At 69.4% G+C, this 57,671-nt stretch carries 49 protein-coding genes and 2 tRNA genes; 30 read left to right on the top strand and 21 right to left on the bottom strand.

The features are described 5' to 3' along the window. The first annotated feature begins 50 nt into the window (after positions 1–50). The 3 genes from D0Z08_RS32400 to D0Z08_RS31775 all read left to right on the top strand — a co-directional run bounded on the left by D0Z08_RS32400 (position 51) and on the right by D0Z08_RS31775 (position 731). The gene (locus D0Z08_RS32400) at positions 51–206 is read left to right on the top strand and encodes a hypothetical protein (RefSeq protein WP_182481536.1); all 156 of its coding nucleotides are present in this window, start codon (positions 51–53) and stop codon (positions 204–206) included. Between the two features lie 90 nt (positions 207–296). After that, positions 297–536, top strand: coding sequence for a hypothetical protein (locus tag D0Z08_RS28335; protein WP_118928645.1), 240 nt, complete (start codon positions 297–299; stop codon positions 534–536). A gap of 15 nt (positions 537–551) precedes the next feature. Beyond that, positions 552–731, top strand: coding sequence for a hypothetical protein (locus D0Z08_RS31775; RefSeq protein WP_147381565.1), 180 nt, complete (start codon positions 552–554; stop codon positions 729–731). A gap of 22 nt (positions 732–753) precedes the next feature. Here the strand turns inward: D0Z08_RS31775 and D0Z08_RS28330 are convergent, their stop codons facing one another. Next, on the bottom strand, positions 754–1,608 hold the full coding sequence (locus D0Z08_RS28330) for a hypothetical protein (RefSeq protein ID WP_182481535.1): 855 nt from the start codon (positions 1,606–1,608) through the stop codon (positions 754–756). A gap of 235 nt (positions 1,609–1,843) precedes the next feature. Between D0Z08_RS28330 and D0Z08_RS28325 the strand changes: the two genes are divergently transcribed. After that, positions 1,844–2,209 carry a hypothetical protein gene (locus D0Z08_RS28325; RefSeq protein WP_118928643.1) on the top strand — a complete coding sequence of 122 codons (366 nt, stop codon included), beginning with the start codon at positions 1,844–1,846 and terminating at the stop codon, positions 2,207–2,209. 91 nt (positions 2,210–2,300) lie between these two features. Further along, positions 2,301–3,728, top strand: coding sequence for a hypothetical protein (locus D0Z08_RS28320; protein WP_182481534.1), 1,428 nt, complete (start codon positions 2,301–2,303; stop codon positions 3,726–3,728). A gap of 457 nt (positions 3,729–4,185) precedes the next feature. On the opposite strand, the gene D0Z08_RS31770 is transcribed toward D0Z08_RS28320, so the two are convergent. Next, positions 4,186–5,148 (bottom strand): hypothetical protein, encoded by a 963-nt coding sequence (locus D0Z08_RS31770; protein ID WP_147381563.1) that lies wholly within the window; start codon positions 5,146–5,148, stop codon positions 4,186–4,188. A gap of 893 nt (positions 5,149–6,041) precedes the next feature. On the opposite strand from D0Z08_RS31770, the gene D0Z08_RS28315 reads away from it, so the two are divergent. From D0Z08_RS28315 to D0Z08_RS28305, 3 genes are all read left to right on the top strand, one after another. Continuing rightward, positions 6,042–6,605, top strand: coding sequence for a hypothetical protein (locus D0Z08_RS28315; RefSeq protein ID WP_118928641.1), 564 nt, complete (start codon positions 6,042–6,044; stop codon positions 6,603–6,605). A gap of 1,005 nt (positions 6,606–7,610) precedes the next feature. After that, entirely contained in the window at positions 7,611–8,972 is a 1,362-nt protein-coding gene (locus D0Z08_RS28310) for an AlbA family DNA-binding domain-containing protein (RefSeq protein WP_182481533.1), read from the top strand. A gap of 292 nt (positions 8,973–9,264) precedes the next feature. Continuing rightward, positions 9,265–10,827 (top strand): hypothetical protein, encoded by a 1,563-nt coding sequence (locus D0Z08_RS28305; protein ID WP_147381562.1) that lies wholly within the window; start codon positions 9,265–9,267, stop codon positions 10,825–10,827. A gap of 264 nt (positions 10,828–11,091) precedes the next feature. Here the strand turns inward: D0Z08_RS28305 and D0Z08_RS28300 are convergent, their stop codons facing one another. Continuing rightward, positions 11,092–12,327 (bottom strand): AlbA family DNA-binding domain-containing protein, encoded by a 1,236-nt coding sequence (locus D0Z08_RS28300; protein WP_118928638.1) that lies wholly within the window; start codon positions 12,325–12,327, stop codon positions 11,092–11,094. A gap of 290 nt (positions 12,328–12,617) precedes the next feature. Here D0Z08_RS28300 and D0Z08_RS28295 point away from each other — a divergent pair, with 290 nt between their 5' ends. Then, positions 12,618–13,772: a hypothetical protein gene (locus D0Z08_RS28295; RefSeq protein WP_118928637.1), complete on the top strand. Its 1,155-nt coding sequence runs from the start codon at positions 12,618–12,620 to the stop codon at positions 13,770–13,772. Between the two features lie 142 nt (positions 13,773–13,914). Here the strand turns inward: D0Z08_RS28295 and D0Z08_RS28290 are convergent, their stop codons facing one another. Both D0Z08_RS28290 and D0Z08_RS28285 read right to left on the bottom strand, forming a co-directional pair. Further along, positions 13,915–14,175 carry a hypothetical protein gene (locus D0Z08_RS28290; protein ID WP_147381561.1) on the bottom strand — a complete coding sequence of 87 codons (261 nt, stop codon included), beginning with the start codon at positions 14,173–14,175 and terminating at the stop codon, positions 13,915–13,917. 287 nt (positions 14,176–14,462) lie between these two features. Continuing rightward, positions 14,463–14,753, bottom strand: a complete 291-nt coding sequence (locus D0Z08_RS28285) for a hypothetical protein (protein ID WP_118928635.1) — start codon at positions 14,751–14,753, stop codon at positions 14,463–14,465. Between the two features lie 131 nt (positions 14,754–14,884). Here D0Z08_RS28285 and D0Z08_RS28280 point away from each other — a divergent pair, with 131 nt between their 5' ends. Next, positions 14,885–15,067, top strand: coding sequence for a helix-turn-helix transcriptional regulator (locus D0Z08_RS28280; RefSeq protein ID WP_245994601.1), 183 nt, complete (start codon positions 14,885–14,887; stop codon positions 15,065–15,067). Here the strand turns inward: D0Z08_RS28280 and D0Z08_RS28275 are convergent. The 4 genes from D0Z08_RS28275 to D0Z08_RS28260 all read right to left on the bottom strand — a co-directional run bounded on the left by D0Z08_RS28275 (position 15,064) and on the right by D0Z08_RS28260 (position 19,401). Then, complete coding sequence (locus tag D0Z08_RS28275; protein WP_182481532.1) at positions 15,064–15,651, bottom strand: tyrosine-type recombinase/integrase; 588 nt, start codon at positions 15,649–15,651, stop codon at positions 15,064–15,066. The two genes, D0Z08_RS28280 and D0Z08_RS28275, sit on opposite strands and share 4 nt — an antisense overlap. Positions 15,652–16,119: 468 nt before the next feature. Continuing rightward, complete coding sequence (locus D0Z08_RS28270) at positions 16,120–17,478, bottom strand: tyrosine-type recombinase/integrase (protein WP_118928633.1); 1,359 nt, start codon at positions 17,476–17,478, stop codon at positions 16,120–16,122. 762 nt (positions 17,479–18,240) lie between these two features. After that, a tRNA-Arg gene (locus tag D0Z08_RS28265) sits at positions 18,241–18,316 on the bottom strand. A 17-nt stretch (positions 18,317–18,333) separates the two neighbouring features. Further along, positions 18,334–19,401: an SDR family oxidoreductase gene (locus D0Z08_RS28260; protein WP_220454417.1), complete on the bottom strand. Its 1,068-nt coding sequence runs from the start codon at positions 19,399–19,401 to the stop codon at positions 18,334–18,336. An 84-nt stretch (positions 19,402–19,485) separates the two neighbouring features. Here D0Z08_RS28260 and D0Z08_RS28255 point away from each other — a divergent pair, with 84 nt between their 5' ends. Next, positions 19,486–20,733, top strand: coding sequence for an LCP family protein (locus D0Z08_RS28255; protein ID WP_147381560.1), 1,248 nt, complete (start codon positions 19,486–19,488; stop codon positions 20,731–20,733). After that, positions 20,730–20,921 (top strand): hypothetical protein, encoded by a 192-nt coding sequence (locus D0Z08_RS28250; RefSeq protein ID WP_118928631.1) that lies wholly within the window; start codon positions 20,730–20,732, stop codon positions 20,919–20,921. Before D0Z08_RS28255 ends, D0Z08_RS28250 begins: the two co-directional genes overlap by 4 nt. Positions 20,922–20,948: 27 nt before the next feature. Here D0Z08_RS28250 and D0Z08_RS28245 read toward each other — a convergent pair whose 3' ends face one another. From D0Z08_RS28245 to D0Z08_RS28235, 3 genes are all read right to left on the bottom strand, one after another. After that, positions 20,949–21,293, bottom strand: a complete 345-nt coding sequence (locus D0Z08_RS28245; RefSeq protein WP_118928630.1) for an MscL family protein — start codon at positions 21,291–21,293, stop codon at positions 20,949–20,951. A gap of 62 nt (positions 21,294–21,355) precedes the next feature. Beyond that, complete coding sequence (locus D0Z08_RS28240) at positions 21,356–22,009, bottom strand: SAF domain-containing protein (protein WP_118928629.1); 654 nt, start codon at positions 22,007–22,009, stop codon at positions 21,356–21,358. Between the two features lie 59 nt (positions 22,010–22,068). Next, a complete protein-coding gene (locus D0Z08_RS28235; protein ID WP_118928628.1) occupies positions 22,069–22,377 on the bottom strand; it encodes an FmdB family zinc ribbon protein in 309 nt (102 codons plus the stop codon). 98 nt (positions 22,378–22,475) lie between these two features. Here D0Z08_RS28235 and D0Z08_RS28230 point away from each other — a divergent pair, with 98 nt between their 5' ends. After that, positions 22,476–25,067, top strand: coding sequence for a penicillin acylase family protein (locus D0Z08_RS28230; RefSeq protein WP_118928627.1), 2,592 nt, complete (start codon positions 22,476–22,478; stop codon positions 25,065–25,067). Here D0Z08_RS28230 and D0Z08_RS28225 read toward each other — a convergent pair. Next, positions 25,064–25,672, bottom strand: coding sequence for a 5-formyltetrahydrofolate cyclo-ligase (locus tag D0Z08_RS28225; RefSeq protein WP_245994599.1), 609 nt, complete (start codon positions 25,670–25,672; stop codon positions 25,064–25,066). The two genes, D0Z08_RS28230 and D0Z08_RS28225, sit on opposite strands and share 4 nt — an antisense overlap. Positions 25,673–25,694: 22 nt before the next feature. Here D0Z08_RS28225 and D0Z08_RS28220 point away from each other — a divergent pair, with 22 nt between their 5' ends. Then, positions 25,695–27,080, top strand: coding sequence for a UTP--glucose-1-phosphate uridylyltransferase (locus D0Z08_RS28220; protein WP_118928626.1), 1,386 nt, complete (start codon positions 25,695–25,697; stop codon positions 27,078–27,080). After that, positions 27,073–28,305 (top strand): molybdopterin molybdotransferase MoeA, encoded by a 1,233-nt coding sequence (locus tag D0Z08_RS28215; RefSeq protein WP_118928625.1) that lies wholly within the window; start codon positions 27,073–27,075, stop codon positions 28,303–28,305. Before D0Z08_RS28220 ends, D0Z08_RS28215 begins: the two co-directional genes overlap by 8 nt. Positions 28,306–28,351: 46 nt before the next feature. Here the strand turns inward: D0Z08_RS28215 and D0Z08_RS28210 are convergent, their stop codons facing one another. After that, positions 28,352–29,311, bottom strand: coding sequence for an AraC family transcriptional regulator (locus tag D0Z08_RS28210; protein ID WP_245994598.1), 960 nt, complete (start codon positions 29,309–29,311; stop codon positions 28,352–28,354). Between the two features lie 223 nt (positions 29,312–29,534). Between D0Z08_RS28210 and D0Z08_RS28205 the strand changes: the two genes are divergently transcribed. The 7 genes from D0Z08_RS28205 (at position 29,535) to D0Z08_RS28175 (ending at position 33,750) form a co-directional block, all read left to right on the top strand. Next, on the top strand, positions 29,535–30,203 hold the full coding sequence (locus tag D0Z08_RS28205; protein ID WP_220454416.1) for a Rossmann-fold NAD(P)-binding domain-containing protein: 669 nt from the start codon (positions 29,535–29,537) through the stop codon (positions 30,201–30,203). Next, positions 30,200–30,667: an anthrone oxygenase family protein gene (locus D0Z08_RS28200; protein WP_220454415.1), complete on the top strand. Its 468-nt coding sequence runs from the start codon at positions 30,200–30,202 to the stop codon at positions 30,665–30,667. The genes D0Z08_RS28205 and D0Z08_RS28200 overlap by 4 nt, the downstream gene beginning before the upstream one ends. A 195-nt stretch (positions 30,668–30,862) precedes the next feature. Next, on the top strand, positions 30,863–31,342 hold the full coding sequence (gene moaC, locus D0Z08_RS28195) for a cyclic pyranopterin monophosphate synthase MoaC (protein WP_118928623.1): 480 nt from the start codon (positions 30,863–30,865) through the stop codon (positions 31,340–31,342). Continuing rightward, positions 31,339–31,827: a MogA/MoaB family molybdenum cofactor biosynthesis protein gene (locus D0Z08_RS28190; RefSeq protein ID WP_118928622.1), complete on the top strand. Its 489-nt coding sequence runs from the start codon at positions 31,339–31,341 to the stop codon at positions 31,825–31,827. The genes moaC and D0Z08_RS28190 overlap by 4 nt, the downstream gene beginning before the upstream one ends. Further along, a complete protein-coding gene (locus D0Z08_RS28185) occupies positions 31,824–32,519 on the top strand; it encodes a GNAT family N-acetyltransferase (protein WP_342772393.1) in 696 nt (231 codons plus the stop codon). The genes D0Z08_RS28190 and D0Z08_RS28185 overlap by 4 nt, the downstream gene beginning before the upstream one ends. 245 nt (positions 32,520–32,764) lie before the next feature. After that, positions 32,765–33,625, top strand: coding sequence for a divisome protein SepX/GlpR (gene sepX, locus D0Z08_RS28180; protein WP_118928621.1), 861 nt, complete (start codon positions 32,765–32,767; stop codon positions 33,623–33,625). Between the two features lie 49 nt (positions 33,626–33,674). Beyond that, positions 33,675–33,750, top strand: a tRNA-Ala gene (locus tag D0Z08_RS28175). 10 nt (positions 33,751–33,760) lie between these two features. Here the strand turns inward: D0Z08_RS28175 and D0Z08_RS28170 are convergent. From D0Z08_RS28170 to D0Z08_RS28160, 3 genes are all read right to left on the bottom strand, one after another. Next, positions 33,761–35,191 carry an NAD-binding protein gene (locus tag D0Z08_RS28170; protein ID WP_220454414.1) on the bottom strand — a complete coding sequence of 477 codons (1,431 nt, stop codon included), beginning with the start codon at positions 35,189–35,191 and terminating at the stop codon, positions 33,761–33,763. A gap of 120 nt (positions 35,192–35,311) precedes the next feature. Then, entirely contained in the window at positions 35,312–36,940 is a 1,629-nt protein-coding gene (gene pruA, locus D0Z08_RS28165) for an L-glutamate gamma-semialdehyde dehydrogenase (protein WP_118928620.1), read from the bottom strand. A 26-nt stretch (positions 36,941–36,966) separates the two neighbouring features. Next, positions 36,967–37,893 (bottom strand): proline dehydrogenase family protein, encoded by a 927-nt coding sequence (locus tag D0Z08_RS28160; protein WP_118928619.1) that lies wholly within the window; start codon positions 37,891–37,893, stop codon positions 36,967–36,969. A 127-nt stretch (positions 37,894–38,020) separates the two neighbouring features. Between D0Z08_RS28160 and D0Z08_RS28155 the strand changes: the two genes are divergently transcribed. The 4 genes from D0Z08_RS28155 (at position 38,021) to D0Z08_RS28140 (ending at position 43,415) form a co-directional block, all read left to right on the top strand. Further along, positions 38,021–39,220: a PucR family transcriptional regulator gene (locus D0Z08_RS28155; protein WP_118928618.1), complete on the top strand. Its 1,200-nt coding sequence runs from the start codon at positions 38,021–38,023 to the stop codon at positions 39,218–39,220. Between the two features lie 295 nt (positions 39,221–39,515). After that, positions 39,516–41,336: an amino acid permease gene (locus D0Z08_RS28150; RefSeq protein WP_118928617.1), complete on the top strand. Its 1,821-nt coding sequence runs from the start codon at positions 39,516–39,518 to the stop codon at positions 41,334–41,336. Then, on the top strand, positions 41,333–42,223 hold the full coding sequence (locus tag D0Z08_RS28145; RefSeq protein ID WP_118928616.1) for a universal stress protein: 891 nt from the start codon (positions 41,333–41,335) through the stop codon (positions 42,221–42,223). Before D0Z08_RS28150 ends, D0Z08_RS28145 begins: the two co-directional genes overlap by 4 nt. A gap of 43 nt (positions 42,224–42,266) precedes the next feature. Continuing rightward, positions 42,267–43,415 carry a Glu/Leu/Phe/Val family dehydrogenase gene (locus D0Z08_RS28140; protein ID WP_220454413.1) on the top strand — a complete coding sequence of 383 codons (1,149 nt, stop codon included), beginning with the start codon at positions 42,267–42,269 and terminating at the stop codon, positions 43,413–43,415. On the opposite strand, the gene D0Z08_RS28135 is transcribed toward D0Z08_RS28140, so the two are convergent. Next, positions 43,399–44,331: a LysR family transcriptional regulator gene (locus D0Z08_RS28135; RefSeq protein WP_182481531.1), complete on the bottom strand. Its 933-nt coding sequence runs from the start codon at positions 44,329–44,331 to the stop codon at positions 43,399–43,401. The genes D0Z08_RS28140 and D0Z08_RS28135 overlap by 17 nt on opposite strands. Before the next feature lie 108 nt (positions 44,332–44,439). On the opposite strand from D0Z08_RS28135, the gene D0Z08_RS28130 reads away from it, so the two are divergent. Genes D0Z08_RS28130 through D0Z08_RS28120 form a run of 3 tightly spaced genes read left to right on the top strand, consistent with a single transcriptional unit; the run spans position 44,440 to position 48,098 of the window. Beyond that, positions 44,440–45,600, top strand: coding sequence for an NAD(P)/FAD-dependent oxidoreductase (locus tag D0Z08_RS28130; RefSeq protein WP_245994597.1), 1,161 nt, complete (start codon positions 44,440–44,442; stop codon positions 45,598–45,600). A gap of 19 nt (positions 45,601–45,619) precedes the next feature. Continuing rightward, complete coding sequence (gene amaB, locus D0Z08_RS28125) at positions 45,620–47,155, top strand: L-piperidine-6-carboxylate dehydrogenase (RefSeq protein ID WP_118928614.1); 1,536 nt, start codon at positions 45,620–45,622, stop codon at positions 47,153–47,155. Between the two features lie 16 nt (positions 47,156–47,171). Then, positions 47,172–48,098, top strand: a complete 927-nt coding sequence (locus tag D0Z08_RS28120; RefSeq protein ID WP_118928613.1) for a LysR family transcriptional regulator — start codon at positions 47,172–47,174, stop codon at positions 48,096–48,098. Between the two features lie 7 nt (positions 48,099–48,105). Here the strand turns inward: D0Z08_RS28120 and D0Z08_RS28115 are convergent, their stop codons facing one another. From D0Z08_RS28115 to D0Z08_RS28105, 3 genes are all read right to left on the bottom strand, one after another. After that, on the bottom strand, positions 48,106–49,245 hold the full coding sequence (locus D0Z08_RS28115; protein WP_118928653.1) for an acyl-CoA dehydrogenase family protein: 1,140 nt from the start codon (positions 49,243–49,245) through the stop codon (positions 48,106–48,108). Positions 49,246–49,295: 50 nt separating this feature from the next. Then, positions 49,296–51,554 carry a thiamine pyrophosphate-dependent enzyme gene (locus D0Z08_RS28110; protein WP_118928612.1) on the bottom strand — a complete coding sequence of 753 codons (2,259 nt, stop codon included), beginning with the start codon at positions 51,552–51,554 and terminating at the stop codon, positions 49,296–49,298. A gap of 110 nt (positions 51,555–51,664) precedes the next feature. After that, positions 51,665–57,193: an ATP-binding protein gene (locus tag D0Z08_RS28105; protein WP_118928611.1), complete on the bottom strand. Its 5,529-nt coding sequence runs from the start codon at positions 57,191–57,193 to the stop codon at positions 51,665–51,667. 130 nt (positions 57,194–57,323) lie between these two features. Between D0Z08_RS28105 and D0Z08_RS32395 the strand changes: the two genes are divergently transcribed. Then, positions 57,324–57,488, top strand: coding sequence for a hypothetical protein (locus D0Z08_RS32395; protein ID WP_182481530.1), 165 nt, complete (start codon positions 57,324–57,326; stop codon positions 57,486–57,488). Positions 57,489–57,671 lie beyond the last annotated feature (183 nt).

The following is a 57,671-nucleotide window of genomic DNA, read 5'->3' as shown; positions in this document are numbered from 1 at the left end:
ATCGTCGGAGCGGAGTAGGCGCTCCTCTGTCCCGCCGGCTTCTGCGATACGTGGACGTCCGCGGCGTCGACGTATCCCAGGAGCTAATCGCCGCCGGAGCGGCCCGGCTGTACGACACCAGCCCCGAACTGGCCCGCCGGGACGCCCACGAGAGCGCCGCCGGCAGCGCGCAAGAGCACAACGAGGGCCTGTGGGGCAACTGCTGATCCGGGAGTGATCGCCCGCGGCTGGCTCCGGAACCTAGTAGGTCAGGAGGATCCACGGACCGATCGGATCCATCACCATAGGAGAAGCCGATGAGCAGCGAAGCCGAACGCCAGGAAGCCGCGCTCGAGGAAGAGGCCCGTCAGCGCTCCCAGGAAATCCATGCCAGCGAGGACGCAGTCGCTGAGGAGACCAGCCCTTCCTCCGATGCCGAGATCGCCCAGGTGCACCGCTCCGGCCGTCAGCACGACCACTCCGACGCCGCCGCCTACCAGCGCAGCCAGTACGCCCCCAGGCAGTACGGCCGGCGCGGCGGCGGTCCGCGTCGCTAGAACGGAGGAGTCACGATGTTGCACACCACTACGGCGACCACGGAGACCGTTCCGGCCCGGGCAGGCTCAGCTCAGCGATGGGTCGAGTGCCCTCACATGCTCGGCACGCTGCCGTGCCTGAACCACAAGGCCCACGCCGGCGACGGCAAAGGCTGCATGCACTTCTCCCGCTCCGGATTCGCCAACGACGAGTAGAAGTCGGGACGGCGCGCGAAGCTCAGTTGCGCACCAGCCGCAAGACCCGCGACGGCGGCGCAGGCGCATCCAGCCGCTGAAGGCGCTCGATCGTCACTGGGTAGCGGTGCCGGCGCAGCAGGCCCGCCAATGCCCATCCCAGGCCCGCCTGGACCACGAACTGGTCGCCAGCGACCCACACTCGAGTCGCCCAGGCGCGCTCGGCCGCCGGCACGGCATAGCTCAGCGCGATCACTACACCGGCCAGCACCCCAATTGCCGCACGGCCCTCCAGGACCGACTGCAGCACGCACACGACCCCGACCAGCCCGCGGAGAAGCCAGGCCGACCGCACCAGCGAGATCGAGGCGAAGCCGGCACCGATACCTCGAGTCAAATCGCGGATCGCCCGCCACGGGAAGGTGAAAGCTAGCACCGCGAGTTCGCACCGCGGCCGCGCCGCGCGATGGCTTCCGAGGGCGTGGGCAAGGACCGCCGTCGCCTCCTCGACGGTGACCGCCCCGGTATAGACGGCCCCGACCACCCAGGGCGTCACCACCACCGACCGGCGACCGACCCGCAGGGCAGCTGGCATCGCGGCACGCGGCGCCCGCCGCACGTACACCCTTCGGACCTCCCATGCGGCGTCGACGTCGAGACCGGCCACCCGCACCACGACTTGGTCAAGGACCTCCAGCTCGGCTGCTGTGGCACGACGAGACCGGGTCAGAACCTCTACAAGCGGCCCCTCCCCGGCCCCAGCCGCGAGCGCAGCGAGCCAGCCAGCGCCTAGTAAAAACGCCAGGAGGCTCACATCCGGCGGCAGCAGCGCCAGAACGACCAGAAGCGAGACTCCGCTCGCCAGCAGCGCCGGCCCCAGGATCACCACCCTCAGCACGCTCCTCGGCACCTTCATCTCGAGCCAACTCCAACCAGTCCGCACTAGTGAGAACGCCAACTTTCCGCCTTCGTGATCGCCGGACCGCCCGATTGCGACCTAGTCGATCGAGACCAGTTTGTGCCTAGCCACCGACGCCGCCGGAGTTATCCACAGGCGCAGGGAGGGCCCGAGCAGGGTGCCGCCGCTGCGTGGGTGGATGGGCCGCAGACCAACTCCGAGGGAAGGACAACCCGTGAGCACGAGCGCTGCAGACGAAACCTGGACCCGTCTTGGTGCCGCCGTCCAGTTGCTGCACCACGCTGCGCTCAAGCTCTGGAGTCACGCCGACCAGGCGCCGGCGGCCGCCGCGGTGCACTCCCTCGGCCTGGGAGTCCAGTTGGCTCATGGGAGAGCCGCCGCCCTGCTGCCGCGTGAATTCGAGCTGCCCGAAGTCGAGGTCGACGACCGCACCGCACTGCAGATGATCACCGCGGCAGAGGAACTGACCCGGGGCCTACCTGTCCGCCAGCCCGGCAGCCGAATCGACGTGGTCGACAACTCAGAACTGGTAGTCGACCTGTGCGACCTGATCAGGGAAGCACGCGGCCTTGACTACTGAGATCCCGGCAACGTTCGGCGACCGCGACGAGGCACTCTTCGACGCCGAGCACGCCGCATGCCCCACATCCGAGGGACGCAGCGTCGGCGAGATGCTGTTCGACGTCGATCACCGATCCCGCCAGATGCTCATCGACGTCAGCGGCGATGACGCCGGCGCACTGCTACGGGGTTGGCCACCCGTCGTCGAGGCCGCGCGTCAGCTCTGGGGGGCGTTTCCCGGGCCTAGCCCGTTTGGTGACCACATCGAGCGCGTCGCGGCGCAGGCCGCCCGAATCGAGGCGAGCGTGACCCGCGCGCGCACCTGGCCCGGGCCCGGCGAAGCGGATCCGCGAATGATCGAGCTGGCCGAGACTCTCCACACAGCCACGGTGCTGGTTCGCCGCTACGGCACCGAGATCGCAACTCTGCGGGTGGACGTGCAGCGAGACCTGGCAGCGGCCCGTAGCCGGGTCATGCATGGCCTCTATGTCAGCGCGCACGCCGTCAACGTCGCCCTCCACGAGCATGGCCGCGACCTGGTCGACGCCGCACGTGCTCGGGGCCGCGTTGTCGCGCTGTCGCCGGTGCATTCTCCCTACGCGGTCGCGCCGACGACCCAGTGGATCGGCAGGATCGTCGCCAGCGAGAGCATCTGCGCCGACTACCTCGCTGGCCGCTTCGCGAAGGCGGTCGACGGGGAGGTCGCTCATCCGGTGGGCGACCCTAGCCGAATCCCGCAGGCACTCGCGCAGTGGGAGATCCAAGCCCATCGCACACTCGCAACCGACCCCGCACCGGCCAACATCGTTCTCGTCGCTCGCACCCAAGGCCTCCTCGCGTCCACGGGTCTAGTCCTCATCGATGCCGCCGGCCACGCCGATCTCCTCGACGGCGCCCCCCGGCTGGTCTCCGCCGTCACCGCCGCCGGCAGATCCTGGAGCAACATCGCCAGTCGCTGGACCGACCTCGCTCCGGCCGGCTCACAGCTCGACCCATCCCTAATCCGGGCGGCAGCCGAGGTCCGCGCCGCGCTCCGCGAGCTCACCCATGACAACGCGAAGCTGGCCTGCCCCGAGATCATCGCCACCCGCCCCGGCCTGGGGCGAGCCGCCGACGCCATGCGCCACTGCCTCGAAACCAGTGTCGAACTAGCGCAGGTCGTCGCCGAGAAGGCAAATAGCCCCCGACTCTTCGGAGCGGCCCGCGCCCTATCAATCCGAGCACACAACGACATCGAAACCGGGATGGCCACCCCGCCGCTTGCAGACCAGGACGTCGTCTGGGTGTCACCCGCGGACATTCTGGCCAAGCGCACGATCCCAGTTCCGCCGCCTGTCGCTGAGGCCCTTCAAAGTGCAAGCCGTGAACTCGTGACCGCGGCACAGTCGGCGGCGTCAATTGCATCGGTCCACCCAGGCCCGAGACGAGATTCCGTGCCGGTTCTCACACCCGAGGACCACGCGCATCGTGATCGCTCACGTTCGGACCGCCAACCCGGCGACCTCGGCCGACGACCAGGCAGGGCGCCTGCGCGGTAGCGACTGGATCGGCCCTCGTTGGATTTCGGATGGGCGACCGCTTCCTTCACCAGCGCAGGGACTCGGCGGTAGGACGGCGTTGCACCGTGGTCACAGCGAGCCCATCGCCGATGGAGCAGTCGACGGAACCGATATACCGGTCGACTGCAACCACCGACGCCGCCGTCAACCGCTTTGGATGGCCTGCGCCCAGTCGCACCAGCACGCTCCCGCTGCTGGGGCGCGCCAAACAAGGGAGACGACAAAGGGGGGCGACGAGCGTCGCGCCGACGACGACGGCCCCAGCTTCTTGACAGTCATATGCGGCGGAATGACGCAGGATTCTAATCGCGGCCATCGAGTGAGATCGAGCGGCGAGGCGGTCACGCAGACGCTTCATTGCGTTGCCTTGGGCCACCGTTTCGATCGGGCTAGTTCCGGGAGACAGAGCCTCAACGAGGCCGCGGCGATTCGGGACCTAGCTCTTGCTGAGGAGCGCCAGGATCGCGGCATCGTCTGAAGCGTGTGGCCGCGCGAGCACCGCGTGCATCGCCCGTGGCGACTGAAGCGCTTGGCGTCGCCGGACGCGAAGGTCGTGAAACCCATTGAAGTAGATCTGACGACCGTACTTCGTGCGGAATGGATGTCCGGTTCGCGGGTCGGTCGCGGAACGCACGGTTGAGACCAAGCCTTCATCGCGTAGCAGTGCGAACCCGCGCGACAGGGTCCTTTCCGAGAATGGGATGCGGATGTGGTGGTCTGGCCGAAGGTTCTCAACGTCGGCGAACCAGTTGAGTTTGCGAAACCATATGCCCGCGCCGGCCGGCCGCTCGGCGAGCAGTGGCCTCATCAGCGGGTCGTTGCGGGCATACCGTTCGCCGATCATTGCCGCGAAGTAGGCGGCGAATTGTGGACCCTCCCAACGGGTGAAACGTCCGTACTCGAATCCGTCGCACAGAACCGAGACGTAGGTGTCGTTCGGATGCGATGCGGCGGCGGAAGAGGCCGCAGGCGCTAAGTGCTGATCATCCGGAATTCCGAGGCTGAGAGCGGCGGCAGGATCGTCCAGTGCCGCGCCGTTCCGCGCGTCCGAGAGCACGACAATCTTGGGACGCCCGCTGCCCCGTTCGCGTCGCAGAGTGCCGACCCGCTCCAACTGGTCGAGCTTGTCGCTAACCCACTTGCGTTTGAGTATGCGGTCTGTCTGACCGAAGTCGGCAGGTGGTCGACACCAGTCGTGTAGGCGTTCCCAAGTCAGATCGGGCGACACCAGGCCGGGTTCGTCCGAACTGTTCCATGCGAGCGCGCGGAGTAGAAGATCGACCTTGACTGCGCCTCCGGCGCCGCGGCCCAGCAGCGGCGCGACGACATCTCGTACGTAGGTCTCTCGGAGCCGGACTCGACGGTGAGCACCTGCCTCGTAGAAGCCTGTCGAGTCCACGGTGGATCCCCCTGCTGCTGTGGTCTCGGCGTCAGGCTCCGCGGCACCCGATGACGTGGGGTCGGGTCCAGTTCTTGCGCGAGCGCGGCTCGGCGAGATGCGATGTCGAAGGCTGTACCGGACATTGGCGGCCATAGACGAATGTCTACCACTCTTCGACAAAACTATGCCACCTTCGGTAACTGTCAGCGGTTACTGACCGGGTCGGCCAGTGGTTACGGGGCGAGGTGAAGACATGGACACAGCCGAACTCTTCGTCCGCGTGTCCTTGCTGTGCGGGGGGTTGAGCGCTCTTACGTTCTTCGTGGGCCGGTCAGTCCTTACCTGGACGACCGGAAGGTCGATCGTGCGCATCGCTCGGGAGACGAGGACGACCGCCCGAGATGCGGCCGGTGCTCTTGCATTGGGTCTGGGTCGGCCGGTCGCCACCGGTCCCGCTGAGCTGCTACCGGGTCGCACGCCTTCGTGCACGGGATCGCCCGAGGGCGACGGAGCGGGCCAAGCCTCTGATGGAGAGTCACCTCGAGCTATGGGCGACGCGCGAACTGACTGACGCGGTATGACGTGCCAACGAGATGAGTCTTGAGCGCCGTCGAAGCGGGCTCACGCTCCGATGCCGGGCGTGGTCTTGACGGGCGGCCGCGGTCGTGGGGAGAACTGGACCTTTCCTGAGCGCATGCCCGACGGCGAGATGCGGCAACTCAGGACCCATTTGGTGGAGGCCGGCAGAGCGCCGACCTCAGGACCCATAGAACGCGCCGCGGCGCCTGAGAATGGCTCGCATTGCAACCCTGGGCAGGGGTTGCGCTCGCGGCGTCGGGCGGGTTCGATCGCTAGGAAACGGGCAAGGGACTGCATGCCGCCCGTGCGGTAGAAGGAGGTTGGGAGTCGACATGCAGGAACAGGTCGTAATTCTGCCCGGTATTCCGGGGCAGCCCGGTGCCGACTTCGGGCTCGAGGGGGGTGTCCACCCGTACCCGGAATCGACTACTGACTTTGTGAAGTTGCTCCACGCGCGGGGCTTGGTGGTTGAGTTTCGCGACCCTCGCGAGGCGCGCGCCGAGGTTGGCTTCAAGGCGATGGAGATTTGGCTCCCAGCGCTCCTGTCATTGCTCAGCAACTTTCTCGCCATCGTCCTGTGGGAACTCCTAGACGAATACACCAGGAAGTACCGCGACGACACCTCGACAACTGACAACGTCCTGCACGTGACGTGGGAAATCGAGCTGCCGGATGGCACACATTCGACGTTCAACGCGCATGGCTTGGGAAGCGAGGTGCGTGAGTCCTTCGCTGGATTCGTCCAGGCAGCTGGCCTCCCCGCGCCATCAACAGAGGCGCTCGGGTCGGGTGACGGGGGCGCGACTACTAATGACCACGCCGGTGCGGGTGCAAACGAGGACGTGGCTGAGAACGATGCGCCTGAACCCGACCACGATGTCGATGATTCGGACTGAGGGTCATGACGCGCTCCGCCGAGGCTCGCAACTTTTCGGCCGAGCGGCTCGCATCATCTCAGCCGCGCCTACGCGATCTGATCGCGAGCTTGCCGATAGCTACCTGCGGGAGGCCATGCGGGCGCTTCGGAGCGCGATGAACTGGCTTGAGGACACTCCAGCCGTGGTTGCCGAGTTCCGCGAAACGGGGCGACCTACACGATAGAGTGCCCCGTCGCGCTCGCGCACAACCGTGTCGGTCTAAGCATCGGGTACATCGTCAAGCGGTCGAGCTGCTCGATCTGCGGGTCCGACCCCGAGGACTGCCTGCATGTGACAGGCAACGACTATAACGGCGAGGTGTGTCATCGAATAATCGAGGAAGCTGAGATGCTCGAGGTTTCGCTCGTCGGACGTCCTGCACAACCGGATGCTCGAATAGAGAAAGTGGGCGTCACCCATGATGAGCTTCGGCGGTTCCTGGGCGATCACTTCACGCCAGGTATTGATGTGACTTGCGACAGGTGCCTTAAGGAATGTCGGGGAGTCTCGCGCCCCTTCGAGACTTCAGGCCATGGGGTCGTGGACAACCCACTTACGGGATAGAGGTTTGCCCGGGATGGACGTTTGCCGACTCCCTGGCGTCCGTTCAAGTGCCCTTGGCGCGTGGGCGGTCGGCGTGTCCACGGTGACCCGACTCCACTGCGCGGCTGCGAGACCTGGATGATCGACGCATGTTTGCCCACCATGCAGACAACCCTCGCCAGAGCCACGAATCCACGCTCCCGGCGGCAGGAGTGAAGCGCGTCCAACGCCAACGGATGCGCTCGCGGAATGACGCAGTTGCCAATGCAGTGCATGAGAAGCGCCACGGATGAGTTCGCCATGCAGGCCTGGCTCATTGGGGTTCGATTGCTGGGCAGCCGCGACCCGTGCGGCGTCCGCTTTCGCTAACTTGACACCGTGACATCTCCACTTCACGCGGCTCTTGGCCGGACCGGTTCAGCCCTAACATTTGGACTCGTTGTGGAGGCGTGCGACCAACGGGTCGCGGAAAGTGAACAGCTGGACTGGAAGAGAGACCTGCCGCTCCCGTCGGCCGGTTCTAGCGGTGATTTCGAGGTCCGAGCGCGCGCGCTTGAACTTGCGAAGGATCTCGCGGCCATGGCGAATGGCCGCGGAGGCATGGTGGTGTACGGGGTGCAAGAAACCGGCGGGCTCGCCTCCGGAATCGCCAGTGTCGGCGACCTCGCTGACGGGGAACAGGTCAGGCGGGTACGCCAAGTGGCTTACAACCTGATCTATCCGCCAGTTCGCGTTGATTGCATCCACCTGACTGATGGCACATCGCACGTCCTCGCCGTTGCGATACCTGAGAGCGATGACGCCCCACACCTTGTTCAACCGAAGCGCGACGGTGGTAACGACGGATGGCTAATAGCGCCCTACCGGTCGGGACCCGACACCTTGAACATGGTGGAGAAGCAAATCGAAGCCGCCTATCGCCAACGCATCGAGGGCCGCCGGCGTCGCGTATCCGATCTCGCAGACCTCCACCGAGAGACGGATCAGCGTCACGTTACAGAAGATGACCACGACTCGGGCAGCGTCGTCGTCGCGGTGCTTCCCGTCCGCCCGAGACGTGGTGTCCTCCCGGGGAGTCACCCAAGCCACACCGCAACCGCCTGGGTACAGGCTGCGGTCGCGCTCTCAACCCAGCTTTCCATCGAGTTGCTGGGCGGTTGTGGTCTTCCGATTAATCTGCTCGGAGAGGCCGTGATCCCGCGGCGTGCGTTACGCCGTCACGTTTTCAGCGCGACTCGGCAGTTGAGAGGCGCGGATCGCGAGCCGATCGGTCAACCGGCGGAAGTGGTGGTCGAGCTCCACGACGACGGCGCGTTTGGGTTGGTCTGGCGCCGTGGCGGCGTTTACAGCTTCGGGCGTACCGCAGGATCTCCACCACCAACTCCCAGCATCGCAAGTAGTGATGTGCAAGCGCTCGAGTTGCTGATCCTGGCGCTCGTCGTGACTGCTGATGAACAGCTCGGCCTTGCATGCGACTGTGAGGCCCAGATCGGAGTCTGGCCGCCTCGACCGCTGTACGTGATTCCGGACGCCGGCTGGGCAGACGACGAATACTCGACGGTTCCGTCGCCGCCAGACCTGTGGGCGGACATCGCACTGAGCGGCCCGCCGGACGATCGCGCATCGGACATGCTGATGTTTGCCGGGGACTTCAATGACAACTTCGAGCGGAGCGGCTGCGCCCTGGATAGGTTCTGGGAGCTGCCGATAGGTACGTGGACGGGGCACCCTCGGCTCGAGCTCGCGCGGCGTCTATTCGGCGGCGAGCCCGACCACCCAACCTCAGGACGGTCGATGACCTGAGTACCCGTCGAAGTCTTCGGGCAGTGCCATGACGCCGGTGCAGCCAGCTGGCCGCCAACCCTGGCCTAGCGAGCGGCACGACCCCGACCACCAAGGCGGCGCGGGGGATCCAGCAATGCCGTCGATGCCGCCTGGGTCGCCGCGCCTACAGTCGAACTCATCTAGAGCGGCCGCCTCGCGGCGGAATGGCGCACCCAGTCGCGGGAAAGGTGCACTGGCCAACAGCTGAACTCTGCTCCTACTCAGCGCAAACCGTTAGGCCGCGCGCAACGCCGTCACTACGCTTCAACGCATGGCAACCGAGCCCCCGGCCAGCACGATCATGACGCTGCCGAAGTGGATGTGGAACGGTGCCGTCGATGGGTTCATCGAGGCCGCTCGGCTAAGGAGCATCCCCAGTCTGGGACTCGATCCTGACGAGTTTCGGATCGAGACGTTGGAGCGGGGATCTCGCGAGCGTCCTGGGCTCGTCACTATGCGTCAGTTGGCGGGACCGCCGCTCACTAGGGCGAACTACGAACCGCTCCAGGTCGCCGAGGCAGAGGTTCGTTCGACCCGTTACCTCAGCGACGGCGACCTTGAGGCGACCCAGATGAAGCTGGCTCGCGTTCAAAGGTCCGCGGAGAAAGGCACTGCTGCCGGGCTAATCGCTCCTGGGCTCGCCTTCCACCAACTCCAGACGATGCTCGCGGACCCGACTATGAGCGCCGAGACCGTGGAGACGGTCGCCGACGACATTCGGGAGTGTCGTTTAGCTTCGACCGACGAGCGAGTGTTCCCGACTTCTGGGGTCTTCCTCGTTCGCCGCAATCCTGCCCTGCTGCACCGCTCGAAGATCCCAGCAGTGCTATTGCGGATCGCCCGAGACGGGAAACTTCAACAGGCCGACCTCGAAGACATCAAGACGGCCAACGCCGACGGGGAGGTGGTTTTCGCTGCGTCCGACGGACTCGGAGACGGATTCGCCCACCTCGATTCCTACCTGATGCCACTACTGGGCGCCCTATCCCCATATGTCTGGGCATTCTCAGCGACGCGTCTCTCCGGCACCATCATCTATACGCTCGGCACGGCAGTCGCAGGGACCGCCGGCGAAGCCGTTGAGCCGCTTCAGTTGTTGCCGTCCCGTGAGGCGTTGACGGCGACATCGTTACCAAACCTGTCCGTCAACGCATCCGCCGCCGCGATGACGTGGTGGGCGCGACGTCTCGACAAGACCTTGAGCGTCATTTCAGATCCTGCGCTCTTCTCGGATGCAGACGGACGCTACGTTCCGGCCCACCACCAGCACGCCCTACTTAGTCTCGACCAAGTCTTTCGCCGAACCGGGTCGATCCAGCGTTCGCACCGAGACGGCGACGCCAGGCGCGTCATGATGTTCACGGTCCTCGACACGCTCGAGCGTCTTACCGATCGGAGGCTGGTTGAGCTTTGCACGCATTCGTTCGCATCGCGGACGTTGGACCAAGTTCGGAAGGACATGAACTCCGAGGCGCAAGAGATTTTCCTGCCGGCGGCGGAGCGCGCTGTACGAGCGCTCGAACAAGTGCAGGATGGGTTTTACCTGCGTCGGCAAACGGGGGCCGCCTCCATCGACTTCAATCTGGCGGATGGATCCACAGAGAGTTTCACGCCCGAACAGGCCGCTGCCGAGTACATCCGCGTCTTGCGTAACGCGACGCACGGGCACGGATCAAACCGGGAGGACGCGGTGCCACGAACGGACGCGCTTCTCACGCACCACGACGGCACCATCCATCACGACTTGCCCCTGTTGGCGTATCTCTACCTACTTGAGCTCCTGACGCGGCCGGACTTGCTCCGACAGGTTCTCTTCTCGTCGTCGCGGGTGTGAGCGTGTGTTGGCGTCAATCCGTCACGGCAAGACTCTCGCGACGAAGGGCCCCCACCGGGCACCCCTGTGCTCGCCCCCCGACACGAGCCAGGCACTTCGACCCCTAGGCTCGCGGCGCCGAATCAGGGTGCTGGCGGCGGAATGGGGCGCTGCTGTTGTCGTTGCGAATCGACGCGTCGCTGCTCCTGTCGGAACGGCTGCCAGGGTTTGGGCGTGCATGGGCTCGCGACGACCCGCGAGATCCGAACGTTCGATCCGTCCGGGTCAGTCTGAGACCGACCTCGACATCAGTGATGGCGCCCGCACGCCCGCCTGGTTTACGGCGTCGGTTGCCAGGTCGTAGACGATGTCGGCGAACTCGGCTGGGTCGACATCCGGGCGGATACTAGTACGGATCGTCGTATAGCGCGGCAGCGTCGCCGTTTCGTTGATGCCGTACTGGCTTCGCGTGTAGAAGGTCAACGGACCGGCGCCAGCCCACTCAATGCCGATCCTGACCTCGTAGTCCCTGGTGCCGAGATCATCGGCCGTCTCGTGAACCAAGGCCAAGAGGTCGGCTATGGCGCACTCGATCGCCGAAGTGTCGACCGCGTCCCCCGAGGTCTCACCGTCTGAGGTTCTGTGGCCGCCCACGGCTGACGCTACGGTTGCTGCGCCATCGTCATGGATGCTCGACCAAGCCTCTTTCCAAAGCGTTCTCTCGGTGGTGGCTGAGTTCGCGAGGATCCACCGCCGAAGTCCGGGCCGTGGGTTCAAGCGGTCGACATTCTCCAGCGGGTGTATTCCTCCCCGCCCTGCGTAGACCAGTGCGAGGATGCCCCCCTTCTCGGCGAGCGAGCGAGCGTACTCACGTTCTATGCGGGGTGCTCCAACAATGGGCACGCGCGGGCGGGCTACCCCCACAAACCATGCCCGTTCGGTCGTGTCTCGGCCGGTCGCCATCTCGTCGTAGAGCGTGTCGAGAGCCTCATGGGCGTAGCGACGCTCGTCGAAACGGGCCTGGTACATCTGCTCCACCTGGCGCTCGCGCATCCAGACAGTGTCTGCGTCATTCCGGATCGGAGCGCCGAAGTACTCGCCCTTGTAGATGAGGTGTGGTCCGTCGAGACTGTCCGGCACCACCACGACAACAACGCGACCGCCGTCCTCGCCGAGGCGCACCACGTCCAGCCCAAAGACAGGTGGACTGATCGCCGTCACCGCTGCGCTTCGGAGCGCACGCTCATGAGCCTCGCTCAACGTGCCGACGTCGAGGCGCTGGGTTGCGGCCTTCTGCTCCTCGGCGATTCCGTACACGATCACGCCGCCACCTGCGTTGGCCATCGCTGCGACGTCCTTGGGGAAGTCGGTCTTTGCGATGTCCTTAGCTGGTGGCAAATCGCTCTTCCAATCGAGGTTGTCCGACTCCTTGAGTCCGGCACGAACCGCTTCGTCTATGAGTTCGCTCGTGAGTGGGCTTGGTTGGGCGCCGAGGGCACGATGCAGGCCGGTGAACTCCATGCCCGCAACGTATCGAGAGGTGCGACATCATCGACGGATGGCGAGCGCAACGCGACAGGAGCACTCCGCGCGACAGCTAGTGCAGGTCAGGTGCCTCGACCGGCAAGATCCGGGGTCACCGCTGTGCGCCGCGCGCTCCATCGGCAGGTTCGGGTGTCGTCACGCACTTGGCAATACCGCAGGCAGCGTCGGACCTCGGTTGTGCTAGCGAACCTTCGCGATCGAGTCGCAGCCCGTCGGTAGCGTGGAGCCGTGAGCGTCGACGCAAGGGTCCTGGTGACTAGTGCGCCATGAGTGACTACCGCCCGTCAGAGGTCGAACTCGTCTGGCCTGCACGGATCTTCCGACCGTTCGCCAAGCTCGTGTACCTCGACCTCAACCACTTTATCTACCTTGCTCGGTCGCAGGCCGAGGCTGCTCCGGCAGGACTGAAGCCCTATTCGGAGCTCTTCGATGCCGCCCTCTTGGCAGTCCAGGACGAGCGGGTGATCTTCCCGCTGTCCACTCCGCACGTATACGAGATGGCCGCGATTAAGGACCCGAAGCAGCGCATAGCGCTTGCAGACGTGATGGAGCAGTTGTCGGGATTTCGGTACCTGCTTGGTCGGCCGGAGATCGCGCAGTGCGAGATCGAAGAGGCGTTCGACCGCCACTTCGACTCTTCGCCCATCCGGCTGCCGCTCAACCTAATCGGGACAAGCCTTGGCTGGGCCTTCGGCATGAAAGGTGGTCTGCTCATCAAGGATCGCGACGGGAACGACGTCAGTGACCGTGTGCGTGCAGAGCTCGGCGACGAGGTGTACGAGGCGAAAATGGCCGAGGCGAACCTCATGATGGAGCGGAGCCTCCTCCGGGGTCCGTCGGACGAGGAGATTCCCGCACTTCGAGCCAACGGGTACCCGCCCGAGAAGTCGGAGGCCACCCACCGGAGCCGTGTGGACTTCGAGCTCGACCTTGCGAAGAAGCTCGACGCGGACGACATCTGGCGACGAGGTCGGCTGCGCGACGTGGTTGCCGCACGCGAGTTGACCCACGAGTGGCTTGACCACATCACCACTGAGGCGACGGCGCGTGGCATCAGCCTTGACGAGGTCGTCTCGGACCGCCACACGATGCGGAGGTTCAGCGACGGGATGCCGTCCACTCGGGTCGCTGTGTCCGTAAAGACTCGCTACCACCGGGATCCGAATCACGAGTGGACGCCGAACGACATCAATGACATCGACGCGATGTCGGTCGCTGTGCCGTATTGCGATGCCGTGTTTACGGACAAAGCGATCCGGAACGCATTGGCCAGCTCGCCCGAGCTTCGTTGTCTCGGAACGTTCCTGCCCCGGCGACCGCAGGAACTGACGCAATGGCTCCGCGACGTCCCTGTGCGTCAGGTCGAGCCACGATTGGCGGCACCTGGCGAAGCCGGGGACAACGGTGCTCGAGCTTGGTAGTCCCTGTCGTGGTAGTCCCTGTCGGATTTGAACCCACGCTTCGCGGATTGCCAATCCTCGCAAGGAAGCAGCGACATTCTGGGCGAAGTGGGCGCCCATAGTGGGCGTGGTGTGTCAGGTAGGGACGCTGGCCCTTCGACCGTCAACGAGTCGGGTCTACGAGCGCCAGGCCTCGCCGGAGTCCTTCCCAACAATCGGCCCATGGGCCGAGCTGGGCGGGTTCGTCGATGAGGTCCTCGGCGAAGTCGAGGGCATGCAGCACACGGCTCGGCTCTGCTATGGCGCACACCCGGATGACGAAGCCCCGCGCGTCGGCGTACTCGATGACCTCGATGATCGCCTCGTCGAGGTTCATGCGTTCGCTGGATGGCGCGCGGATCACCGTGACGCCATCGGCGGCCAAGGCGCGGAGGCGTCGGTCGAGCCGGCGGCGGTGCCGGTCGGTGCGGCGATCACGTCGCTCGCGATCGCACCCTTCCCGACTCCACCTCTCAGCCAGGGTGTCGACGATGAGGGCGTGGACCGTCCTCTCGCCGCAGTGTGCGCAGTGCAGCCAGGTGCACCACGGGCCGAGCTCCTGGCTTCCAGGAGCTCCAGGAGGGCGGCGGCCGCGGTAGTTCCCTGCGACTGTCCGAAGCTGTCCGCACCGACAACACAGAGCGCGGTTGCGCGGCCGTCCGCCAGCGGGACTCACAGCCGCACTCGCTGGCGGCCGGACCAGATGTCGACGCAGGTGACGCAGTCGTTGGCGTCGGGGTCGGCTACCTCCGCCAGATCAGTTGAGTCTCCGTGCAGGATCGTCTCGTCGATGCCGCAGTAGGACCGGACGATGCCGCCGACCGCGAGCGCAGCCTCGTACTCCTCGTAGGGGTAGAGGTGCTGGCGCTCTCGGCGGTATTCCCTGACTGAGGAGGGAGTGACGGCTTCATGCCGACCGCCCCGCTGGCCGGACGAGCCGCGAACAGTAGAAGATGGATTCATGGTCTGGGTGCCCTTCGTGCACTGGGTACCTAGGTTCCGGTCGGTGTTGGCGCACCGGCCGGGGCCGCCTATTCAGAGTTCTTCGAGTTTCGCACGCCTGCCCTTAACGATGTTAAGGATAGGGTCTGCCTGTGGATAACCAGCTGATGGGAACGGCGGAGGTAGCGAAGCTCCTCGGTGTCAGCCGGCAGCGGGTCAATCAGCTCTCCCACCGCGACGACTTCCCGGAACCAGTGGCCCGGCTGGCCGCTGGGCCGGTGTGGCAGAACGCGGACATCGAGCGATGGGCTCGGGACGTCGGTCGTATCGATTAGCCCCCGGTCTGCTGGTCCCACAGCAGTGCTCCCATCTGTCTCGCTGCGCGTCGGCGGAGCTCGTCGACGGCGTGGGTGTAGCGCTGGGCGGTTGCTATCTCGGTCCAGCCCTTGAGTGACATGGCGGTGCGGATGTCGACGCCCCGGACGAGCAGGAGCGTCGCGGCGGTGTGGCGGGCGTCGTGCCGGCGTACGTCGCGGAGGCCGGCCTTCTTGAGCGGCGACTTCCACTCGGTGTGGTCTCGCGAAGGATCGATCAAGCCGCCGCCGGCGGCCGGAAAGACCAGATCGTGGCTGGCGTCCCAGACTTCGCCGGCGGCAAGTCGGCGTCGGTTCACCTGCGCGGGGTGGGCGCGGAGCTCCTCGACCAGAGGCGCCGGCAGGACGATGGTCCGCTTCGATGCCTTGGTCTTCGGCTCGACCAGGAGCAGCCCTCCCCCCGGGCGGTGGTCGCACTCGTCGCCCCATTTGCGCCGGCACGTCGGCCGTCCCTCAATGATGGCGCAGCCGTGCTCCCAGGTCCTGCGCTGGACCGATCGGCGCACCCACAGGACGCCCTCATCGAGGTCGACGTCGCTCCACACCAGTCCGAGCCGGCCTCTCCCTGACGGAGGCCGAGGGAGAGGGCGATGGACCACCGAGCGGGATGCAGACTCGACTGAGCGGCATTGAGGACCCGACGGCTCTCCTCGATCGAGAGCGGCTCGACCCTCGACGTCATCCACTCGTGGTGTCGGCGCGATCACGGCCGGGTTCGACGCCAGCCGACGGGCCGTACCGCCTCGTTGAGCGCGGACCGCAGGACGCGGTGGACGGCACTGATGGTGTGGGCGGTGTGCAGCGCATCGTGCCTGTTCACGGCGCCGGGTAGGCCGACCCTCTCTTTGTCCCTATCGAACCTTGCTGGCGAGAAGGTCTTCCCGCTGGGCGTGGGTTCGGAGGGACGGTGACTACGCGCTGATGGAGGTGCGCGGCGGTACTGTCGCCGAGGCCCGGAGGGCACGCGCCGTGCAAACGGGCACGTGAAGACCGGCCCTCGGCCGAGGCTCGCCTCACCCGCGAAGCGGGACCAGAGATTCCGCGCTGGCCGGGGGCATCGCCGCTGCGGACGTAGCTGCCACCGCCGCATCCAGAGCGTCTTCGGCGGCGCCAACGTAGCGGGTCCGGGTGAAGTTCGGATCCGAGTGGCCCGCAAGGAGCGACACGGTCGAGTCGGGAAGCTTCCACTCCTCGAGAGCGACCGTGCAGAAGGTGTGCCGGAGGCTGTGCCAGGTGAGCTGCCAGGAGCGCTCGCGGCGAGTTCCGCCGGCGTAGGCGCGTGCACGGTCGGTGTATTTCCAACCGGCGGCCAGTGCTGACTTCTCGAATAGGTCCCGGTGGAAGTTCCCTGTCCACCACCAGTCGCCGTTGGCGGCTGGAAACAGCAGTCCCTTGCGATTGGTGCCGGCGCGCTTCTCTGCACGGGCCTCCTGGATTCGTCGGCTCATCATCTGATCCAGCGGGTAGCCGGTCGGGGACACCTCCGGGTAGATGGTGATTCGTTGCTTCGCCATCTTTGGCGGGGCGAGTCTTCGTGGCTTTCCTGTAGGTTGTGCGACCCGCCAGAGGATCTCCACCTTTCTCTCTGCGGTGTTCACTGACGACTCGGTCAGCGCGATCAACTCTGACCACCGTGGGCCGGCGTATGCCGCCAGCTCGACCATCAGGCCGCGCCACCACTGCCCCTTCCCGTGTCGCCCGGTCCGCTCCGCGGCAAGTCGTAGTGCTCTCACCTGCTCGTTCGAGGGGCGCTTCCAGACCGGGACGAACTGCGGTAGTTCGCCGCTGTCGATCGCGACGCCGGCATGTCCGACCTCGATCCCGTGCCAGAAGACGTTGGCCAGGTCGATCAGTTGGTCGTCGAGGAGGAACTCTCCCTGACGTAGCGCGCCGATCAGGGAGGAGGCTGCCCTGCGGATGTTGCGTCCTTCTGAGGCTGTAGGCGCGGCGTTGACACACTGCTGGATGTGGGTCCTGCGCAGATCCATGCCGCGAACGCGACCGAACGCCGGGATGAAGTAGTTCCGCGCATACGCCTCCATGTTCGACCGGTGCGACTCACCCCATCCTCCGCGCGGTGTGGGCCGACGCGGATCGAGCCAGTAGGCGATGCCGGCACTGCACGGCTCCTCGGACTTGCTGGTCGCACCGGAGACTAGGTCGGTCTCACGTGCGAGTGCCTTGGCCCAGGCCTTGGCGAAGGTCCGACCGCCCGTTGTCTGGCGGCGGCGTCCGCCCGGACCTTGCCATTGGAGCCGGTAGTACGCAGTCGGAGACCTGGGTGCGGTGACGAGCACGAGACCGCGAGGAGTGGTCCACGCCTCGCTCCCGTCAGCGGGACGGGTGCTGTCGTCGAGCGTCGGCCGGCTCATCGGGCCCGGTTCCTACGGCGAAGCTCGACGGGCTGCGGGGTCGGGGGCGCGGACTTCCGGGCCCTCGTGGAGTCGCGCTCCTGTGGTCCAGAGGCGTTTCCGGTCGACCGCTGGACGCGGTGGCCCTCGAGCCAGGCCAAGACCTCGTGCTGCCACCACCGGTGCGCCGAGCCGGACAGCACCAAGGGGGCGGGGAAACCCGGTTCATGCACCCGCGCGTACGCCGTTGTGCGACCGCATCGGAACAGCCGACGCAGGTCGTCGATCGTGAGCAGTTGTGGAGTACTCGGCATTGGAGTGCTGGGCATTCCCTGGTGCGCCGTCACGATGCCAACCCGATCAGCAGGGGGATGCGACGCCCGGGTCCCATCCGGCAGGCACATTCGCGACCGGGACGGTATTCGCCTGGGCTCCTTCGGGAGGGAGGATCCGCACTCCGGGACAGCGTTCCAAGGGTCATCGGCCGTGCCACCTCCTCGGTCTGCCCTACTAAGGACGGCATCGAGCACTGGGCGATCACCCCGGCCCACCGGGTAGTCGTGTGTGCACGGGACGGAGGCCCAGTGGCGGCGGTGAGGGGGACAGGGACGCCACGATTCCCCCATTTTTCCCCCACGAAATGGGGAAAAGGCCGTTCGCACAGGTTTCCCCCGTACGCCAGCGACACAGATTGACACAGACCGAGACCGGCTGACACGGACCGAAAGATCGCTCTGACCTGCGGAAACGCGTCACAGAACGCTGTGACCTGCGTCTTCTTCGTGGTGCCCCCGGCCAGAGTCGAACTGGCGACCTTTCGCTTAGGAGGCGGCTGCTCTATCCACTGAGCTACGGGGGCCTCGTGCCCGCATTGTTTCAGGTCCGCCCGATCGGCTTGTGCACCAGTCCGTCGTCGATCATCTGCTGGAACTGGTCGGCCACCGTGTCGGCCGGGTCGCGGTAGGTCAGCCCCAGCTCCTCGACGGAGCGGCTGTTGTCGAACTCCAGCGGCCAGCCGACGTTCTTGTCGACGAACTCCCGCGAGAACCCGGCGACGGGCGCGACCAGCTTGAACATCGGCTTGGGCACGGTGAGCAAGGGGAACGGATAGCTGTGCCCGAACCGGCGGCGCAGGATCCGGCCGATCTTGAGCATGGTCACGGTGCCGGCGTTGGTGATGTAGCGGCCGTGGGCGCCCGGGGTGAAGCCGGCGAGCAGGTGTGCCCGGGCGACATCGCGTACGTCGACGAGACCCATCGCCAGGTCGGGAGCGCCGCCGGCGAGCGAGCCGTCGATGAACGCCTTCATGGTGGTCATCGACCCGGACTTGCTCGCGGTGGTGAGCGCCGGGCCGAGGACCAGGCCGGGGTGGATGGTGACCATGTCCCACCGGTCCTGCGCGCCGCAGATCTCCCACGCCGCCTGCTCGGCGACGGTCTTGGAGTAGGGGTAGGGCTGGTGGTCGACGCTGCTGGTGGTGTTCCAGTCGTCCTCGGTGAACGGACCGCGTCCCTTCATGTCGATGTTGTCGCCGTGGATCGCGACCACGCTGCTGGTCAGCACCACCCGCTTCACCGACGGGGTGGCGTCGACGCTGCCGAGCACGTTGCGGGTGCCCTCGAGCGCCGGGCGGACCAGCTGCGCCTCCGGGTCGCGGACCTTGCCGATCAGGAACGGCGACGCGGTGTGGATGACCAGCTCGCACCCCGCCATCGCCTCGGCGTACGACCCCTCGTCGAGCAGGTCGGCCTGGTGCAGGGTCAGCCGCCCCTCGTGCTCGGCCGCGAGCGCGTGCAGGTGCTCGAGCCCGGTGGGCTTGTCGGGGTTGCGCACCGTGCCGCGGACGACGTACCCGTCCTCGAGCAGGTAGCGCACGATCCAGCTCGCGACGTAGCCCGTCGCTCCGGTGACCAGGACGGGCTTGGTCGGGTCGATCTCGGTCAACGTCGTTCCTCTCGACTGCCTCCCCGCGCGTCAACCTACTCGGACGATTCGGTCATGCTAGGGAGGGCCGTCACAATGGAGTGCGTGAACGACAGTCCCGACGCCGCAGGCAGCCGGAAGTCGCGCGCCCGTCGGGTGCGCGGCTCCGTGGCCAACCGCGATGTCGCCGGGAAGCGGCGGGCGCGCAAGCGGCACACCGTCGCGACCGTGATCACGGCCAGCCTGGTCACGCTCGCGGTCGGGACCGCCGGGTCGGTCGTGCTCGCGTACAACAACTGGAACGACAACCTCAAGTACGTCGACCTCGCCCAACAGCTCGGCGACGACCGCCCCGAGAAGGAGGAGGTCGCGGGATCCCGGGAGCCGCTCAACATCCTGGTGATGGGGTCCGACACCCGCGAGGGCGAGAACAACATCGACGGGCTCACCGGCGACGGCGAGCGGTCGGACACCACGATCCTGCTGCACCTCTCCGCCGACCGGAAGCGTGCGTACGGCGTCAGCATCCCGCGCGACACCCTCGTCGACCGGCCGACCTGCTACGAGGAGGACGGAACCGCGATCGAGGGCTCCGAGGCTGAGGACGTGATGTGGAACGAGGCGTTCTCCGTCGGCGGCCCGGCCTGCACGATCCGGCAGTTCGAGCAGAACACCGACATCCGGATCGACAACTACATCGTCATCGACTTCCAGGGCTTCAAGGACATGGTCAACGCCCTCGACGGCGTCGAGGTCTGCATCCCCGAGGACATCGAGGACCCCGAGCACGACATCACCCTCGAGGCCGGCACCCGCGAGATCCGCGACGACGAGGCGCTGAGCTACGTGCGGGTGCGCTACACCGTCGGCGACGGCACCGATCCCAACCGGATCCGCCGCCAGCAGGCCTTCATGGCGGCCATGATCAACAAGGCCGTCTCGGCAGGGATGCTGGTGCGGCCCGACCGGATGGTGTCGTTCCTCAACGCGGTGACCGGCTCGATCCAGACCGACTACGAGAACATCGCCGAGCTCGCCGACCTCGGCACCAGCTTCAACGGCATCGGCCTCGACAACATCAAGTTCGTCACCACGCCGTGGGTCTACTCGACCGCCCAGGAGGGCCGCGTCGAGTGGACCGATCAGGTCGACGAGCTCTGGCAGCTGGTGATCGACGACGACCCGTTGAGCCAGGAGTTCGCCGAGGACTCGATCAGTGCGGACGACGACCCCGAGGGCAGCACTGCGCCGACGAGCGAGGCCTCCGAGGACCCGACCGACTCCGGTGGCAAGAAGGACCGCGACCAGGGCCTCTCGGACGACGAGCGTGAGAACGCCGGGCTGTGCACATGAGCGAGAAGGATCCGAAGGCGGAGACCGACTGGCAGCGTCGTCGGCGGTTGGCCGAGGTCTTCGGCGAGGTGCTGCCTGACGTCACCGGTGACGAGCGGGAGCCGGGCGAGCGGTCCGGCGACGGCGGCCCGGGTGAGTCGGCGAGCGACCGCTGGCTCAAATCACAGGTGCCGCCTCACCACGGGTGAGACGGCACCAGGTGTGCTGCTGGAAGATCAGGCGGTGCGGCTCGCGAGCGAGTCGCGGATCTCGGTGAGCAGGTCGAGCTCGGTCGGGCCGCTGGCCTCGGCGGGGAAGAACCGCTCCTTGGCCTTGGTGTAGGGGACCACCACGACGAAGTACACGACGGCGGCCATCACGACGAACGCGATGACGGCGTTCATGAACGCGCCGAACGAGTTCGCGTCGTTGCTGAAGACGTCGTCCACGCTCTTCGGCAGCTGTGCCGTGAGCCAGGCGACGAAGGTGCTGACGACGGCGGCGAACGACAGCGCCATGATCAGGGCGACGGCGGTTTCGACGAGGTTCCCGCGCAGCAGGAAGTTCTTGAACCCGGACATGTGGTTTCTCCTCTTTCCGAGATGAGTGAATCCCTACCCCCCCGGTAGGACCGCCTGAGAACCTAGCGGTTCGCCCACGCATAAGTCACGAACGCGGTGACCGCGGAACCGGTGACCTCGGCCACCGCCGCAGCAGGGATTCCCAGCACCACGATCCGGCCCGGTATCGCATCCGGCGCGTCCTGTTCCACATCCGGTACGGCGAGCACGAGCGCCCCGCTGGCGACGGTGATCGTGGACCGGGACTCGGGGTCGGTGGCCAGCAGGTCGATCGCGTCCCCGACCTCGAGCAGGCCGGCCTGGGCCGCGTCGGAGAGCCGGACCGGCAGCGCCACCGTCCCGGGCGCGCCCTCGGTCAGCCCGGGACCGACCAGCCGGACATCGGTGACCGGCTCCCCGGCCCGTACCGGCGCGGCCAGGATCGAGCCGGTCGCATCATCGGCGTCGTCCAGTGCGCCGTCGGGCACCGCGTCAGGCGTCAGCGCGATCGTGCCGAGGTCCCCACTGTCCAGGCGGGCGCCGGCCGGCAGGTCGCTCGCCGCGACCAGGACCTCGACCGTGGGTGCCGCGGGCGGGGCCGCCGCGCGGACCCCGGCGGCGACGGCGGCGACCGTGCAGAGGACCGCGAGGGTACGGCGGCGCCGGAGCACCGCGCGTCGTACCGATGTCAGGCGGTCGCGCAGGCGGAGGCGGAGAGGAAGGTCCCGGTTGGCCATGGACCGACGCTAGGAGCAGGCCGTACGGCGGCGCGCCCCCTGCGCGCGTTGTCCACAGGTCAGGCGGGCGCCGCGGCGGTGCTGCTGGTCGACGCTCCGGACGAGCTCGAGCTGTCGGACGAGGAGGAGCTGGAGCTGTCGGACGACGAGCTCGTCGTGGACGCCGCCGCCGGCTCGGTCGCGGTGCTCTTGCCGCGGCTGTCGGTGCGGTAGAAGCCGGAGCCCTTGAAGACCACGCCCACCGCGTTGAACAGCTTGCGCAGCTTGCCCGCGCACTCGGGGCAGACGGTCAGCGCGTCGTCGCTGAAGCTCTGGACCTGTTCGAAGGCGTGCCCGCACTCGGTGCAGGCGTACTGATAGGTGGGCATCGGGTCTCCCCTTGGTGGCGCTGTGAGGCTTAGCACTCTCGTGATACGACTGCCAATCCTACGTGAAGACCCGAGCTACCGGCACAATGACGACCACCATGACCGCTGCCACCCGCCGACTGCGTAACTGGCCGGCCCCGCTGCGTTGGTCGACGTACGTCGCGATCGCGGTGGTACTGCTCCTCGTCCTGGCGCTGGTGGTGTCGGTTGCCGTGGTCCGCCGATCCTGGCCGCAGACCGACGGCGAGATCGAGGTCGCCGGGCTCACGGGCGAGGTCGAGGTGCTCCGGGACGAGCACGGCATCCCGCAGATCTACGCCGACTCGCTGCACGACCTGATGCTGGCGCAGGGCTTCGTGCACGCGCAGGACCGGTTCTTCGAGATGGACGTCCGCCGCCGGGCGACGGCGGGCAGGCTCGCCGAGCTCTTCGGCGCCGACGCCGTCGACTCCGACCGCGTGGTCCGGACGCTCGGCTGGCGGCAGGTCGCCGAGCAGGAGCTGACGCTGCTCGAGCCGCGCACCCGGGACCTCCTCGACGCGTACGCCGAGGGGGTCAACGCCTACCTCGAGGACCGGTCCCTCTCGGAGATCTCCCTCGAGTACGCGCTCCTCGACATCTCGGGCGTCGACTACACCCCCGAGACCTGGACCGCCGTGGACTCGATCGCCTGGCTGAAGGCGATGGCGTGGGACCTCAAGGGCAACCTCGACGAGGAGATCGCGCGGGCGCTCTCGATCGCCGCGGTCGGGACCGAGCGCACCCACCAGCTCTTCGCGCCCTACCCGTACGACGACCACCCGCCGATCGTCGAGCAGGGCGCGGTCGTCGACGGGGTGTTCGAGCAGGACGCGACCGCGCCGGACACCCGCTTGCCGCAGCGACCGCCGCTGGGTCCGCGGGTGGAGGCGGCGCTGTCCGGTGTGCAGCAGGTGGTCGACGGGGTGCCGTCCCTGCTCGGCGACGGTGACGGCATCGGCAGCAACGCGTGGGTCGTCAGCGGCGAGCACACCGAGAGCGGTGCTCCGATCCTCGCCAACGACCCGCACCTCGGGATCTCGCTCCCCGGCGTCTGGAGCCAGGTCGGGCTGCACTGCCGCGAGGTCACTCCGGCCTGCCCGCTCGACGTTGCCGGCTTCAGCTTCTCCGGCGTCCCGGGGGTGATCATCGGCCACAACGCCGACATCGCGTGGGGCTTCACGAACCTGGCGCCCGACGCCACCGACCTCTACGTCGAGCGGGTGCGCGACGACCGGTGGCAGCAGGACGGCCGGAGCCGGCCGCTGACCGTGCGCGAGGAGACGATCAAGGTCCGGGACGGCGACGACGTCACGATCCAGGTGCGCTCGACCGCGCACGGGCCGCTGCTCTCCGACCTCGTGGGCGAGGTCGGGGACAAGGTTCGCGACGCAGGGGAGAGCGGCGTCGTACGCGACGAGAACGAGCGGTGGGACCACGCCGTCTCGCTCGCCTGGACCGCGCTCGACCCGCACCCGACGGCCGACGCCCTCACCGCCCTCAACCTCGCGACGGACTGGCGCTCGTTCCGGGCCGCGCTCGCCGACTTCGCGGCGCCGGGGCAGAACGTCGTCTACGCCGACACCGAGGGCCACATCGGCTACCAGGCGACCGGCCTGGTGCCGATCCGGAAGTCCGGCAACGACGGGCTGCTGCCCGCGGCCGGCTGGCGCTCGGAGAACGACTGGACCGGCGCCCACGTGCCGTACGACGCGCTCCCCAACGTGCTCGACCCCGAGGCGGGGTTCGTGGTGACCGCCAACCAGGCCGTGGTCGACGACGCCGGCGGCTACCCCTACTACCTGACCGACGACTCGGACCGCGGCTTCCGCTCGGCGCGGATCCGGGAGCTGCTCGAGGGCGGTGACGGGCTCGGCGTCGACGACATGGCCGCCATCCAGACCGACGATCGCAACCCGATGGCGTCCGTGCTGACGCCGTACCTCCTCGGCATCGAGCTGCCGGGCGGCTACTACTCCGACGGCCAGCGGCTGCTCGACGGCTGGGACTTCCGGCAGCCGGCCGACAGCGCGGCCGCGGCCTACTACAACGTGGTGTGGCGCGAGCTGCTCTCCCGGACGTTCCACGACGAGCTGGACGCCGACCTGCGGCCGGACGGCGGCCAGCGGTGGTTCGCCGTGGTCACCGACCTGCTCACCCGGCCCGGCGACGTGTGGTGGGACGACCAGGAGACCGAGGACGTCGTCGAGACGCGGGACGACATCCTCGACGCATCGCTGCGCGCCGCCCGCGACGTGCTGACCGCACGGCAGTCGCCGAACGCCGACGAGTGGACCTGGGGTGGCCTGCACCGGCTGGAGCTGCGGTCGTCGACGCTGGGGGAGTCGGGGATCCGGGTCGTCGAGCGGCTGTTCAACCGCGGCGGCTGGGAGGTCAGTGGTGGGGGCGCCATCCCGAACGCGACCGCGTGGGACGCGAAGGAGGGGTACGACGTCGTGGCCGCCCCGTCGATGCGGATGATCGTCCCGCTCGACGAGCTCGACGACGCCCGGTGGATCAACCTGACCGGGTCGTCTGGGCACGCGTTCCACCCGCACTACACCGACCAGACCGACCTGTTCGTGCGCGGCGAGACGTTGGCCTGGGTGTTCACGGCCGATGCCGTCGAGGACGCGGCCGAGGACACGCTGACCCTGGTGCCACCCGACTAGAAGCGGGTGATGCCCTCCGGCGTGGCCACCGCGGTGACGGCCCGGTCGTGCGGCTCGGTCGGGACGGGGTGCCCGGTCTCGTCGGCGTAGAGCAGCACGCAGGTGAAGGTGCCCACGGGCACCCGGGCGAGCGCCCGGTCGTACGAACCGCCGCCGCGGCCGAGCCGCTGACCGGTGGGGGAGACCGCCAGTCCGGGGACGAGGACGGCGTCGGCGGTTGCGATCGCATCGACGCCGAGCCGCGGTCCGAGCGGCTCCAGGAGGCCGCGGCCGGCGGGCGCGAGGGAGGTCCCGCCGTGGTACGTCGACCAGTCCAGGTCGTTGTCGGGCAGCAGGACGGGGAGGATCACCCGCTTGCCGGCGTCGACCAGCCGATCGAGGAGGGCGGTCGTGCCGGGCTCGGAGCCGACCGAGACGTAGCCGGCGACCGTCGCCGCGCGTCGTACCTCCGGTGCGGCCAGCAGCTCGTCCGCGATCGCGCGGGCGGCCGCACCCACCGCGACCAGGGACCGGCGCCTGCGGGCGGTCAGCAGCTGGTCCCTCAGCGCCAGTTTCGCGAGGCCGCTATTACCGACCGGTTCTGGGTTCGATTGCAGACTCGACACGGGGCCAGCCTACGATCGCAGTATGGGTAGCGCCGGTTTGGACATGGCACGCGCGAAGATGGTCGATGCAGGGGTCGACCCGGTCGCGATCGAGACGTTCGCGCACTACTACCGGTTGCTGGAGCACGGCGAGACCGGACTGATCGCGGAGTCGAGCATCGAGCCGGTCGACATCGAGCGGCTCGCCGATGTCGAGGTGGCCCCCGAGGTCGCCGCCGACGCGCTCCGGCAGACGGCGATCATCAAGCTCAACGGCGGTCTCGGCACGTCGATGGGCATGGATCGGGCGAAGTCGCTGCTGTGCGTGCGCCGCGGCCTCTCCTTCCTCGACATCATCGCCCGGCAGGTGCTGCACCTGCGGGAGAAGTACGACGCCCCGCTGCCGCTGCTGTTCATGAACAGCTTCCGCACCCACGACGACACGCTCGAGGCGCTGGCGCGCTACGAGAGCCTGCAGGTCGACGGCCTGCCGCTGGACTTCCTGCAGAACAAGGAGCCCAAGCTCCTCGCCAAGGGCCTGGTTCCGGCGAGCTTCCCGAAGGACCCCGACCTCGAGTGGTGTCCGCCCGGCCACGGCGACGTCTACACCGCGCTGCGGGGGAGCGGCACGCTGGACAAGCTTCTCGAAGGCGGCTGGCGTTACGTCTTCATCTCCAACTCCGACAACCTCGGCGCGGTGCCGGCGCCCGAGGTGGCGGGCTGGTTCGCGCAGAGTGGCGCCCCGTTCGCGATCGAGGCGGTGCGCCGTACTCCCTCGGACAAGAAGGGCGGCCACTTCGCCCGCCGCAAGGCCGACGGTCGCCTGGTCCTCCGCGAGACCGCGCAGACCGCGAAGGAGGACCTCGAGGCGCTCGCCGACCTCGACCGGCACCGCTACACGTCGACCAACAACCTCTGGATCGACCTGCGGGCCCTGCGCGACACCCTCGACCAGCGCGACGGCGTGCTCGGCCTGCCGCTGATCCGCAACACCAAGACTCTCGACCCCGGTGACCCCAGCACGCCCGAGGTGATCCAGATCGAGACCGCCATGGGCGCGGCGATCGAGGTGTTCGAGGGATCGACCCTGATCGAGGTCGGCCGCGACCGGTTCGTGCCGGTCAAGACGACCAACGACCTGCTGGTCCTGCGGTCCGACGTCTACACGATCGGCGCGGACTTCGTGCTCGACCTGGTCGCCGCCGACGTGCCCTACGTCGACCTCGACCCCGCGCACTACAAGCTGGTCGGTGAGTTCGACAAGCGCTTCCCCGAGGGCGCGCCGTCGCTGGCGAAGGCGTCGTCCCTGAAGATCGAGGGCGACTGGACGTTCGGCCACGGCGTGGAGGTGGTCGGCGAGGTCGCGCTCGAGGCCGGTACGGCGCAGCGGGTGCCTGCCGGTGAGGTCCTCACCGGGTCGGATGGCTGATCCCGGGGTCCCGGTCGGCGCCCACGTCGAGCGGATCCTCGGTTCGGTGACGCCGCTGGCGCCGGTGACGGTGCCGCTCGGCGACGCCGTCGGGCTGGTGACCGCCGCGGACGTCACCGCCGCGGTCAGCCTGCCGCGCTTCGACCACGCCGCCATGGACGGGTACGCCGTGCGCGCGGCCGACGTCGCCTCGGCCAGGCCGGGCGCACCGGTGGCGCTGCCCGTCGCGGGGGTGGTGGCGGCTGGAGACGCCGTCGAGCCCGTGCTCGCTCCCGGCACCGCCTGGCGGATCATGACGGGCGCACCCGTGCCGGCGGGAGCCGACGCGGTGGTCCCGTTCGAGTGGACCGATCGTGGCCGCGCGCAGGTCCGGATCGACGACGCCGTCCCGGTCGCCCGGCACATCCGGCGCGCCGGCGAGGACGTCGTCGAGGGGACGGTCGCGGTCGCCCACGGCACCGTGCTGGCGCCGCGCCACCTCGCGCTGCTCGCCGCCGTCGGCACGGCCGCGGTGTCGGTGCACCCGGCGTCGCGGGTCGCGGTGGTCGTGACCGGCCAGGAGCTCGCCGTACCCGACACCGAGCTGGCCGGCCTGCCCGGCCACATCCCCGACAGCAATAGCGTCGCGCTGGTCGCGGCGGCCCGTGCGGCCGGGGCGCAGGTGACGGCGTACGGGCCGGTGCCGGACGACACCCGGCTGCTGCTGGAACAGCTGGCGCTGGCTGCCGAGACCGCCGACCTGGTCGTCACCACGGGCGGGGTCTCGGCCGGCGACCACGACGTGGTCAAGGCGGCGCTGCGCGACCGCGAGGGCTTCTGGTTCGGCTCGGTCGCGATCAAGCCGGGACGGCCGCAGGGCGCCGGTGCGGTCACCGCCTCTGACGGCCGGACGGTTCCGGTGGTGAGCCTGCCGGGCACGCCGGTCGCGGCGTACTCCTCGTTCCGCCTCTTCGCCGAGCCCGCCCTCCGCGTCCTCGCGGGGCAGCGGCCAGACGCAGTCGTGCGCGCGATCCTGGACGTGCCGGTCGACGTGGCGGCGGACCGGACGCTGGTGCTGCCGGCGACGTACGTCGCACCTGGACGGGTAGCCCAGCTCGCCGGCCATGTGGGCCACTCCCAACGGCTGCTGGCCGCGGCCGACGTGCTGCTCGTCGTACCTCCGGGTGATGCCCCGCTCGCGGCTGGTGCTGAGGTGGCGATCCTTCCCCTGGGGCTCCCTGCGTGACGTCACGCAGGGCGCACCCGGTAGTCAGTTGGCGCCGCGCCCGGGCTCAGCCGGCGCGTGCGGCCTTGCGGTGCTGCTGCGGGCTGACGCCGCGCACCCGCTTGAACGCGGCACTCAGGGCGAAGCCGCTCCCGTAGCCCACCTGGCGTGCGACCTGCTCGATCGCGTCGTCGGTGGCGGCCAGCAGGTCGGCGGCGAGCGAGAGCCGCCAGTGGGTGAGGTAGGTCATCGGCGGCTCGCCCACGAGCTCGCCGAAGCGCCGCGCCAGCGATGCCCGTGAGACGCCGACCTCGCGGGACAGGGACGCGATGGTCCAGCCGTGCTCCGGCCGGTGGTGCATCAGGCGCAGCGCCTCGCCGACGACCGGATCGGTGTGGGCGAGGCCGCGGGTCACCTGCTCCTCGCTCGCGAGCCAGGAGCGGACCACGCTCACCAGCACCAGGTCGAGCAGCCGGTCGAGCACGACCTCCTGGCCGGGCTCCTCCCGCATCACCTCGACCGCCAGCAGGTCGACGAGCGTGGCGTCCCACTCGCCGCGGCGTCGTGCCAACAGGCCGGGCAGCGCCGCCAGCAGCGGCCGGCCGGCCTCGGTCTCGGCCTCCCAGGTGCCGAGCAGCATCACCGTCGAGCCGTCGTGGCAGTTGCCCCAGGTGCGGACGCCGAGGGACATCCGCTGCGCGACCAGGTGCCCGTCCAGGTCCACGCACCGGTTGCCCTTCTCGACCGTCACCTGCGGCGCGGTGCCGGGATGGTCGGCCACGGTGTAGACCGGGCCGCCGCGGACCACCGCCACGTCGCCCTCGGTGAGCTCGAGCGGCTCGCCGAGCTCGCCGGTCACCCACGCCGAGCCGCGCAGCACCGCGAACAGGGTCAGGGCGGGATCGTCCTCGATCCGGACCGACCACGGCGGCTCCATCACCATCCGGAGCAGGAAGGCCTGGCGGGCGCGCGGGCCGGACAGCAGGTGCTCGAGACCGTCCATGTGGCCACCATGCTGGACGATCACGTATGGAATCAAGACTTTTGACTATGGAAAGTCTCATCTGGGCGCGATGAGGTGAAGACATGACCACTCACCTCATCATCGGCGGCACCGGCAAGACCGGTCGCCGCGTCGCTGCCCGACTGCACGGCCGGGGCCTCCCGGTCCGCTCCTGTCCCGTCCCGAGTTCGACTGGGCCGACCGCTCCACCTGGTCCGCCGTGGAGGAGCCGGCCGAGGCGGCGTACGTGACGTACGCACCGGACGTCGCCTTCCCCGGCGCACCGGAAGCCGTCCGGGAGGTCGCCGAGCGGCTCGCCCGCGCTGGCGTACGCCGGATCGTGCTGCTCAGCGGCCGCGGCGAGCCCGAGGCGCAGCGGGCGGAGCGCCTGCTCGCCGACGTTGCCGAGCAGTACGGCGCCGCGTGGGGTGTCGTCCGCTGCGCCTTCTTCATGCAGGGCTTCGACGAGAGCCTGTTCCAGCCGCCGCTCGCCGCCGGGCACCTGGCGTTCGTCGCCGGCGACGTGCGGGAGCCGTTCGTCGACGCCGAGGACATCGCCGACGTCGCGGTCGGGCTCATGCTCGGCGAGGTCGTGCCCAACCGCGCCTACGAGCTGACCGGGCCCCGGCTGATGACGTTCGCCGAGGTGACGGCCGAGATCGCGGCCGCGGCCGGCCGGCAGATCAGCTACCAGCAGGTGAGCGGCGCCGAGCTGACCACCGACCTGGTGCGGGCTGGCCTCCCCGTCGAGGAGGCGGAAGGGCTCACCCAGCTGTTCGACCACATCCTCGACGGCCACAACGAGAGCCTCGCGACCGGCGTCCAGGAGGCACTCGGCCGGGCGCCGCGCGACTTCATGGAGTACGCCACCCGGGCCGCCGCCGCGGGTGCCTGGCTGGAGGAGGCGGCCTCGTGAGCACCGCGGGCTGGATCGCGCTGATCGTCGCCACCGTCGGCGCCGGGCTGGTCGCCGGACTGTTCTTCGCCTTCCAGACCGCGGTCATGCCCGGGCTCGCGCGCACCGACGACCGCACCTTCGTCGCCGCGATGCAGGACATGAACGTCGCGATCCTCAACCCGGTGTTCCTCACGGTCTTCACCGCGCCGCTGATCGCGTTCGTGGTCGCGGCGGTGACCGGTCCGAGCCGGGTCTGGGTGATCGCGGCGGGCGTGCTCTACCTGGCGATGTTCGTGATCACGGTGGCCGGCAACATCCCGCTCAACGACGCCCTGCTCGCGGTCGGCGCCACCCAGGACGCCGCCGCGCTCGAGACCGCGCGGCAGGCGTTCGAGGGCCCGTGGAACCGGCTGCACCTGATCCGCACGGTCGCGGTCGTCGCCTCCTTCGGCTGCTGCCTCGGCGCCATCTCGGTCGCATAGGCGACCAAGCCCAAGGGCTCGCAGGCTGCGCCGCGCTCAGGACGCACGCTGGCGGCGTTGTCGTCAGTCGCCGGGACTCCGTCCCGGCTCCCTCCTCCGCCTTGCCATCGCACGCCCTGAGCGCTGCTCGCTTGCACGACCCCTTGGGCTTGGTCGCCTGACCACGACCCGGCCCGCCGGTGGGATCATGGAGGCATGAGTGACCCAGCGCGCGGGCTGACCCACGTCGACGAGACCGGCGCGGCCCGGATGGTCGACGTGTCGGAGAAGGCAGTGACGGCGCGGACGGCGACCGCCTCGGGCCGGGTCCTCGTCGCCCCCGAGGTGGTGGCTTTGCTCCGGGGCGAGGGCGTGCCGAAGGGCGACGCGCTCGCCGTGGCCCGGATCGCCGGGATCATGGGAGCGAAGCGCACGCCCGACCTGATCCCGCTGTGTCACCCGCTGGCGATCTCCGGCGTGACCGTCGACCTCGCGGTCGCCGACGACGCGGTCGAGATCGTGGCGACGGTCCGGACCACCGATCGGACGGGTGTCGAGATGGAGGCGCTCACCGCGGTCTCGGTCGCGGCGCTGACGGTCGTCGACATGGTGAAGGCCGTCGACAAGGGCGCGGTGATCAGCGACGTCCGGGTCGAGGCCAAGACCGGCGGGAAGTCGGGGGACTGGTCCCGATGACCGACGCGGGTGGGCTTCCGGCGGTGGTGGTCGTCGCCTCCAACCGCGCCGCGGCCGGTGTCTACGACGACACGACCGGCCCCCTGATCGTCGACGCCCTCCGTGGCCTCGGCTTCTCGGTGGGCGACCCCGTGGTGCGTCCTGACGGCGACCCGGTCGGCGCTGCGATCGCGCTGGCCGTGCGCGGGGGCGCGCGCGTCGTACTCACCACCGGCGGCACCGGGCTCACCCCCACCGACCGGACGCCGGAGGCCACCCGGCCGCTGATCGACCGGGAGGTGCCCGGCCTGGCCGAGGCGATCCGGGCGGCCGGTGTCGCGAAGGGCGTGCCGACGGCTGCGCTGTCGCGCGGGCTCGCCGGCGTCGCGGGCCGCTGCCTCGTGGTCAACCTGCCGGGCTCGCGTGGGGGTGTGAAGGACGCACTCGACGTGCTCCGGCCGGTCCTCGTGCACGCGGTCGAGCAGATCAGCGGGAGCGACCATTGAGCCCCGACGAGCGGCTGCGCCGGCTCGCGCGGGAGCGGATGATCACCTCCGTCCCCGGCCGCGCGTGGCCGAACCAGCTGATGTCCGGCACCGACCCGGTGGTGACGCTCCGCCCGGTCCGGCGCTCCGACGCCCGGGCCTGGCGTGAGGCGCGCCGTCGCAACGCGGCGTGGCTGTCGCAGTGGGACGCCACCGTCCCGCCGGGTGGCGACACCCGGCCGACCACGTTCGCCGCGCTGGTCCGCCGGCTGTCCCGGGCCGCGCGACGCGGGACGACGTACCCCTTCGTCGTCGAGGTCGACGGCCGCTTCGCGGGCCAGGTGAGCATCAACAACATCGTCCGCGGATCCGCGCAGTACGCATCGGTCGGCTACTGGATCGCCCAGGAGTTCGCCGGCCGCGGGGTGATGCCGCGGGCGGTGGCGATGGCCGCCGACCACTGCTTCTTCACCGCCAAGCTGCACCGGCTCGAGGTCTGCATCCGCCCCGAGAACACGAACTCGCTGCGGGTCGTGGAGAAGCTCGGCATCCGCGAGGTCGGCTACGCACCGCGGTTCCTGCACATCGACGGCGCCTGGCGCGACCACCGGATCTTCGCGATCACCAAGGAGGAGTGCCCCCGCGGCCTGCTGGTCCGGCTCGAGGAGTCGGGCGGGGATGCGTCGGCGGGTGGGGCGGCGGGTGGCAGCTGAGCGAGCCTGTAACTCAGTGTCCGGTTCAGTCCCATTGTGTTGAATCCGCTCCCACGGTGCTGTGGCGAGTCAATTCGCCGAGGGAGTGTCCCGATCGCCCTCTTAGCGAACCGAACACTGAGTTACAGCTCGACCAGCGGCCGGCCCAGGGGCGGACCGCAAATCACACCAGTCACACAGGTCATTCTGTGACACACCGATAGACATACGTCCCGATCTGGAGTAACCGGCCTAGCCTCTCGGTTGTGGACCTGAGCGCGTTGATCTTCGTCGCCCTGGCGGTTGCCTGGGCCGTCTACCTCATCCCCAAGGCGCTCAAGCACCACGAGATCGACCGGGTCAGCCGGTCGGTGGAGAGCTTCTCCGACCGGGTCCGGGTGCTCGCCCGCCGCGAGCCGGTCTCGGCCGACCGGGCCGCGCTCGTCGTCGGCAGCTCCGGTACGACGAAGCCCGCCGCCACCGCGCTCGACGAGTCCGAGTCGGACCCCGTCGAGGACGCGGCCGACGAGGACGAGGTCGACGCGGCCGAGGTCGTCGCGCCCGCACCGCTGTCCCGCGCCCAGCTCCGAGCCCGGAAGCTGGCTGCCGCCCGCGCGGCCCAGCGCCGGCGCCGGGTGCTCGGCACGATCGTCTCCGCCACGCTCGCCGTCGTCGCGCTCGCCGCGTTCGGCGCGGTCGGCTGGGCCTGGGTCGCGATCCCGGCCACGCTCCTCGTGGCCTGGCTCGTGGCCTGCCGGCTGATGGTGCGCAAGGAGCACGCCGCACGGGCCGCCCGCACGGCACCGGTCCGGAAGCGCCGTACCACCCTCGCCGACCAGGCGATCGCCGAGGAGGACGCCGGCGACAACACCGAGGAGATCCCCGCCGTACGCGCCGAGGTACTCGAGACCCCGGCCGACCCGAACGGGTGGGACCCCGTACCAGTCACCCTCCCGACGTACGTCGACAAGGCCGCGGCCGGACGCACCGTCCGCACCATCGACCTCGACTCCACCGGTGTGTGGAGCTCCGGCCGCAACGCCGCCGACTCCGCCCTCGCCCGCGAGGCCGAGCAGCAGCGCGCCGAGCAGGCCGAGACCGAGCAGCGCCGGGTCTCCGGAGCCTGACCCGGATTCGGGAGGACGGCAGCGCTGGTGCTACCGTTTCTCCTCGCTTGGGGCTGTGGCGCAGTTGGTAGCGCGTCTCGTTCGCAATGAGAAGGTCAGGGGTTCGAATCCCCTCAGCTCCACCAAACGCGCGGGTCAGGTGACACCTCCGGCATCCTCACAGAGGTGGCGGAGTGAAAACTCGGCAGATACACGGCAGTGGGACGAACGTCCGGGGTCGCTCTCGGACCGGTCGCCGTGGCGGCACTCCTCGCGTGGCGGCATCGGCGACCGGGAGAAGCCCGCGCCCCGGATCGCGAGGTAGACGTCCTTGTCGTGCCCCACCACGGCTGTCGCCGGCGTACCGAGCAGCCGAGCGACGACATAGGTGGTGCTCAGACTGGTCACGTCCCGGGTGGTTCCCAGGGGCAGGAGTGACCTGGTCTCGGCGATCGCCTCGTGCTCCCCTGCGCGCATGACGACCCGGGTGCCGGGTGCGACGCCGTGCGCGGCGACGGCGATCGCAATGTTGTCGAGGTCGTCGGACCCGACGGCTGCGAGTGCCTGCGCGCGGTGCACTCCCAGCCGCTCGAGCACGGCGCGGTCACCACCGTGCGCCACGATGACCGGAACCCCGAGGGTTCGCGCGATCCTGAGGTTCGGCGCCTGCGGATCCCGCTCCACGCCCACCACGGCGACACCGAGAAGCTGCAGCTCCCGGCACAGCCGAAGGCCGACCTGTCCCAGGCCGACGACCACGACGTGTCCTGAGCGAGGTAGTGCGCGGGCGCCGATGAGGCCCACGAGCCGCGGCCCGAGCAGGCGGTCGACGACTCCGGCCGTGAATGCCGCGGTGAGCACGACGGTGATGAGCATCGCGAGGGCGGACACCAGCAAGTAGCTCGTCGGCGCATGCCCGGAGGTCGCCGGCCCCACGGCGGCCACCACTCGCGCGGCTTCGTGGAACGCCTCCGCGGGCTCGTGCCCGGCCCCGAGCGTCAGCCAGATCCAGTCTCCGAGCAGCACGGCCAGGATGCCCGCCAACCCCAGCAGCAGGAGGCGGGTACCTGCGTCGTGCGGCCGCAGCTGACCCGGCACCCGGCCGACGCGAGCGTGCCAGCGCGCCCGTCGACCGAGAGCCCAGGGGGACTCGACGAGCTCCTCGCCGGACCTGTGCAGGGCCATGGTCCTGCCCTCCGTACGACGGATCGCGAGGGCCTCGGGCTCCAGGCACGGCGCCACGAGCGTGGCGGTCGCGAGGTGTGCCGGAGAAGTGACGTGGCAGCGTGGCAGCAGTTTCACGAGCTGTTCGGAGACGGTCTGGTCGAAGATCGTGACGACCAGCGGAGCCGTGGGGGCGATGTGGGCAACGGCCAGGGCGTACCGCAGCGCCGCCACGTCGTCGTGCAGGAGTACGGCGACACCGCGGGGTTCCCGCACCATCGCCTTGCGCAGCTCGTCGTCGCCGGGCGCGACGAGATGCAGCACCTCAGACCCGCGCTGGAGCAGCGACGCGCAGACCCGGCGCGCTACGTGGGTGTCGCCGATGACGACGAAGACGACGCCGCCCACCGACCTGTCGGTCACCGATTCGCTAGCCGACGAACCGGCAGTCGTCGGACAGGTGGGGGTCACACCGCAGACAACGCGGCTGTCCGCATCCTTCGCACGGATCGAGCGTCGCGCCGCAGTGGCAGTCCATCCGGCTCACCTCATGTGCGGGTAGCGGTGGTCGGTCGCGGGGACGAACGTCTCCTTGACCACCCGGGTGGAAGTCCACCGGTGCAGGTTCTGGGCCGAGCCCGCCTTGTCGTTGGTCCCCGAACCACGGGCGCCCCCGAACGGCTGCTGTCCGACCACCGCGCCCGTGGGCTTGTCATTCACGTAGAAGTTGCCAGCAGCGAACCGCAGAGCCTCGGTGGCGTAGGCGATCGCCGTTCGGTCCCGGGCGATCACGGCGCCGGTCAGGCCGTACGGCGAGGCCGACTCCATCTGGTCGACGACCCGCTCGAAGTCGGTGTCGTCGTACACGCAGATCGCGAGGATCGGGCCGAAGTACTCGGTGGTGAAGACCTCGTTGTCGGGGTCGGTGCACTCCAGGAGGGTGGGCCGGACGAAGTAGCCGACAGAGTCGTCGTAGGTGCCCCCGGCGAGCACCGTGATCGTGGGGTCGGCGTGCGCCCGGTCGATCGCGGCCTTGTGCTTGGCGAAGGAACGATCATCGATCACCGCCCCCATGAAGTTGCCGAGGTCGGTGACGTCGCCCACCGTGAGCGCGTCGGTCTCGGCGACCAGGTCGTCCCGCATCCGCTGCCAGACGCTGCGTGCGACATAGGCCCGGGACGCGGCGGAGCACTTCTGGCCCTGGTATTCGAACGCCCCGCGCAGCAGTGCGGTCCGGACCACGTCGGGGTCGGCTGACGGGTGCGCCAGCACGAAGTCCTTGCCGCCCGTCTCGCCGACGATGCGCGGGTAGCCGCGGTAGCCGGCGATGTTCTTGCCGACCGTGCGCCACAGGTGCTGGAACGTGGGCGTCGAGCCTGTGAAGTGGATGCCGGCGAGTGCCGGGTCGGTCAACGTCACCTCGGAGACGGCGATCCCGTCGCCGGGCAGCATGTTGATGACCCCGGGCGGCAGCCCGGCCTCCTCCAGCAGCCGCATGGTGTGGTGCGCCGCGAGCTGCTGGGTCGGTGCCGGCTTCCACACGACGGTGTTGCCCATCAGCGCCGGCGCCGTGGGCAGGTTTCCGGCGATCGCGGTGAAGTTGAAGGGGGTGACCGCGTACACGAAGCCTTCCAACGGGCGGTGGTCGAGCCGGTTCCAGACGCCGGGGGAGTTCGCGGCAGGCTGCTCGGCGAGGATCTCCCGGGCGAACGCAACGTTGAAGCGCCAGAAGTCGATCAGCTCGCACGCCGAGTCGATCTCGGCCTGGATGGCCGTCTTGCTCTGCCCCAGCATGGTCGCCGCGTTCAGGGTCTCGCGCCACGGGCCGGCGAGGAGGTCGGCTGCCTTGAGCAGGATCGCCGCCCGGTCGTCGAAGCTCAGTGCTCGCCAGGCGGGCGCGGCCTCGCAGGCCGCGGCGACGGCCGCCCTCGCATCGTCCTCGGTCGCATTGCGCAGCGTGCCCAGGACCTGACCGTGGTCGTGCGGCTGCACCACGGCGATCTCGGCGCCGCCCGCGTGGCGCTGCTCGCCACCGATCGTGGCGGTCAGCTCGACGTGTCGGGCGGCCTGCTCCTTGAGGGCCAGCTCGAGCCGCGTGCGCGGAGCACTCCCCGGCTCGAAGTCGTTGATCGGCTCGTTCGTGGGAACGGGCACCTGGGTCACGGCATCCATCGGGTTCCTTTCGTGGGATGCGGGGGTCATCGGGTGATGAGGGAGCGGAGGAAGAACCCGACGTTCGCCGGTCGCTCGGCCAGGCGGCGCATGAAGTAGCCGTACCAGTCGGCGCCGTACGGCACGTAGACCCGGACCCGCTCGCCTGCGGCGGCCAGCCGCCGCTGCTCGCCGGTGCGGATGCCGTGCAACATCTGGTACTCGTAGCTGCCTGGAGCGCGACCGTGTCGCTCGGCCAGCATGCCGGCCAGCGCGATCATCCGGGGGTCGTGGCTGGCCACCATCGGATAGCCGTCCCCGGCCATCAGGATCTTCAGGCACCGGACGTACGCCAGGTCGACGTCGGCCTTGTCGGGGTAGGCGACCGAGTCCGGTTCGGCGTAGGCACCCTTGACCAGGCGCACCCGGGACCCCGCGCCGGCCAGGTCGCGGCAGTCGCCCTCGGTTCGGCGCAGGCAGGACTGCAGGACCGCGCCCGTGCTCGGGAAGTCGTGGCGCAGCTCGCGCAGGATGGCCAGCGTGGAGTCGACTGTCCTGTGGTCCTCCATGTCCAGGGTCACCGTGGTGCCCGCACGGTACGCGGCGGCGCAGACGGCGTATGCGTTCTCGAGCGCGGTCCCGTGTCCATCGCGGGGCAACGCCTGCCCGACCGCCGACAGCTTGAGTGACACCTCCGCCTGCGCGGCCAGACCGCAGTCGGCCAGGCGACCGAGCAGGGCGACGTAGGTATCGCGGGTGGCGCCGGCTCGATTCACGTCCAACGTGTCCTCGCCGAGGTGGTCCAGGGTCACCGACAGCCCGTCCCCGATCAGTCGGGTGGCGGCGTCGAGGGCGTCGTCGAGGGTCTCGCCCACGACGAAGCGCTGCACCAGGCGTCGCGACCCCGGGGCGTCGGAGACCAGTCGCCGGATGCGCGGGCTGCGCGAGGCCGTCAGCAGGGTGGGACCGAGCATGGTGTTTCCTCCGGGACAGGGGCTGGGTTGGCGGCGAACGTACGTGCGGCGACCCGTCCGCGGCTGCGGACAGGTGCCACACACGTCCCCTGCGGCTTTGGACATCTGCTCAAAATGGCCAGGTACGATGCCTCGGAGCGGTAGCCAGAGGGAGATCATGCGGCCGGAGTTCCAAGACATCGTGGACGAGGTGTCCCGGCTGCTGGAGCATCCGGCGACCCTCGAGGACCGCGACTTCAACCTCGTGGCGTTCTGCTCGCACGAGGCGCAGGTCGATGAGGTGCGCCTGCGCTCGATCCTGCACCGGCACTCGACGCGCGAGGTCCAGGACTGGTTCGAGCAGTTCGGGATCGCGACGAGCGAGGTCCCGGTGCGCACCCCGGCTTCTGCCGACTTCGGAGTGGTGAGTCGGCTCTGCATGCCGGTGCGATGGCACGGGGTCACCTACGGCTACCTCTGGCTCCTCGATGACCATGACGACATCGACGAGGAGCGGGTGCCGGAGGCCTCGGCCCTCGCTGAGCGGGCGGGCGCGCTGATGGCCCAGCAGGCTCGCTCCCGCGAGGAGCTCGACTACACGGTGCGGGACCTCCTGTCCGCCGACGCTGAAGCGGTCGGGCTCGCCGCGGAGGCCGTCTACGAGCTCGGCATCGTCGGTCGGGACGCCCCGGTCGCGGCGGTCGAGCTACGCCTGGTTGCGGCGGACCCCGGGCCGCCGGTGCCGATGAACCTGTGGCGGCTGCCCAGGTCCGTGCTGGCGGTGAGCGGCGCGGAGCACAACACCCTGCTGGTGCCGGTCGGGGAGCATGGCCTGGACCTGGCCCGCGACATTGCTCGGCGAGCGTGGGACCTGTACGCCGAGCGCCTCCCTCCGGCCTCCCGCAACGATCTGGTCGTGGGCATCGGCGGCATCCGTGCAGACCTTGCCCAAGCCCGGGACAGCTGGCTGGAAGCCAGGTTGGCCGTGCGGGTGGCAACGGCGGACCAGTCGGTGCGACCGATCGCGGTCTGGCCGGAGCTCGGCGTCCATCGGCTGCTTGCGTGTGGCCCCGAGAAGGCTCTGGCCAGTGCGGTGCTCGATCCGGCCGTCCGTCGCCTGCTCGGGCAGGACGATCCGGAGCTGCGGCACACGGCGCTCGCCTACCTGGAGTCCGGCGGCAACGTCCAGGAGACCGCGGCGGCGCTCCACGTGCACCGGCAGACCGTCTACTACCGGTTGCAGAAGATCGAGCAGGTCACAGGTCTGACGCTCTCCCGCGGCAACCACCGGCTTGTGTTGCACCTCGGTCTCACGATGGCGCCGTTCGTGGCGGGTCCCGGGACCTGAGAACTGTGTTGTCCGGCGACGGCTTGGACATCTGTCGCAAAGTTGTGCACCCAGGTTCGTACGCCTGTCCGTCGCGGCGGCGTGCCAGCACGGCCTAGCGTCGGGCAACTCAACGTGGAGCGCGCGACGATCGGGCCCACCGCCAGCCCTGATCGCGGCATCTTCCGACGTACATCGAGGCCCACCAGCAGCCTTGCTGATGCCAGCGCAAGCAACTCCCCGGCCGACGCACTGTCGTCGTCGACGGTGGTCACTCCATGCTCATTTCCACGACGCCCCTCCATTGGAGACACCTATGTCTGCAGGACCCGAGCTGAAGAAGACGCTCACCCAACGCCAGCTGACCATGATCGCGATGGGAGGCGTCATCGGTGCCGGGCTGTTCGTCGGTTCCGGAGCGGTGATCAACGACGCCGGGCCGGGCGCGTTCCTGACCTACGCCGTGACCGGGGTCCTCATCATCATGGTGATGCGGATGCTCGCTGAGATGGCGGTGGCGAACCCGTCCACCGGCTCGTTCGCCGACTACGCCCGCACCGCGCTCGGGGGTTGGGCCGGGTTCTCGGTCGCCTGGCTCTATTGGTACTTCTGGGTCATCGTCGTCGGGTTCGAGGCCGTGGCCGGCGCGAAGATCATCCAGTACTGGGTCGATGTGCCACTGTGGATCTCGGCCCTGGTCCTGATGCTCCTGATGACGGCAACCAACCTGTTCTCGGTCTCGTCGTTCGGTGAGTTCGAGTTCTGGTTCGCGGGCATCAAGGTCGCGGCCATCATCTTCTTCATCGTCTGCGGCACCTTGTTCGTGGTGGGCGCCTGGCCGGACAAGGGCGCCGACTTCAGCAACCTGTGGAGTCACGACGGTTTCCTGCCCAGCGGTCCGACGGCGCTGACAGCCGGAGTGGTGACCGTCATCTTCTCCATGGTGGGCGCCGAGGTCGCCACCATCGCGGCCGCCGAGTCGGCGAACCCGGAGCGCGCCGTGGCGAAGGCCGCCAACTCGGTGATCACCCGGATCTGCTTGTTCTTCGTCGGCTCGGTGTTCCTGCTCGCCGTGATCCTGCCCTGGGACTCCGCAGAGCTCGGCGGCTCGTCGTTCGTCGCGGCGTTCACCGAGATGGGCATTCCATATGCCGACGACATCATGAACGCGGTGGTGCTCACCGCGGTGCTCTCGTGCTTGAACTCGGGCCTCTACACCGCGTCGCGGATGCTGTTCGTGCTGTCCGCCCGGCGGGAGGCGCCGGCCCGGCTGGTCAACGTGAGCCGCCGCGGCGTGCCGGTGGTGGCGATCCTGGCGTCGTCTGTCGTGGGCTTCCTGTGTGTCATCGCGGCGGCGATCGACGAGGACGGCGTGTTCCTGTTCCTGCTGAACTCGTCGGGCGCGATCATCCTGTTCGTCTACCTGCTGATCTCGATCTCCCAGATCACGCTGCGGTACCGGGCCGACGACTCCACGCTGAGGGTCAAGATGTGGCTCTTCCCGGTGCTGTCGATCCTGACGACGCTCGGCATCGTGGGGGTGCTGCTGCAGATGGCGCTCACCGACAGCGTGCGCTCGCAGCTGGTCCTCAGCCTGCTGTCGTGGGTCGTGGTGCTGGTGTTGTACGCCGTCAACAAGTACGCCCTGGCCCGCGCCGGGGAGCGCCCGACGGTCACGGGCGGCCCGGCCCGCCGGGTCCTGGTGCTCGCGAACGAGACCGTCAACTCCGGGGAGCTGCTCGACGAGCTGCGGCGGATCGACGCCGCCGGATCCGCGAGCTACTACGTCTGCGTGCCGGCCAGCCCCATCGAGACCGGTGCCGCGGTCGACGGGCCGCTGCGGGTGCGGGACGCGACCGTCGAGGCCGCCCAGAACCGGCTCGCGCAGACGCTCAGCACCCTGCGGTCCGACGACCTGGACGTCGACGGCGCGCTGGGCGACTACCGGCCGCTGCGGGCATTGGCCAACGCTGTCGACTCCTTCAGGCCCGACCAGATCGTGATTGCGACCCGGCCGCTGGAGGACTCGGTGTGGCAGCGCTATGAGGTGGTCGACCGGGCCCGCACGTCCTACCCGGTCCCGGTCACCCACGTCGTCGCCAACCGTGTCGAGCCGGCTCTGGTGGAGGACGCATGACCATCGTCGTCGGGTGCACCCCGAAGGAGAGCGGCAACGGGGCGTTGGAGCTGGCGTCCATGCTCGCGCGGTCCACCGGCGAGGACGTCGTGGTCGCGGTGATCGTGGCCGCGGCCTGGCCTCCCAGCACCGAGCGTATCGACGCCGACTACCGCGCCTACCTGAACCAGCGCACGGAGCAGTCGCTCGCCCAGGCGAGGGCGTGGATGCCCGCGGACGTGGCGACGACCTTCGTCCAGCGCGATGCCGCCTCGATCCCGACCGGCCTGCTCCAGGTGGCCCGCGAGTTCGGCGCCAGCGTGCTGGTGCTCGGTTCCTCCGAGAGCGGCGGGCTGGGTCATGTCGCGCTGGGCAGCGTCGCCGACCGCATCCTGCACAGCTCGAAGGTTCCGGTCGCGCTGGCGCCGCGGGGCTTCCAGGCGGAGCCGAACGGCCGGGTCCGGCGGGTCACCGTCGCTTTCGGCAGCTCCGACCACGACCGGGCCCTGGTGCTCTCCGCGGCGGCGTACTCCATCAGTACGGCGAGCTCCTTGCGGATCGCGTCGTTCTCGGTGCGGCCCAAGATGGTGTTCGCCGCGACGATGGCCGGCACCGGTGAGGAGCTCGTGGTCGACGAGTGGTCCCGGCGGACCCACGCGACGATCCACGAGGAGCTGGAGCAGGTGCGCGGGCTGCCCGACGTACGGCGTCCGGTCGACGTGGTGCTCGGCGACGGGTACAGCTGGCGTGAGGCGATGGGTCGGGCGCCGTGGTCTCTGGGCGACCTCCTGGTCGTCGGGTCCAGCTCCCACGGCCCGCTGACGTCGGTGTTCCTCGGGTCGAGGGCGTCCAAGATCATCCGCTACGCACCGGTGCCGGTGCTGACCCTGCCGCGATCACATTCGTAGCGCACCCCTCCTCGCACCATCCGTCCGAGCAACAGGAGCTGAAGTGCCCGCCGACATGTTCGACCTCATCGACGACTGGGGGCCTGAGAAGGTCGTCTGCGTCTCCGATCGGAAGACCGGCATGCGCGGCGTCCTGGTCATCGACAACAGCGCTCGCGGGATGGGCAAGGGCGGGACTCGGATGAGCCCCACGCTGACCGTGCGCGAGGTCGCGCGGCTGGCGCGGACGATGACGTGGAAATGGGCAGCCGTCGACCTTTTCCACGGAGGCGCCAAGGCCGGGATCCTGGGCGATCCGGGGGCCCCGGACAAGGAGGCCGTGCTGCGCGCCTTCGCGCGCGCCCTCGCCAACGAGGTGCCCCGCGAGTACGTGTTCGGGCTGGACATGGGCCTGAGCGAGAAGGACGCGGCGGTCTTCGTCGACGAGCTCGGTGACCGTGGCGCGGCAGTCGGCCTGCCGCGGGCGCTGGGCGGGTTGCCGTACGACGAGCTCGGGGTGACCGGGTACGGCGTGGCCGAGGCCGCCGATGCGGCCGCGCGGGCGATCGACCTGCCGATCGTCGGTGCCCGCGTCGCGATCCAGGGTTTCGGCGCCGTGGGCCAGGCGGCCGCGGAGCGTCTCGTCGAGCTGGGTGCCGTCATCACCGCGGTCTCTACGGCGAACGGCGCGGTCGTGGACCGCGGTGGGCTGGACGTCGCCCGGCTCGTCGCGTTGCGCGCCGAGCACGGCGACCGCTGCGTCCACGCCTACGGCTCACCGGTCGATGCGGACCAGGCGCTGATGACGGACGCCCAGATCCTGGTTCCCGCGGCCCGCGAGGACATGATCGACAAGGACCTGGCCAAGACCACGTCTGCAGTCCTGGTCGTCGAAGGTGCCAACCTCCCGACAACGCCGGCGGCCCGGGCGATCCTGCACGAGCGGGGCGTCGTCGTGGTGCCCGACTTCATCGCCAACGCCGGTGGGACCATCGCAGCCGCCCACTCGATGGACGCGCGCTACTCGCCGTTCCCGGTGGTCCCCGACGCCGTGTTCGCGATGATCTCGGCCAAGATGCGCGAGAACGCCGAGACGGTGGTGCGCGAGAGCCGCCGGCTCGGACTGGCCACGCACCTGGCCGCCCGGGCGATCGCCGAGGACCGGGTCCGCCGGGCCATGCGGTTGCGCGGCCAGGTCAGCGCCGTGGGCTAGGTGCCTTCAGCAGGGCGGCCACGACGTCGGTCACCACGGCGGTGAACGCGGCGATCGGCTGTCGGACGTCCGCCCGACGCGGGGCGATCAGGACTATCTGCCGGGTCAGGGGGTCCGCCATCTCCAGCCGCTGCAGGTGAGAGGTCGGGTTGAGGCGGCGCATCAGATCAGTCATCACGGTGGCTCCGAGACCTGCGGCGGCGAGCTGTAGCGATGCGGCCGTGTCCGTGACCTCGTGGACCACTCGCGGCTCGAAGCCGCGTCGTCGGAAGCCGGATCGCAGCGCCCGTCCGTACTGGCTGCCCGAGGCGGGCAGGATCCAGTCCAGCTCCGCGAGTACCTCGACGTCGACCCGCCGTGATCGCGGCCTGCCGCTGCCTGCCGCGACCGCGATCGCGAAGGTCTCCAGGTGCAGGGCGGTCACCGTGATCCTGTCGTCGCGAGGGATCGGCGCGTCCGCGTAGTCGAGGCCGAACGCGACGTCCACGTCGCCCCGCCGTACGGCGGCGGCGGCATCGTCCAGGTCGACCTCGCGGGAGCGCACCGCCACCTCGGGGAACGTCTCGGTCATCCTGCCGACGACGGGTGCCAACAAGCCTGCCGCGGTACTGCCCCAGGTGCCCACCAGGAGCGGCCCGGCCACCCGCCCCTCCGCCGATGCGATCGCGTGCCGTGCCTCCTTCTCGACTGCCAACATCCGATCGGCGTACTCGACGAGGACCCGCCCGGCATCGGTGAGCACGAGATGGCGTCCCGAGCGTTCGACCAGCCGGGCGCCGAAGGTCCTCTCGAGCGCAGAGACGTGCTGCGACACCGCCCCCGGGGTGTAGCCCAGGTGGTCGGCGGCCGCCGCCAGCGTCCCGGTCCGGACGAACGCCTGGAGGGTCGCGAGCTGGGTCAGGCTCAGTCGTGACACATCAGAAACTCTAAAGGATCCACCGCAGATGTCTTCGCTTGTAGGAAACCTTCAGTGGGGTCGACGATGGGTCCGGTCCCAGGAATCTCTTCCGAATCGAGGGCAGCCGTGACAGCTTCTGAGCTTCCGGCACGCGCGTCCGTCGTCGTCGTGGGTGGCGGAGTGATCGGCCTGAGTACGGCCTACCACCTGGCCCGGGCCGGGGTTCCGGACGTGCTGCTGCTCGAGCGGGACGAGCTCGGGTCGGGTTCCACGTGCCGGGCGGCCGGGGGAGTGCGCGCGCAATTCTCCGACGTGGTCAACATCGAGCTCGGGCAGCGGAGCCTGAGAACGTTCGAGACCTTCGAGCGCGAGTTCGGCCAGGACATCGACCTGCGCCAGGTGGGCTACCTGTTCCTGCTCGACCAGCCCCACCAGGTCGAGGCGTTCGAGCGGAACGTGGTGATACAGAACGAGCTGGGCGTGGCCAGCCGGATGATCGACGCCGCCGAGGCCAAGCGACTCTCGCCGCTGATCGAGACCAAGGGGCTGCTCGCCGCCGCCTGGTCCCCCCACGACGGACACTGCACGCCGGAGTCGGTCGTGCTCGGCTACGCCCGAGCGGCGCGGGGCGCCGGCGCTCGCCTGGTCCGAGGATGCGTGGTCAACGGGATCGTCACCGACGACAGCACCATCACCGCCGTGGAGACCAGCCGTGGCACCGTCGCGACCGATGCCGTGATCTGTGCGGCCGGGGCATGGTCCGGGCAGGTCGGCAACCTGGCGGGGGTCGACCTGCCGGTCGTGCCGTTGCGGCGGCAGATCCTGACCACCGAGCCGATGGCCGGACTCGACCCGCACACTCCGTTCACCATCGACTTCTCCAGCAGCTTCTACTTCCACGGCGAGGGTCCGGGACTGCTGCTCGGCATGTCCGACCCCGACGAGGAGCCCGGCTTCAGGCTCGGCCGGTCCGACGCCTGGCTGCCCCGGCTCGGCGAGGCGATCGAGCACCGCGCCCCGAGGATCGCCGAGGTCGGCATCGCCGGCGGCTGGGCAGGTCTCTACGAGATGACCCCCGACCACAATGGTCTCGTGGGCGAGGCCACCGACGTGTCCCGGTTCCTGTACGCCGCAGGCTTCTCGGGGCACGGCTTCCTGATGGGGCCTGCCATCGGCGAGGTGATGCGCGACCTCTACCTGGGGAACCGACCCGTCGTCGATGTCAGCGGTCTCGATGTCCGCCGATTCGCCGACAGCACCATCCGTCCCGAGCTCAACATCGTCTGACCATCGAAGGAAGAGACTCATGGCCCACTCCAGCATCCCGACCGGTGCCGAGCTGCAGCAGCTCGCGATCGAGACCGCACGACGCTGCGGGGTCGACGTCGACGCCGCGGCCGGCGACACGACGACCGGCTCCCCGATCAACGGTGAGCGCCTCAGCTCCCTGGCCTGGACCGACGCGACAGCCGTCGACGATGTCGTCGAGCGCGCGCACGGTGCTTTCCTCGAGTGGCGCAAGGTCCCCGCGCCCGCGCGGGGAGCGCTGGTCAAGCGGCTCGGCGAGCTCCTCGCCGAGCACAAGGACGACCTGGCCGCCCTGATCAGCCTCGAGGTCGGCAAGATCACCTCCGAGGCCCGCGGAGAGGTCCAGGAGATGGTCGACATCTGCGACTTCGCGGTCGGGCTCTCCCGACAGCTGTACGGCCGCACGATGCCGTCCGAGCGCCCCGGCCACCGGCTGATGGAGACCTGGCACCCGCTGGGTGTCGTGGGGGTCATCAGTGCGTTCAACTTCCCGGCGGCGGTCTGGTCCTGGAACACCGCCGTCGCCCTGGTCTGCGGGGACCCGGTGGTGTGGAAGCCCTCGGAGCTGACGCCGCTGACGTCCCTCGCGAGCCACGCCATCCTCGCCCGGGCGATCGCCGAGGTGGGCGCGCCTGCGGACCTGTCGCAGGTCCTGATCGGTGGCACCGACATCGGGCAGGCCCTCGTCGACCATCCGGGCGTCGCACTGCTCAGCGCGACCGGCTCGACCCGGATGGGCCGCGCCGTGGGGCCGCGGGTCGCCGGCAGGTTCGGGCGCTCGCTGCTGGAGCTCGGCGGCAACAACGCCGCGATCGTCAGCCCCAGCGCCGACCTCGACCTGACCACCCGTGGCATCGTGTTCTCGGCGGCTGGAACCGCGGGTCAGCGGTGCACCACGATGCGCCGGGTGATCGCCCACAGCAGCGTGATCGACGAAGTCACCGAGCGACTCGTGTCGGCGTACGGCCGGCTGCCGATCGGCAACCCGATGGCCGAGGGAACCCTGGTCGGGCCGCTGATCCACCGCGCGGCCTACGAGGCCATGGAATCCGCCATCGCCCAGGCGGGGTCCGAGGGCGGCAAGCTCGTCGCCGGCGGCGGCCGTACCCTCGAGGACGAAGCGCCGGACGCCTACTACGTCCGGCCGGCGATCGTCCGGATCGACGAGCAGACGTCGGTGGTGGAGCAGGAGACCTTCGCCCCGTTGCTGTACGTCCTCCCTTACGACGACTTCGACGAGGCGATCGCGCTCAACAACGGCGTGCCCCAGGGCCTGTCCTCGAGCGTGTTCACGACCGATCAGGCGGAGGCTGAGCGGTTCGTCTCCGCGGAGGGCTCGGACGCCGGCATCGTCAATGTCAACATCGGCACGTCCGGAGCGGAGATCGGCGGCGCGTTCGGAGGCGAGAAGGAGACCGGGGGCGGCCGCGAGTCCGGCTCGGACGCGTGGCGCGCATACATGCGCCGAGCCACCAACACCGTTAACTTCTCCGGGGAGCTTCCCCTGGCACAGGGCGTCGACTTCACCATCTGACCCGCGAGACGACACCATGCTGAACCCCGTACACCTGCGGACATTGGCCATGGTCCTGCGCACCGGCTCGTTCGCGGAGGCCGCCCGCCGCTTGGGCTACACCGGGTCGGCAGTCTCGCAGCAGATCGCGATCCTGGAGCGCCAGCTCAAGACGGCGCTGTTCGAGCGGGACGCGCACAGCATCAGTGCCACGCCGGCCGCGGAGTTCATCGCGGCCAGGTCCCACACGGCAATCGGGGCGCTGCAGGCGCTTGAGGACAACATCAGCCTGCTCATGGACGGCGTCGTCGGCAGGCTGCGCCTCGGCAGCTTCCCGACGGCGAGTGAGCGGCTGGTGCCCGCCGCGCTGTCGTCGTTCAAGGCGAGCCACCCGGACATCGACGTGCAGCTCGATGAGGCCGAGCCCCAGGAGCTGATGCCGCAGCTGGAGTCGCGGGAGATCGACCTGGCCGTGGTCTATCGGTACAACCTCGTGCCCACGGCGTGGCCGAAGACGGTGCGCACCGACCGGGTCCTGCGCGAGGATCTTCTGGTCATCCGTGCCGGGGGCGGGGCGGAGCAGCCTGGCGAGGTCGACCTGAGCGTGCTGGCCGGGGAGACGTGGGTCTCGACGCGGGAGGGGACGTCGGGCGCCGCCGTGCTGCGGCACCTGTGCCGTGCACAGGGTTTCGAGCCTTCGGTGTCGTTTCGCAGCAACAACTACAGCGTCACCCAGGGACTGGTCCGGGCCGGCCTCGGCATCGCGCTCGTGCCTGCGCTCGGTTACGCGCCGGGGCCGGGGATCTCGGCCGCCCGGATCGCGGGCTCGACGGCGTTCCGGGAGATCCTGGTCGCCAGCTCACCGACCGCACCGCGATCGGTGGTGGATGCCTTCATCGGTTCGTTCAGGCGGTCCGCGAACGGTTTCGCACCCGATGCGCTCGGGGTGGCAACGATCTCCTGAGTCCCTCCTACGGCGCCGACCGGAACGCCGCATGACCGGTGATCGCCTGGCCCAGGACCAGGGTGTGCATCTCGACGGTGCCCTCGTAGGTGAGGACGGACTCGAGGTTGTTCATGTGGCGGATCACCGGGTACTCCAGTGAGATCCCGTTGGCGCCGAGGATGGTCCTTGCGGTGCGACAGATCTCGAGTGCCGCGCGGACGTTGTTCAGCTTGCCCAGCGAGACGTGCTCGGGGCGCAGGTCTCCCTGGTCCTTCAGCCGGCCCAGGTGCAGGGCCAGGAGGCTGCCGGTCGACAGGCTCAGCCCCATCTCGACCAGCTTCTGCTGGGTGAGCTGGAAGCTCGCGATCGGCTGCCCGAACTGGCTGCGGGTGCCGGCGTACTCCAAGGCGGTCTCCAGCGCCGATCGGGCGGCGCCCAGGGCGCCCCAGACGATGCCGAAGCGGGCTTCGTTGAGGCAGCTCAGAGGCCCCTTCAGGCCGGTCACCTCTGGCAGCACCGCGGCGGCGGGCAGCCGGACGGAGTCGAGGACGAGCTCACTGGTCACCGACGCGCGCAACGACATCTTGTGCTTGATCTCGGTCGCCGAGAACCCCGGCGTGCTCGTGGGTACGACGAACCCGCGGATGCCTTCGTCGGCGTGGGCCCACACGATCGCGATGTCGGCGACGGAGCCGTTGGTGATCCACATCTTGCGTCCGTCGAGGACCCAGTCGTCGCCGTCGCGGCGGGCTCGGGTGCGCATGCCGGCCGGGTCCGACCCGTGGTCGGGCTCGGTGAGACCGAAACACCCGATGGCCTCGCCGGCGGCCATGCGAGGCAGCCACTCGGCCTTCTGCTCCTCGGAGCCGAAGCGCCAGATCGCGAACATGGCCAGGGAGCCCTGGACGGAGACGAACGACCGCAGTCCGGAGTCGCAGGCCTCGAGCTCGACGCAGGCAAGGCCGTACTGGGTCGCGCTCATCCCCGCGCACCCGTACCCGTCGAGGTGCATCCCGAGCACCCCGAGGTTGCCGAGCTTCTTGGCCAGGCCGCGAAGGTCCTCGACCCGACCCTCCTCGAACCAGGTCGCGACGTAGGGCTGCGCCTCGGCGGCGACGAAGTCACGGACGGCCTTGCGCACGTCGCGCTCGTCCTGGGTCAGCATGAGGTCGATGCCGGCGAGGTCGGCTGCCGGGATCGACGGGGTCCTCGCGGTCACGGTCTCTCCCTGTCGTCGTGGATGGTCCTGGTGTCGCGGGTGGACGGTGCCGCGGTCGAGGAGGCCAGGAGCTCGCGGACCGCGTCCACGATCTCGGTCTCCCCGAGCAGCACGGTCTCAGCCGCCGGCCCGAGCGGGATGAAGCTGTCGGCACTGGCTACGCGGGCCAGACGCCCGCCGTACCCGCTGTCGACCAGGGCCGCGAGCACGCCTTCGGCGACGCCACCGGTACGGCGTGTCTCGTCGACGACGAGGACCGCATCGAAACCGGCCGCGACGCGGGTGAGCGCCTCTGCGGGCAGCGGCGCCAGCCAGCGCAGGTCGAGCACGGTGCTGGCCACACCGCCATCGGCCAGCGTCGCCGCGGCTCTGCGACTCAGGTGCACCCCGTTCCCGAACGTGACGATGAGTACGTCGCGACCCTCGCCGAACAGGCCGACCGTGCCCAGGGGGGTGCTGGCCTCCGCCGCATCCGGCGCCACGTAGGGCGCGGTCCAGCCGCCGTCGCCGTCCTCGAGGAGGTCGCGGGAGTGGTAGCGCGCAATCGGCTCGAGGAAGACGCACACGCGTCCATCCCGGCGGGCGAGGTCGAAGCAGGTGCGCAGCAGACCGGGAGCCTCAGCAGGATGGCTCGGCACGGCCAGGACCAGGCCCGGGATGTCGCGCAGCACCGCGACCGAGTTGTCGTTGTGGAAGTGGCCTCCGAAACCGCGCTGGTAGGCGAGGCCGGCGACCCGGACCACCATGCCGTTCTGGTACTGGCCGTTGGAGAAGAACCGCAAAGTGGCGGCCTCTCCGCGCAGCTGGTCCTCGGCGTTGTGCAGGTAGGCCAGGTACTGGATCTCGGGGATGGGCACGAAGCCGGCGAGCGCTGCCCCGAGCGCCACCCCCAGGATGGTCTGCTCGTCGAGCAGGGTGTCGAACACCCGGAGGCCGCCGAACCGCTTCCGGAGGGCGCGGGTGACGCCGTACACCCCACCCTTGACGGCGACGTCCTCCCCGAAGACCAGGGCCTCGGGATGGGTGATCATCAGGTCCGCGAGCGTTGCGTTGATCGTCTGGGCCAGCGTCATGGGGGAGCCGGCCTCGGGCGGTCGTCCGGCCCAGGCCGCGGTACGGCGCTCGTCGGTGATCGCGGTCGGCGCGGAGGGGGCGGCGGTGGGCAGGGCGAGCGGCGCCATGACGTCCTCCCGGGTGGCGAGCCGGTCCTCGTCGAGCACGCGCTTGGCCTCGTCCATCACCTGGAGCCGGACGTGCTCGTAAGTGTCGAGGACCTCCGCCGCGGACATGACGCCGCGGTCGACGAGTGCCTGAGCCGTGGCGAGGAGAGGGTCGCGCGCATAGTCGGCGAGGATCTCGCTCCGGGAGCGGTAGGCGACCTCGGCATCCGAACCGGCATGACCCATGAACCGGACGGTGCGCAGATGGAGGACGGCGGCGCGACGACTCTCGCGAACGGCGGCCACCGACGCCGCGGACACGGCCAGCAGCGCCTCGGGATCAGCGCCGTCCACCTGCCGGTATGACAGCCCTGGGAGGCACTGGAGCGCTGCCCCCGGCCACTCGCCGGGCGACTTGGTACTGATCCCGATCCCGTTGTCCTCGCACACGAACAGGACGGGGCAGGGAATCTTGCGGTGCACCAGGTAGGCCGCGGCGTTGAGCGCCCCGGCGGCGGTGGAGTGGTTGGCCGACGCGTCCCCGAAGCTGCACAGCACGATCGCGTCCTCGGGCCAGGGAGACCCGACGCCCGTGCCAGGACCGAGTCCGAGGGCATAGGCGAGTCCCACCGCCCGCGGCAGATGTGAGCTGATCGTGGAGGTCTGCGGGATGATGCTCAGCCGCGGATGGCCGAAGACCTTGTGCCGCCCACCTGACATCGGGTCGCTGGCGGCCGACGTGAGGCTGAGCAGGATGTCGCGCACCGGGTTGTCACTGCTCGCGGCACGTGCTCGAGCGGCGTAGAAGCCCCCGGCGCGGTAGTGCAGCAGAGCAGGGTCGTCCACCCGTGACACCAGACCCAGCGCCGCGTTGCTCTCGTGACCGGCTGAGCCGATCGTGTAGTAGCCCTTGCCCTGTGCCTGGAGCCAGCGCGCCGCGAAATCCAGATGTCGGCTCTGCGCCTGCGCGTCGAAGAGGTGTCGCAGCGTGGACAGATCGGTGCGCCGGTTCTCCAAGGTCGCGGGTCCCCGGTCGCTTGCGTGGTCGCCGCGCTCGCTGAGTCGACGGACGAAGTGCTCGTCGATCGTCTCCATGTCCGACACTCTTCCGCGTCAACCGCCGCAACTACAGGCCAACAGCACATCTGCTGCTGATGGCTCCCCCCGAGACACTTGGGCTCAAGGAGCCGCGTGACCCTTGGCGCTCATGCGCCGGTCTCGTCGAATCCGCGCTTGATCACCTCGATCACTCGCGGCCTGAGCCGGGCGACCGAGATCACCTCGTCCACAGAGCCCACCCGCACCGCCCGGTGTATGTCGTGGACGCTGTCGAACTCGGCTGCGACCTCGCCGATCTTCTCCGGTCGCACCGCCGCCCTCAGGTCGGCGAGCTCGACGACCGAGCGGCTCCGGTCCGGTCCTGCGGCGTCGGCGATCCTGCCCTCGACCTCTCGGACGCGAGGGTCGGCCGACGTACGCTTCTCGACCTCGCCGGCGAACACGACTGCCGCCGCCGGGGCGCCGCCGATGACCGACGCGTACGACCCTTCGAGGGCGAGCACCGTCATGTTCGGGTTCAGGGCCTTGGAGAAGACCACGAACGCACCGCCGTGGTAACGCGAGATGACGCAGAAGACGATCGGGCCGTTGAAGTTGACGATGGCACGGCCGATCTCCGCGCCGTACTCCAGCTGGAGGTTGCGCATCGAGTCCGGCGAGCCGTCGAAGCCGGACAGGTTGGCCAGTACGACGAGCGGCCGGTTCCCGCTGGCGGCGTTGATCGCCCGGGCAGCCTTCTTCGACGAGCGCGGGAAGAGCGTGCCGGCGGTGTAGATGTCCGGTCCGTCGGTGGGCGGGAAGCCTCGTCGGGGAACCGGCCGCGACTCGATCCCCAGCAGGCACACGGGATAGCCGCCCAGGTGAGCGTCCTGGACCACCGCCGTGTCCGCGTCGGCCATGCCGGCCCAGCGCTCCAGGGTCGCGTGGTCCTGGTCGGCCAGGGCCCGCATCACGGTGCGGATGTCGAAGGCCTTCTTGCGGTCCGGGTTGCCGGCCACGGAGAAGATCTCGCCGACCGTGGTGAAGTCGCTCTCGGCGGACACGTGCGGGAACGACGAGATGTCGCGGTCCTCCGGGTCGGTGGTGGCGGCCCGGCGCGGCCGCGACTCACCGGGCACCACATAGGTGTGGTCGTAGTGAGCCATCAGTACGGCGAACGCGCCGGCCAGGTCGGGCGCCCAGTACTGCGCCTGCCCGTTCGGGCCCATCACCCGGTCGTAGCCACCGATGCCGAAGTTGTCCTCCGCGGACACGCCGCCGGAGAAGTCGAGCGACTGCTTCCCGGTCAGCACCATCGCGCTGTCCGGGGTCATCACCAGGATGCCCTTGGTGTGCATGAGCATCGTCGCCTCGGCGTTCCAATAGGGCTGCGCACCGACGTTGATGCCCGCGACGACCACGTTGATCTCGCCACCGGCCTGGGTGAACTCGATGATCCGCTTCAGCGCGGCGGCCACCCAGTCCATGTTCTCGGTGCCGGAGTCCATCGAGATCCGGGCGCCCGCGGACAGGGCGAACCACTCCACCGGCACCTGCATCCGCTCGGCAAGGTCGATCGCGGCGATCACTCGTGAGCACTCCGGCTCCGAGACGGCACCGAGCGCCATGGTCGGGTCGCCGCAGAGCACGACGCGGGTGACCCCTTCCGGGTGCAGGTCGGTCGGCGTGGTGACCACCGCGACGAGGATGCCGGCCTTGTTGAGGCCGGGAGGACGGCTGACGGGCGCGAGGACGCCTGAGTCGTCGAGGTCGTACTCGACGAAGCCCCCGCCGGGACCGGCGAGGACCCCCGCGAGCTCGTAGGGGTAGACCAAGCCGCGACGACGGGCCCGGGCGACCTTGCCGGCGTACTCGTCGAGCGGCTGGAGCGGCTCGGTCGGCGGCGCCTCGATAGAGGCGGTCACGCCGGCGCCCGGCCGGGCGTGGAACCTGATGGCCATGGGGACGGCCACACCGTCGGATCCGACCACCCGGCCCTGCGCGACGACCTCCGAGATCCCCGCACCGTCCGTCAGCGGGGTGATCTTGCCCTGCAACGCGGTCAGCTGGTCAGGGTCGGCCTCGACGTCCGGCCAGACCTGGACCCACACGTGGTTCGAGTCGAGCTTGCTCCCGGCTGCGCCCCGCGCCGTGCGCACCCGCCTGATCGCCTCGAGGCAGTTCTCCACCGCTCGCTCGGCGTGGGGCACTGCGATGACCGTCCCCTCGTCGTCGCGGACGACGGCGAGCTGGCGCACCTGCGCGAGGGCGACGAGCCGGCGGTCCGCCGGGTTCTGCTTGGCCACGCACTCGAAGAGGAGCACGTCCTCGGGCGCGTCGACGCGGGTGACATTGAACTCGCGCAGCCGCCACAGGTCGAGCCGGCGGCCGACCATCGGGTGCACTCCGCGAACCAGGTCGTCCTCCGCGACGCCACCGTCCACGACAGGCCGGTAGGTGAAGTAGCTGACCGGCCGGTCACCGCCGGGGCAGACCGCGACCGCGACTCGGCGTGCGTCGTGGGCGAAGGGCAGCGCGCCGACGATGCGGGCGAGCTCCTCGGTGACCTGCTCCGGCGACTCGGGAGCGTCGGGCCAGTGGATGTAGAGGTCGACGACCGCCCCGTCACCGGGACTGCGCGCGGCGACCTCCTCGCCCACGGCAGCAGTCATCGCGCTGGTGGGGTCGGTCAGCTCGGCGATGGTGCCCTCGATCGAGACCAGCCGGGTCGGGCGCCCGTCGAGGGTGTAGTCGGCCACCGTGAAGGTGCGACCGGCGCGCGGCACCGAGCGGAGGTCGTGCAGGTCGTACTCGCGGTAGTGGCGTCGCACCAGGACCTCGAGCATCGGTTCCTGCTCGGGTACGCCGTTCTCCAGCCGCTCGGCGAGGAACCGCACGATCTGCTCGGGGATCGCGGCCAGCGCATCCATGCGCTGGGCGCGGTCCGCGGCGTCGGGATCGGCGGCCAGGGCCTCGACCTCGTTGCGAACTCCGGCCAGGACACTGGACCGCTCAGCGTCGACCAGGGGCTGGTCGAACCAGCGGAAGCGAGTGCTCCGGGCCAGGTCGCCCACCACGGGGAAGCGCAGCTGGGTGGCCCTGACGAGACGCTCGAGGAGGTCACGCGCCGGACCGGCCAGCGCCTCGGTCGGAGGAGGCTCGGCGATCCAACGCTGGAGAAGCCCCGTGGCCAGCTGTACGTCGGGCGCGGAGCGCTGCTGAGCGAGGAAGATCCGGAACACCGCCTCCTCCAGCTGCGGAGTCCGATCCCAGTCGGTCACGCCGTAGTGGGCGAGGACCCTGGCCAGGCGGTCCCGGAACTGGTCGGGCAGCCCACCGCGCTCGGCGTCCAGGCTCTGCAGGAAGGCGTGGAAGTGCTCCTTCGAGCTGTGTACCCGGAGCTCGGTGTGGAGGTCCTCGCCGGCCGGCCGGTTGCGGCTCAGCTCGGCGAAGTCGGCGATCAGACCGAGCAGGGCGATCTCGTCGGGCACGACCTCTTCCCCCGCCGCGATCAGCTCGTCGCGGACAGCGAGGTAGTCGGCGATGACGGCGCCCTCCTCGCGTGGGTCGACGTCGTACCCCATCAGCAGCGCGGCGACGTCCGCCCGGCTCCGGACCGCGCGTCGCTGCGCGGTCGCACCGTTCGAGGCCGGCGGCAGGTCGAGGGCCGGACCCGTGGCCTCCGGCGCAGCTTGCTCGTCGACGTCGTCCTCGACGGGCTCGAGGCGGACCAGCGGAGCGCCGGTCTCGACCTGGCTCCCGGTCATCACCAGGAGCTCACGGACCTTGGCTGCGAACGGCGATCGCAGCACGGTCTCCATCTTCATGCTCTCCAGAACCAGAACCGGGGCTCCGGCAGCCACCAGGTCGCCGACTGCCACGGGGGACGCCACCACCAGGGCCGGCGCGGGCGAGCGAAGCACGCCGCCCTCGTCGCGCGTGACGCGGTGGGCCACGCCGTCGACCTCGATCATGTGGACCGGACCGTGGGTGGCGGTGACCAGGCGGTAGAGCCGGTCGCCGACGGTCATCCGGGTGTGGAACTCGTCGAGACGTTCGACGTCGGCGACCACCACGTGCTCGACGCCCGCGGAGTCGATGCCCACGCGGAACCGCTGCGGGCCGATCTGGATGACGGTGACCTTGTACGCCGTGCCCCGCAGCTTGAAGTCGACGGCGCGACCGACCTTGTGCTGGACCTGCGGACGGCCGCCGTGGGCGCTCTCCAGGAGCCGGGTGATCTCGACCTGGGCCTCGTCCTCGTAGGCCTCGATGCCGGCAGCCACGACGGCGATGCCGGAATGCTCGTGGACGACGAGCCGGCCTTCCGCGCGGACCCGGTCGATCCAGCTGGTGTCTGCCCAGCCCGCCTTGCCGTCGACCACCTCGGACTGGTCGAGGAGATCGAGGATGAAGCTCTTGTTGGTGGCCCCGCCCTCGATCACGACGGTGGTCTCCGCCATCGCCCGGCGCAGCCTGGCCAGCGCCTCGTCGCGGGTGCGGCCGTAGGCGATGATCTTGGCGATCATCGAGTCGAAGTCGGCGGGGATGGTGTCGCCCTCACCGACACCGGTGTCCACGCGGATCCCGGGACCCGACGGCAGGTCGAGCAACGCGATCCGACCGGGCGCCGGGGCGAAGTCCCGGTCGGGATCCTCGGCGTTGAGCCGGGCCTCGACCGCATGGCCCTTCTCGGGCGGCTTCGCCCCAACAAGTCGACCTCCGGCAGCGACGTGCAGCTGCGCCTTGACCAGGTCGACGTCCGTCGTCATCTCGGTGATCGGGTGCTCGACCTGGAGCCTGGTGTTGACCTCGAGGAACGCGAACGTCCGCTCCTCGGGGTGGTAGAGGAACTCGACCGTGCCGGCGCCGACGTACCCCACAGCGATCGCCAGCCGCTCGGCGGACGCCTTGACCTCATCGGTCTGGTCCTTGTCCAACAAGGGTGAGGCGGACTCCTCTATCACCTTCTGGTTGCGTCGTTGAATGGTGCAGTCGCGAACGCCGAGCGCCCAGGCAGTGCCGTGGCCGTCAGCGATGAGCTGGACCTCGACATGCCGTGCCCCGGTCACCAGACGCTCCAGGAAGACCACGCCGCTTCCGAACGCGCGCTCGGCCTCGTCGCGGGTGCGCTGGTAGGCGTCCTCGAGCTCTGCTGCCGTGTCGACCCTGCGAATACCGCGGCCGCCTCCGCCGGCGGTCGCCTTGAGCATCAACGGGTAGCCGATCTGTGCCGCCGCGGCGAGCGCTGCCTCGAGCGTGTCGACGCCGCCTCTGCTCCACGGCGCGACGGCGACGCCGACCTCCTCGGCGATCAGCTTGGACCCGATCTTGTCGCCGAGCTTGCGCATGGCGTCTGCGCTCGGGCCGATGAAGGTCACACCGAGGCGCTTGCACAGGTCCACGAACGCGGGATCCTCCGCGACGAATCCCCACCCGACCCAGACCGCGTCTGCCGCGCACTCGACCAGCACCCGCTCGAGGACGGCCAGGTCGATGTAGGGGCGTGCCGAGGCGGCACCCAGCGAGTACGCCTCGTCGGCCTCCCGCGCGAACATCGCCGTACGTTCCTCGTCGGTGTAGAGCGCGATCGTGCGGATCGGCGCCCCACCACCCTGCGCATTCAGGTCGCGGACGGCGTGGATCAGCCGCATCGCGGCCTCGCCGCGGTTCACGATCGCAACGCGAGAGAACACCCGTGACCCTCCAGATCCGACGGCTCGCCCTCGGAGCCGTCGTCGCGAGACTGTCACGTCGTCGAGGTTACGAGCGAGTCACATCGGCAGCGTCGCCGCGGAAGGGGCGGATCAGATCTATGGTGGGCCGATGACCGAGGAAGAAGTAGACGCCTCTCAGCCGGACATCATGAACATCTACGACACCGCCACCGACGTCGGTCTCGTGTGCCGCGTGTGCGGCTCGTTGGTTGCCTCGGCGGGTGAGTACCCGAGGGCGCATTGGGACTGGCACGAGGCCTCGAACGGGGCGTGACCCCAGAACTTCAGGCGCCCTGCGCGACGTCACCGTCGCCGACCCGCTCGGGGAGCTGTACGGGAACAAGGTGCTATAGCTGGTCCGTGTGATACCTGATTGGCGGCGTCTGGAATGAGGGAACCGAGATGAGCCCGTCGACGAAGAAGCTGGTCTACCACTTCAGTGAGGGTGACAAGGACC

Source organism: Nocardioides immobilis (assembly GCF_003515065.1).
In the GTDB taxonomy this organism is placed as follows: domain Bacteria; phylum Actinomycetota; class Actinomycetes; order Propionibacteriales; family Nocardioidaceae; genus Nocardioides; species Nocardioides immobilis.
Note: the sequence above shows the minus strand (reverse complement) of the source record. Positions and strands in the feature narration are given on the sequence as shown.

Excerpts from the sequence above, each read along its gene's own strand:
- D0Z08_RS28335 (WP_118928645.1), top strand. The coding sequence starts at position 297 with ATGAGCAGCGAAGCCGAACGCCAGGAAGCCGCGCTCGAGGAAGAGGCC.
- D0Z08_RS31775 (WP_147381565.1), top strand. The coding sequence starts at position 552 with ATGTTGCACACCACTACGGCGACCACGGAGACCGTTCCGGCCCGGGCA.
- D0Z08_RS28320 (WP_182481534.1), top strand. The coding sequence starts at position 2,301 with ATGCTGTTCGACGTCGATCACCGATCCCGCCAGATGCTCATCGACGTC.
- D0Z08_RS28315 (WP_118928641.1), top strand. The coding sequence starts at position 6,042 with ATGCAGGAACAGGTCGTAATTCTGCCCGGTATTCCGGGGCAGCCCGGT.
- D0Z08_RS28305 (WP_147381562.1), top strand. The coding sequence starts at position 9,265 with ATGGCAACCGAGCCCCCGGCCAGCACGATCATGACGCTGCCGAAGTGG.
- D0Z08_RS28300 (WP_118928638.1), bottom strand. The coding sequence starts at position 12,327 with ATGGAGTTCACCGGCCTGCATCGTGCCCTCGGCGCCCAACCAAGCCCA.
- D0Z08_RS28295 (WP_118928637.1), top strand. The coding sequence starts at position 12,618 with ATGAGTGACTACCGCCCGTCAGAGGTCGAACTCGTCTGGCCTGCACGG.
- D0Z08_RS28285 (WP_118928635.1), bottom strand. The coding sequence starts at position 14,753 with ATGAATCCATCTTCTACTGTTCGCGGCTCGTCCGGCCAGCGGGGCGGT.
- D0Z08_RS28270 (WP_118928633.1), bottom strand. The coding sequence starts at position 17,478 with ATGAGCCGGCCGACGCTCGACGACAGCACCCGTCCCGCTGACGGGAGC.
- D0Z08_RS28250 (WP_118928631.1), top strand. The coding sequence starts at position 20,730 with ATGAGCGAGAAGGATCCGAAGGCGGAGACCGACTGGCAGCGTCGTCGG.
- D0Z08_RS28245 (WP_118928630.1), bottom strand. The coding sequence starts at position 21,293 with ATGTCCGGGTTCAAGAACTTCCTGCTGCGCGGGAACCTCGTCGAAACC.
- D0Z08_RS28240 (WP_118928629.1), bottom strand. The coding sequence starts at position 22,009 with ATGGCCAACCGGGACCTTCCTCTCCGCCTCCGCCTGCGCGACCGCCTG.
- D0Z08_RS28235 (WP_118928628.1), bottom strand. The coding sequence starts at position 22,377 with ATGCCCACCTATCAGTACGCCTGCACCGAGTGCGGGCACGCCTTCGAA.
- D0Z08_RS28230 (WP_118928627.1), top strand. The coding sequence starts at position 22,476 with ATGACCGCTGCCACCCGCCGACTGCGTAACTGGCCGGCCCCGCTGCGT.
- D0Z08_RS28220 (WP_118928626.1), top strand. The coding sequence starts at position 25,695 with ATGGGTAGCGCCGGTTTGGACATGGCACGCGCGAAGATGGTCGATGCA.
- D0Z08_RS28215 (WP_118928625.1), top strand. The coding sequence starts at position 27,073 with ATGGCTGATCCCGGGGTCCCGGTCGGCGCCCACGTCGAGCGGATCCTC.
- moaC (WP_118928623.1), top strand. The coding sequence starts at position 30,863 with ATGAGTGACCCAGCGCGCGGGCTGACCCACGTCGACGAGACCGGCGCG.
- D0Z08_RS28190 (WP_118928622.1), top strand. The coding sequence starts at position 31,339 with ATGACCGACGCGGGTGGGCTTCCGGCGGTGGTGGTCGTCGCCTCCAAC.
- pruA (WP_118928620.1), bottom strand. The coding sequence starts at position 36,940 with ATGGATGCCGTGACCCAGGTGCCCGTTCCCACGAACGAGCCGATCAAC.
- D0Z08_RS28160 (WP_118928619.1), bottom strand. The coding sequence starts at position 37,893 with ATGCTCGGTCCCACCCTGCTGACGGCCTCGCGCAGCCCGCGCATCCGG.
- D0Z08_RS28155 (WP_118928618.1), top strand. The coding sequence starts at position 38,021 with ATGCCTCGGAGCGGTAGCCAGAGGGAGATCATGCGGCCGGAGTTCCAA.
- D0Z08_RS28150 (WP_118928617.1), top strand. The coding sequence starts at position 39,516 with ATGTCTGCAGGACCCGAGCTGAAGAAGACGCTCACCCAACGCCAGCTG.
- D0Z08_RS28145 (WP_118928616.1), top strand. The coding sequence starts at position 41,333 with ATGACCATCGTCGTCGGGTGCACCCCGAAGGAGAGCGGCAACGGGGCG.
- amaB (WP_118928614.1), top strand. The coding sequence starts at position 45,620 with ATGGCCCACTCCAGCATCCCGACCGGTGCCGAGCTGCAGCAGCTCGCG.
- D0Z08_RS28120 (WP_118928613.1), top strand. The coding sequence starts at position 47,172 with ATGCTGAACCCCGTACACCTGCGGACATTGGCCATGGTCCTGCGCACC.
- D0Z08_RS28115 (WP_118928653.1), bottom strand. The coding sequence starts at position 49,245 with ATGCTGACCCAGGACGAGCGCGACGTGCGCAAGGCCGTCCGTGACTTC.
- D0Z08_RS28110 (WP_118928612.1), bottom strand. The coding sequence starts at position 51,554 with ATGGAGACGATCGACGAGCACTTCGTCCGTCGACTCAGCGAGCGCGGC.
- D0Z08_RS32395 (WP_182481530.1), top strand. The coding sequence starts at position 57,324 with ATGACCGAGGAAGAAGTAGACGCCTCTCAGCCGGACATCATGAACATC.